The following is a 56,725-nucleotide window of genomic DNA, read 5'->3' as shown; positions in this document are numbered from 1 at the left end:
GTCACCTCCGTCGAGGACCTGGTCGCCGAGCTCGGTGGAGCCGGCTGATCGTCCGAGGTAGCGCCCGGTAGTTGTCCGCGCCGCACGCCAGGCGGTCCGTCCAGCGCTTCCCGGGCGGGCCGCCGGCCCTCCGGGTGGGCGCGTCGGCGTCCCGGATAGGCTGGCCGCGCTATGGATTCCCGTACCGGTCTGCCTGTTGTCGGCATGGTGGGTGGTGGCCAGTTGGCCCGGATGACCCATCAGGCCGCGATCGCCCTCGGCCAGTCACTGCGTGTGCTCGCGACCGCCCCCGACGACGGTGCGGCGCTTGTCGCCGCCGACGTCCAGTACGGCGACCACACCGACCTGGCCGCCCTACGTACCTTCGCCAAGGGCTCCGACGTCGTCACCTTCGACCACGAGCATGTGCCCACCGAGCACATCCGCACGCTGGCCGCGGAAGGGGTGACCCTGTACCCGCCGGCGGACGCGTTGCTGCACGCCCAGGACAAGCAGGTCATGCGGGAACGCCTGACCGAGCTGGGTGCGCCCAACCCGGCGTGGCGGCCGGTCGGCGAGCCCGCCGACCTCGTCCGCTTCGGCGAGCAGCTCGGCTGGCCGGTGGTGCTCAAGGCGGCCCGAGGTGGCTACGACGGCCGGGGCGTCTGGATGGTCGACGACGCCGCCCAGGCCACCGAGCTGGCAGCCACGCTGCTCGCCGGGGGGACCCGGCTGATCGTCGAGGAGCGGGTGCCGTTGCGCCGGGAGTTGGCCGTCCAGGTGGCCCGGTCGCCTTTCGGCCAGGTGGCCGCGTACCCGGTGGTCGAGACGGTGCAGTCCGACGGCATCAACGTGGAGGTGCTGGCCCCGGCGCCCGGCCTGGACGAGGAGCTGGCGGTCTCCGCCCAGCAACTCGCTATCGACCTGGCCACGGCGCTCGGCGTGGTCGGTCTGCTGGCCGTGGAGCTCTTCGAGGTGCGCGACGACGCCGGCCGGCCCGCGATCGTGGTCAACGAGCTGGCGATGCGCCCGCACAACTCCGGGCACTGGACCATCGAGGGTGCCCGGACCTCGCAGTTCGAGCAGCACCTCCGGGCGGTGCTGGACTACCCCATGGGCGACACCGCGCTGACCGCGCCGATCGTGGTGATGGCGAACGTGCTCGGCGGCGAGCCGGGCGGGATCTCGATCGACGAGCGGCTGCACCACCTCTTCGCCGCCGAGCCGGGTGCCAAGGTGCACCTCTACGGCAAGCAGGTGCGACCCGGTCGGAAGATCGGGCACGTCACGGTGCTCGGCGACGACCTGGACGACGTACGGGCGCGGGCCGCGCGGGCCGCGCGTTGGCTGCGCGAGGGGCACGAGTGAGCCACGCTGTCGTGAACGAGGAGGGGGCCCGAGTGAGCACGGTCGGGTTGATCATGGGCAGCGACTCGGACTGGCCGACCATGCGGGCCGCAGCCGAGGTGTTGGACGACTTCGGTGTGGCGTACGAGGTGCGGGTGATCTCGGCACATCGGACTCCGGTCGCGATGATCGAGTACGGCCGTGACGCCGCCGACCGGGGCCTGAAGGTGATCATCGCCGGGGCTGGTGGTGCTGCCGCCCTGCCGGGCATGGTCGCCTCGGTGACGCCGCTACCGGTGATCGGTGTGCCGGTGCCGCTGAAGCACCTCGACGGCATGGACTCGCTGCTGTCCATCGTGCAGATGCCGGCCGGGGTCCCGGTGGCCACCGTGTCGATCGGCAACGCCCGCAACGCCGGCCTGCTCGCCGTGCGAATCCTCGGCGCCAACGACGAGAACCTGCGCGCAAGAATGACGACCTACCAGCAGGACCTGGAAAAGCTGGTAGCCACCAAGGAAGCAGCCCTCCAGGCAACCCTCCGGTAGCCCTCGCGACCCCGGCCCTCAATGGGGTCGATCATGAAGTTATGGTGCCCGAAAAGGGATTCTTAGAGTTTTTTGTCCCCCACCACAACTCCATGATCGACGCGGGCGGCGGCGGCAGCCTGCCCCGCCGGTTCATCTCATGCCGCGTAGCGCCGTCTGTAGGCGTTCCTGGGCGCGGCGGCGGCGTTCGTTGCTGGCACCGAGCACGAGTAGCAGGATGCCCACCGGGATCAGCGCCAGCCACGGGCCGAGGCTGAACAGGGCGTGGATCGCGGTGACCGACGCGCCGACGATCACCGGAGCCTGCTGCTGGCTGGACGAGCCGAAGATCAGCACCGCGACCGCGCCGAGCAGCAGCAGCATCTGCCGCAGCGTGCTGGACTCGGTGGCCAGCACGATCGCCAGCGTCGGCACGAAGGCGGCGACCAGCGCCGGCCCGTACGCCACCCAGCTGCTCATGTCCGGTCGGTGGCGCAGCTCCAGGACTCCGACCAGAAGGGCCAGCGCGGCGAACGGCAGCGTGTACGCCTCGGGCAGCGCCACGTCGGCGACTCGCATGAGGATCCACCACGCGGTGATCTCGCAGACCACCACCGCCCAGAACAGGATCCGGCGTTCCACCGGCCGGCGACCGGCTCGGGTCGCCGCCACGCCGAGGACCGCGCCCCAGGCGGCCAGCAGGGCGGCGATGTGCCGGGGTGAGTCGAAGGCGAGGGCGAGGGCGATCAGCGCCGCGGCGTATCCGCTCCACTCCACCGTGGCGGCCTCGCGCTGCGCCTCGGGACGGCGCAACCGGGGCAGGGTCGCGGCGAGCACCTGCAGGACAGCACCGACGGCCAGCACCCCGAACGCGGACCAGACCGGGGCCAGGCCGGCGACCAGGCCGGCGGTGAGCACGAAGAGCTGCGCCATCAGCGAGGCGAAGAGCCAGCCGAGGATGCGCGCCCGCTGAGTGGTGCCGAACAGCGCCGCGACCGCACCCACGCCGACCGCGCTGCCGAGGGTGAACAGGGTCAGCTGCCGGTCGGCCAGGCTGCCGGCCAGCCCGGCGCTGCCGCCGGCCAACCCGATGACGAACACCAGCACCCGGGCCAGCCGTAGCGAACGGGCCGGCTCGACCAGCGGCGGCGGCGGGGTCAGTGCGAGGCCGAGCATCGCGATGGTGAAGACGGAGAGCGCGGCGACGGTGCTCGCAGGCCAGCCCCAGCCCAGCGCGATGGGCGCGATCAGCAGCGTGACGGCGGCACCCGGCAGCACCACCGGCACGGCACGGGACCGCCGCCCGCCGCTGAACCCGGTGGCGGCCAGCGCCGCGGTCGCGGTGAGCAGCAACGCCGTCAGCACATGGGTCGGGTTCACCACGTCCGAGGGCGGGGTGAGCAGCTCCGGTGGCGGCCCCTGCCAGATGCGGGTCAGCGTGCGGTGCGGTTCGACCAGGGCGGTGACCAGGGCCGGTGCGATCGAGGCGAGTGCCAGGGCGGTCGGCAGGGCCGCCGCGGCCAGTGCGCCCGCAGCCGGGTTGACGCGCCACCGCCGTCGGTCCGGGTCGTCCGGCAGTCGCCGTAGCGCGCCGTCGAGCCGTACCGCCCAGCGCCGGACCGGCTGGGCGGAGCCGATCGGCGGCACGGTCGCCCCTCGGATCAGCTCGGCCAGCACGCCGAGCAGGCCGGCGGCGGCCGCGTAGACGCCCGCGGGGAGGCCGGTGGGGATGGCGGCGAGGGCACTGATGGTGGCCCCGCCGACCACCGCCACGCTGACCCAGGGCAGATATTGCGGCACCTGCCGGCGGACCGCGGCCACGGCGGCCAGGCCGAGGCTGGACGCGGCCAGCGCGGCGGTCAGGACCACCTGCGCAGAGTGTTCGAACTCGGCGGACAACGCCGCCACCGCACCGGGAAGGGCCAGCAGCGCGGCACCGATCGCCGCGCCACCGATCTGCACCAGGTGCGGAGGCATCCCCTCGGTTTCGATGTCGGTCACCTGTGGGCCGGCCAGGACGCGGGCCAGCGTGGCCACCACCACGCCGATCAACGCGATGCTGCCCAGCGCCAGCGCGGTGGTCCACGGCCGCACCAGGCCGGCTCCGGCGGCGTGCAGTGCGACCACCCCGGCCACGGTGGCCCGGGACAGCCCGGCGCGCGCCTCCTCCGTGGCCACGGCAGCCATCCCGTAGAGGGTGGCGACCATGCCGCCGACCAGGACCGGCGACCACCAGGCCAGATCGAAGGCGGCCGGCGCGCCGATCGTGGCGAGCACCACCGCCACACCGGACACATCCCAGCGCCAGGGCGGCGGGAGCAGGATGCCGGCGGCGAGAGCCAACAGCGCCAGCGCGATCGGTGCCTGCCAGGTGGCACCGCCGACGGGCGCGGCCGGCCAGCCGCTCAGGTCGCCGTTCCAGATCGGGCCGGGGGTGGCCAGCACGCCGAACCCACCGCGCAACGCCGACCATCCGGCGAGGACGCCGATGAGGACGCCGCCGACGGCGAGGCCGAGGATCGGCCCGCGTCGCCACTCCTCCGGCATGGCGCGGGCACCCACGGCGACCACGAGAACCAGGCCGGCGGCCACCGCCAGCTGCCCGCCCGGGGCGAGCACCGCCCCGATCCGCACCAGCGTGGCGATCAGGGCGGTGGTGACCGCCGCGGCGGCCAGGTCCGAACCGTCCAGGGTGAGGTCGGCACGACGGCCGGCGTCGATGGACGGGGCCAGGAAGAGCAGCACCGCCGCGACCAGCAGCAGCGCACCCACCCAGGCGTCGGCGACGGTCGCGCCGGGCGCGCCGAACGCGGCGGCGGTGACCATCAGCGCGCCCAGCCCGGTGCCGACCGACAGGGGCGCGGGGATGCGGCGCTGGGAGACCTGCACCACGGCGGCGTAGCCGAGGGTCACGCAGACCGCCAGGAAGCTGGCCGCCAGGACCGGGACGGTCACCTCCCGGAGGCTGGCCGGGGTGGGGGTCGGGTCGGTCGGCATGGTGGCTGCCACGAACGCGGCCACCGCCCCGGGCAACGCGAACGCGGCACCTCCGGCGGCCCACGCGGTGACCGTGTCGGAGGCGGCCGAGGCGATCCGGACCCGGGGTGCCAGCGCGACCAACGTGCCGGCCGCGAACAGGCTGAGCAGGACCGCGGCGGTGAGTGTGGGGCTGGACAGGCTGACGCCCGCGCCGAACAGGCCCACCACGGCCGCCCCGACGGCGTGCGCCACCGCCGCTCGGACGGTGCGCGCGGAGAGCCCGATGACCCCGATGCCGATCGCGGTGATCACCATCGGCCAGGGTGCCGTCACCCAGCCGAGACCGAACGACGCCGGAACGGCGAGCGCGGTCAGCGCCGCGCCGGCGACCGCGAATTCGCGGCGGATCTCCCTGGGCAGCGCCAGTACCGCAGCGATGGTGAGCAGGAATGCGGCGCCTGCGAGCTGCCAGGTGGTCGGTCCGACCGCGGCGGCCAATTCGGCCGGATACCGGTCGAGGTCGGCACCCCAGGCGGGAAGTGCCGCCCGGACCGGTGCCACCCCGGCGCGTAGCGCGCCTCCGGCGACCACCAGACCGCTGACGGTCAGCGCCACCGCCGAGGCGATCTGCGGGCCACGTCGGGCCGCCTCGGGGACCGCGCGCACCGCCAGCCCGGTCACCGTGATGACCGCCGCGATCAGCAGCAACGCCCGGCCGGGAAGAGCCACCGAGGCGATTCGGCTGAATGCGCCGATCACGGCCAGGGTGACGATGCCGGCCGCGACGTCGGGCAGCGGCGGGCGACGCAGCACCAGCGCGCCGGCCAGACCGACCGCGGCGGCCAGCAGGAGCACCACACCGGCGCCGCTCGCGGTCGGCACGGTCTGCGCCCGCAGAAGAGCGGTGACCGCGTACGCCAGGGCGACGGCGACCGCCACCGCGTGCAGCAACCAGGTCAGCTCACGCAACCCGGGTACCGGGCGGGTCGGCTGGGTGTCGGCGGAACCCACGCTGGCGTCGATCAGCTCGGCGGCCTCCTCCGGGTCGCCCTCCGGTCGGCTCTCGGTGCTGCGTTGGCGGGGCGCCGGCGGGGTGCCCGGCGTTGGCAGGTCCTGCCGGACGGGGCGTTCCACGACCACGCCGGAGCGGGCCAGCCAGAGGTCGACGAGGGCGACCAGGGCCAGCACCAGGGCCCAGCCGCCCGGCCCGGTGATCTGGTCGTACGCCAGCAGCGGCAGCACCGGCTGCGCGGCGAGCACGGTGGCGAAGCGGGGTGCGCGCAGGCCTGTCCAGCTGGCGTACCCGAGTGCGACGGCGGCGGTGATCGCGAAGATCACCCCGGCGAAGATCGCGGCGGAGGCGCCACCGTTGCCGATCCGGTCCACCGCCCAGAGGGCATTGCCGGCAAGCGGCACCAGCAGCAGGCCGACCGCGGCGATGGTCTCGGCCGTCGAGGTGAGCCCGCGCCGGGCCAGCGCTGGCGGGGCGAGCAGCATCAGCGCGGTGGCCAGGAGCAGGATGCCGAGCCGGGCCAGCGCGTCCATCGAGCTGGTCGCCACCGCGGCGAAGACCACCGCGGCCACCCCGAGCAGCAGCGCGCCCAGGCCGAGGGGGATGTTCTGCACCTCGCGCGACGAGGCCTCCGGCGGGTGCTCCGGGTCGTCCGCGTCCAGCCAGGTCGCCCGGGGCGGAGGTGGCGGCGGGTCCTCCGGGGCGGACGGAGCGCCCTGGCGGGGCACCCGGGGCGGCGCTCCGGTGGTGGCGGTCGGTGGCCGCCGGCCGGGGCGGCGGCGTAGCACCCGACGTGGCCGGGTCGCCTGCTTGAGTCGCTCCTCACCGGCGTGGGCGAGGATGTCCCGCTGGAAGAGTGCGGCCTGCATCTTGGCGGCGATCTGCCGCTGCTCGCGGGCGATGGCGGCATCGCGCGCCTTCATCTCCGCGATCGAACGCTCGATATCCGCCAGGTGCTCGGCCCACTGCGGCTGATCAGCCCCACAGTGCGGACACCGGACGGCCGGCTTGATCTCCCGGCCGCACGAGGAGCATTGAAAGGTCGCCACGACACCCCTCCACCCGCACTGTGGACTCCCACTCTCGCAGCATGCCCAAAGCTGGCGCGGATTTCGACTCTTGTCGGCGGGTCCGGGGCAAACAACGACACCGGCCGGCCACCGAAATGCTCGGTGGCCGGCCGGTGAGGTCCGTTCCGTCAGGGGCGGCCCATGCCCCGGTACTCCCAGCCGGCCTGGGTCCACAGTGCCGAGTCGAGGCAGTTGCGGCCGTCGACCACCTTGCGGCCGCTGACCAGTTCGCCAAGGGCGACCGGGTCGGCGTTGCGGAAGTCGGCCCACTCGGTGAGGACGCAGACCAGGTCGGCGCCGGAGACCGCCTCGTTGATGCCGGTCTCGTAGGTCAGCTCGGGAACCGCGCGGCGGGCGTTCTCGGTGCCCTGCGGGTCGTACACGTGCACCTCGGCGCCGGCCTTGTGCAGCAGCGCGGCGACGGCGAGCGCCGGAGCGTCGCGGACGTCGTCGGTGTTGGGCTTGAAGGTGGCACCGAGCACGGCGATTCGGGTGCCGGAGAAGTCCGGGCCGGCCGGACCGGAGCGGCGGCCGAGCAGGTCCGCGGCGAGCTGGAGCACCCGGTTGCGGCGGCGCAGGTTGATCAGGTCGACCTCGTGCAGGAAGCGCAGCGCCTCGCCGGCACCCAGCTCCTGGGCACGGGCCTGGAAGGCTCGGATGTCCTTGGGCAGGCAGGCGCCGCCGAAGCCGAGGCCGGCCTGGAGGAACCGGTTGCCGATCCGCGGGTCGTAACCGATCGCGCGGGCCAACTGGGTGACGTCGCCACCGGAGGCCTCGCAGACCTCGGCCATCGCGTTGATGAAGGAGATCTTGGTGGCCAGGAAGGCGTTCGCGGCGACCTTGACCAGCTCGGCGGTGGCGAAGTCGGTGACCACCAGGGGCACCTCGCGGTCCTCGGTGGCGGCCAGGTCGAACACGCCCTTGTGCGCGGCGTAGAGCATGCCGTTGGCCCACTCGCTCTTCACACCGACCACGATCCGGTTGGGGCGCAGGACGTCGTCGACGGCGAACCCCTCCTGGAGGAACTCGGGGCTCCACGCCACCTCGACGCCCAGGTCGTTCGGGGTGTGCTTGCCGACGAGCTGCTCGACCCATTCGGCGGTGCCCACCGGCACCGTGGACTTACCGACGATCAGAGCCTTGCGGGTCAGGTGCTGCGCCAGGCTGGTCACCGACGCCTCGACGTACGACAGGTCAGCACCCATCCCGCCGACCCGCTGGGGGGTGCCGACACAGATGAAGTGCACGTCACCGAATTCGGCGGTCTCGGCGATGTCGGTGCTGAACCGGAGGCGGCCGGCGGCGAGGTTGCGCCGGAGCAGCTCATCCAGGCCGGGCTCGTGGATTGGCACCTCACCGGCGTTCAGCATGGCGATCTTGTCGGCGTCGACGTCGAAGCCGAGCACCTCGTACCCCAGTTCGGCATAGCAGATGGCGTACGTCGCACCGAGGTAACCGGTTCCCAGGAACGTCACCCGCGGCCGGGGTGCGCCCGAAGGAGGCGTCACTGCGGCGATGGTGGGGGTCGGCTGGATGGTGGGGTAGGGGATCGTCACGCCTGTCTTCTCCGCTCGCAAAGGCGGCGCGTCGTCGCGTCGCGTCCTTCTGCGGCGCCTCGGCGGGCACCGGAGGGGTGGCTCTGTCGTCTGTCTTCCATCATCGCCCAGCGGCGTGGGTGCTCCGTCATGCCCATACCTACGCGCCGGTAACATCACCTGAACTGCAGTAGTTATCCTTCAGTCTGCGCGCTCGGCGGCCACGGAAGGCTACAGACTGCGCATGATAGCGGTGAAGGGGAGGGCCGAGATGGCCGTAGGGGAGTCGTTCGACGTCTACCGGGTGCCTGAGGAGCACGAGGCGATCCGGGAGGCGGTGCGTGCGGTCTGCACCGCAAAGGTGGCTCCGCACGCCGCCGAGGCCGACGAGACCGGGGAGTTTCCCAAGGCGTCCTACGACGCGCTGCGGGCGGCCGACTTCCATGCCCCGCACATCCCCGAGGAGTACGGCGGGGCGGGCGCGGACGCGCTGGCCACCGCCATCGTGATCGAGGAGGTGGCTCGGGCCTGCGCGTCCTCCTCGCTGATCCCGGCGGTGAACAAGCTCGGCACGATGCCGCTGCTGCTGTCCGGTTCCGAGGAGCTCAAGCGCCGCTACCTGACGCCCGTCGCGGCGGGCGACGCCATGTTCTCGTACTGCCTCTCCGAGCCGGAGGCGGGCAGCGACGCGGCGTCGATGACGACCCGGGCGGTGCGTGACGGGGATCACTGGGTCCTCAACGGCGTGAAGCGCTGGATCACCAACGCCGGTGTGTCCGAGTTCTACACCGTCTTCGCGGTCACCGATCCGGCTGCCCGCTCCCGGGGCATCTCGGCCTTCGTGGTCGAGAAGTCCGATGCCGGGGTGAGCTTCGGCGCCCCGGAGAAGAAGCTCGGCATCAAGGGCTCGCCCACCCGAGAGGTCTACCTCGACAATGTCCGGATCCCGGCCGACCGGATCATCGGCGCGGAGGGCACCGGCTTCGCCACCGCGATGAAGACCCTGGACCACACCCGGGTCACCATCGCCGCCCAGGCCGTCGGGATCGCGCAGGGCGCGCTCGACTACGCCAAGGGGTACGTGGCCGAGCGTCGGCAGTTCGGCAAGGCGGTCGCCGAGTTCCAGGGGATCCAGTTCATGCTCGCCGACATGGGCATGAAGCTGGAGGCCGCCCGTCAGCTCACGTACGCCGCGGCCGGCAAGTCCGAGCGTGGCGACGCGGACCTCACCTACTTCGGCGCGGCGGCCAAGTGCTTCGCCTCCGACGCCGCCATGGAGATCACCACCGACGCGGTGCAGTTGCTCGGCGGGTACGGCTACACGCGTGACTACCCGGTCGAGCGGATGATGCGGGACGCCAAGATCACCCAGATCTACGAGGGCACCAACCAGGTGCAGCGGATCGTCATGGCCCGGCAGTTGCTGGCCGACGTCGTCTAGGTCGTCCCTCCGGTCAGACGCCGTCCGCGGCCCGGTGTGCCGTAACCGGCATGCCGGGCCGCGGACGTCTCGTCCCTGGCCGAGGGCTGTCCGTGCGGGTGCGGGTGAGACCGGTGTGTGGCGTGACCCCCCACACACCGGGAACGTCATACGCCCTCAGGGCGTTGGCGAGCGAGAGAATCACCTCATCGGACGATCGCCTCATCCGGCCACCCCCGCCGTGACCCCTGCCTCGTCACTTCTCGCTGCCCACCGTCGGGCAAGCCCACACCGTGCCCGCCGCAACCGGGGGTGCGGTGACGCCTCACCGGTCGCACGTGACGATGCGCCAGCTTCCGCAGAGAGATTGAGACAATGAAGCAGTTGGTGGACAAGACCGGACCCGGCACCCGCAAGGGAGACCCGCGTACGACCGAGGAAGTGCTGCCCGGCGACCTGATGACCAACCGTCAGCGGGTGCAGCTCGTCCTCGTGCTCGGTGCGTTGATTGCGATCGGGCCGTTGACCATCGACATGTACCTGCCGGCGCTGCCCGCCATCACGGCGGGTCTCCAGACCACCGAGACCGCAGTGCAGTTGACGCTGACCGGCACGCTGGTCGGCCTCGCGTTGGGCCAGTTGTTGATCGGGCCGCTCTCCGATGTGGTCGGGCGACGCAAACCCCTGCTCGCCGGGCTGGCCGTGCACGTCGTGGCATCCGTGCTGTGCGTGTTCGCACCCAGCATCGGCGTGCTCGGCGCGCTGCGCGTACTGCAGGGTCTCGGGGTGGCGGCCGCCACCGTGGTCGCCACCGCCGTCGTGCGCGACCTGTTCAGCGGCGCCGCCTTCGCCCGGATCTTCTCCCGGCTGATGCTGGTCATGGGCCTGGCGCCGATTCTCGCGCCGACCCTGGGCAGCGGCGTGCTGCGCTGGACCGAATGGCGGGGTGTCTTCGCGGCGCTGGCGGTGCTGGGCGTGCTGCTGACCGTCGTGGCCGCGCTCCGGTTGCCGGAGACCCTGCCGGTGGCTCGCCGACGGCGTGGCGGGGTGGGGGCGACCCTGCGCGACTACCGGCGGTTGTTCAACGACCGGGCCTTCATCGGTCTGGTGCTGGTCGCCGGGCTGGCCATGGCCGCCCTGTTCGCGTACGTCTCCGGGTCGTCCTTCGTGCTGCAGGACCAGTACGGCCTCAACGAGCAGGAGTTCGGGTTGGCCTTCGGTGCGGGCTCGGTCGGCCTGATCACAGCCACCCAGTTCAACGTTCGGCTGCTGCGCCGCTTCACCCCGCAACAGATCCTGGTCAGCGCCCTGATCGCCGGAACGGCGGCCGGGCTGGTGCTGGTCATGTTCGCCGTGACCGGGTTCGGTGGCCTGGGCGCCCTGTTGGCGTCACTGTGGCTGGTCCTGGCCGCGACGGGCCTGGCCATGCCGAACGCGCCGGCGCTGGCGATGACCCGGCACAGCGAGGCCGCCGGGACCGCTGCCGCGCTGCTCGGCGCCGTGCAGTTCGGCATCGGCGCGGTGTCCGCACCCCTGGTGGGGTTGCTGGGCACCGGGAGCGTACCGATGGCGATCGTCATCGCGGGCGGCATGGCCGCCGCGCTGGCGGTCATGCTCCTCGTCGTTCCCCGCTCCAGCCTCGGCACGGGTGACCCGGACCTGGCGGTCGCGCTGCACTAGAGAGAGGGCGGGCCGGTTACCCGGCCCGCCCCCGACGATCAGCGGATCTCGGTGGTGTCCTCGGGGCGCGGCTGACCGCGCGGTGGGGCGGACCAGGGCGACTCGCCACCCACCCGGCGGGGCAGCGGCTCGGTCGGTGTCGGATCGGCGGGGTAACCCAGGGTGAGGGGCGCGTTGTCGCGCTCCGCGGGCGCGGGGGACGGCCAGTCGGTCAGAGTGAAGTCGTCGTTGCCGGGGCCTCGCTCGGGCGCGGGGACCGGCGCCGCGGTCGGCTCGGCCGCCGGGTGCGGCCACTGCCGCCAACGCTGCCCGCTGAAGGTCGCCATCAGCAGCAGCAGGCCGATCAGGAAGAGCGTGCCGTTCTCCACGGGCAGCCGCAGCGGCAACGGATCGCCGAGCACCTTCCACCCCTGCGGGATCGCGTCCCGCACCGCGAAGGGCGCCACGAACATCCCGACGTACGGGATGACCAGCAGCAACCCGGCCACCAGCGGGCCCAGCGGTGAGAAGCGCAGCGTGCCGAGAAGGCCCAGCAGGACACCGCCGACACCGAGGTACACGGCCGGCTCGATCAGGTTGGCGGTGTTGAAGGTGCCGATCTCCACCCAGCGGTCGACCGTCCGGCTCGACCCGTCCTGCCCCAGTGTGACCAACACCCAGGTGATGGGCGCCACCACCAGCCCGGCGAGGAAGCTCCAGAGATGTCGCATCCGCGCACCGTACCGTTTTCGGCATGACTGAGCACCTCTCCGCCGCTCCGATCGGCAAGCCGACGTCGTACTCACGCGTCACGCTGAGCAAGATTATGACCGCGGTGGACGTGAACCTGTACGGCACCGTGCACGGCGGGGTTCTGATGAAGTTCGTCGACGACGTGGCGGGGGCCGCTGCCGCCCGGCACAGCGGCGGGACGGCGGTGACCGCGGCGATCGACGAGATCGTCTTCTCCGAGGCGGTCCGGGTCGGTGACCTTGTCCACGCACACGCGCAGGTGAACTGGACCGGTCAGACCTCGATGGAGGTGGGCGTGCGGGTGGTCGCCGAGCGATGGGACTCGGCCGAGGACGCGCCGGTCCGGGTGGCCACCGCGTACCTGGTCTTCGTCGGCGTGGACGTGGGTGGGGCACCACGGGTGGTCCGGCCGGTGCTGCCGGAGACGGCGGAGGACGAGCGCCGGTACAAGGAGGCGGAGATCCGTCGCGCGCACCGCCTCGCCCGTCGCCGGGCCATCCAGGCCCACCGCGCCGGCTGAACCACATGGCTTGGCCAGGTGGAGTGTGGGCCGGGCACGCGTCGATCGGCGGACCCGGTGCGCAGAATGGCGCTTCGAGGTAGGGCAAGATGGCGCCACGGCCCATTCACAGTGTCGTGCCGGGCCAGGGGAGGGTGGAACAGTGGGTGACATGCTGTGGGCGCCGCCAGCGGACGTACGCGAGCGGTCCCGGATCGGTGCCTACCTGCGCTGGCTGCGGGAGCACCGTGGGCTGGACTTCGCCGACTACGACGCGCTGTGGCGCTGGTCCACCACCGACCTGGACGGGTTCTGGCGCTCGATCTGGGATTACTTCGAGGTGATCGCGCACACCCCGCCGACCGCCACCCTGGTCGACCGGGGGATGCCCGGCGCCCGCTGGTTCCCCGGGGCCACGCTCAACTACGCCCAGAACGTGCTGCGGATGCCGGGGCGTGTCGACGACGACCCGGTGGTGATCGCGCACGGGCAGACGCGACCACCGGTCACGCTGACCGCCGGGGAGTTGCGCGAGCAGGTCCGCCGGGTGTCGGCGGGGCTGCGCAGGCTCGGCGTCACCGCCGGTGACCGGGTGGCGGCGTACGCCCCGAACATCCCGGAGACGTACGTCCTGCTGCTGGCCACGGCAAGCCTGGGCGCGACCTTCTCGTCCTGCGCACCCGAGTTCGGCACCCGCAGTGTCACTGACCGGTGGCAGCAGATCGAGCCGACCGTGCTGGTCGCCGTGGACGGCTACCGGTACGGCGACAAGCCGGTGGACCGGCGGGCCGAGGTCGCCGCGATCCGGGCCGCTCTGCCGTCGCTGCGGCACACCGTGAGCATCGCGTACCTGGACCCGGCGAACGCCCCGGAGGAGGGGACGCTGGGCTGGGCCGAGCTGGCCGCGCCCACCGACGAGCCGTTGACGTTCACGCCGGTGCCGTTCGACCACCCGCTGTACGTGCTCTACTCCTCGGGCACCACCGGGCTGCCCAAGCCGATCGTGCACGGCCACGGCGGCATCCTGCTGGAGCACCTGAAGATGCTCGCCCTGCACCACGACCTGGGCCCGGCCGACAGGTTCTTCTGGTTCACCACCACCGGCTGGATGATGTGGAACTTCCTGGTGTCCGGCCCGGCGGTGGGCGCGACCATCGTGTTGTTCGACGGCAACCCGGCGGTTCGGGCGGAGCCCGGCCGGCCCGCTGAACCCGATCTGGGCGAGCTGTGGCGTCTGGCGGCGGAGACCGGCACCACGTACTTCGGCACCTCCGCGCCGTTCCTGTTGGCCTGCCGCAAGGCCGGGCTGGTGCCCCGGGACGTCGCCGACCTGTCGGCGCTGCGCGGTGTGGGTTCCACCGGTGCGCCGCTGCCCGCCGAGGGCTTCCGCTGGGTGTACGAGACCGTCGGCGACCGCCTCCAGCTCCAGTCACTCTCCGGAGGCACCGATGTGTGCACCGGTTTCGTCGGCGGGGTGCCGCTGCTGCCGGTGTACGCCGGTGAGATCGCCTGCCGGGCGTTGGGCGCCAAGGTGGAGGCCCGTTCCGCCGACGGCACCCCGGTCATCGGTGAGCTGGGCGAGCTGGTGATCACCGAGCCGATGCCGAGCATGCCGGTGGGCTTCTGGAACGACCCGGACGGCACCCGCTATCGGGAGGCGTACTTCGACGTCTACCCGGGCGTCTGGCGGCACGGCGACTGGATCACCATCAACGAGCGGGGCGGCTGCGTGATCACCGGACGCTCCGACGCCACGCTCAACCGTGGTGGGGTGCGGCTGGGCACCGCCGAGTTCTACTCGGTGGTCGAGGGGCTGGACGAGGTGCTCGACTCGGTCGTCGTACACCTGGAGGACGACGAGGGCGGCGCCGGTGAGCTGCTGCTCTTCGTGGTGCTGGCCGAGGGCCTGGAGTTGGACGACCCGATGCGCGCCAAGATCTGCCGCGAACTGCGGACCGCGCTCTCCCCCCGGCACGTGCCCGACGAGATTCACCAGGTGCGCTCGGTGCCCCGCACCCTGTCGGCGAAGAAGCTGGAGGTGCCGGTCAAGAAGATCCTCACGGGCACTCCGGTCGATCAGGCCGCAGCCAAGGGCGCCCTGGCCAACCCCGAGTCCCTGACGGCCTTCGCCGCCCTGGCCCAAAGCCGAACCCCCAACAACACCCCCGCCTAACCCCGCCGCCCCCGCCGCCCTCGCCCCGCCCCCCGCCCCCGCCGCCCCCAGCCCCGCCCAGTCGATCTAGGGCATATCGTCGTCGGATGATCTCCGATCACAGCGATATGCCCTAGATCGACGAGAGCAGAGGGCGGGCGCGAGAGCAGAGGGCGGGCGCGGGGAGCAGAGGGCGGGCGCGGGCGTGGCGGGGGGTTACGGGACGGGGTGGGTGACTTTTTCGGTGGTTAGGCGGGTGGGGAGGCGGGCTGGGTCCAGGTTGGCGCAGAGGACCACGGTGGCCGCCTGGGTCAGTGGGGCCAGCAGCCAGTCGACCGGGTCGGGGTGTCGGGCGGCGTCGACGAGGACCCGGGCGCCGGGAAGAATGCCCAACTCGGCGGCGCGGGCCTGTGCGCGGGCCAGCAGGTGATAGTCGGTGGGGCCCGGCCCGGGTTGCGGGGTGAAGTGGTCGCCGTGCCGGCGTACCTCGACCACGTAGTCGGCGAACCCGGGTGGCACCTGCCGTAGCGGTGCGGCGAGCGGGGCCAGCCCGAGGGCGTACCGCTCGTCGGCCGGCCAGGACTGCGCCTCGTCCAGCCGGTCGGCGGCGGCGAAGAGCACATCCACGTCACTCGCTGTGTCGACGACGCTCAGCTTGGCCGACCAGCAACCCAGCAGCACCGCCGCGGCCTGCCAGTGTGGCGGCAGCAGCACGCCGGCTGTGGTGCCCGGGGCGAGGCCGACCTCGTCGACGAGAAGGTTGGCGGTCTTCGCCACCCAGTTCGCCAGTGTGGCCCCGGAGAGCTCAGTGCGGTCGCCGCTGGCATCGTCGTACCAGGTGAGCATCGGTCGGGTCGGGTCGGTCGCGATCGCGTCGGCGAACACCCGGGCAATATTGTCGGCCATCGGCGCGAACGATACGCCCCTGCGGGCCGTACTCGAAGACGATGACAACTCGGCGTACCGTCGGGTCGCAGTCAGCGTCGGCCCCGTACTCCGGCGTAGGCTTTGCCCCCGGAGTGTTGTTCCCCACAGAATGCCAGAGGAGTCGCCCCGTGACCGCCGGTCGCCCGCCCCGCGTGCTCATCGACGCCACGAGTGTCCCCGCCGACCGCGGTGGTGTCGGTCGATACGTCGACGGTCTGCTCGGCGCCCTCGGCAAGGTGTGCGGTTCGGGGGTGGATCTGGCCGTGGTCAGCCTCCGCACCGACCAGGAGCGCTACACGCGGATGCTGCCCGGGGCGGAGATCATTCCCGCCCCGGCCGCCGTGGCGCACCGCCCGGCGCGGCTCGCGTGGGAGCAGACGGGCCTGCCGCTGCTCGCTCAGCAGGTCGGCGCACATGTGCTGCACTCGCCCTTCTACACCTGCCCGCTGCGGGCCGGTTGCCCGGTTACGGTCACCGTGCACGACGCGACGTTCTTCACCGAGCCGGAGCACTACGACAAGTCCCGCCGCACGTTCTTCCGCAGCGCCATCAAGACCTCACTGCGTCGCGCCGACCGGGTGATCGTGCCCAGCAAGGCCACCCGGGACGAGCTGATCCGGCTGCTCGACGCCGACCCGACCCGGATCGACGTCGCCTACCACGGTGTCGACCAGGCCGCCTTCCACGCACCCACCGACGAGGAGAAGGCCCGCGTACGTGCCCGGCTGGGGCTGGGCAACAGCAGCTACGTCGCCTTCCTCGGCGCCAAGGAGCCGCGGAAGAACGTGCCCAACCTGATCCGTGGTTGGGCGCGTGCCGTGGCCGACCGGGCCGACCCACCGGCCCTGGTGATCGCCGGTGGGCAGGGGCACGACGACGACATCGACCGGGCGGTGGCCGAGGTCCCGTCGCACCTGCGCCTGCTGCGCCCCGGTTACCTGCGCTACGCCGACCTGCCTGGTTTCCTCGGTGGCGCGCTGGTCGCCGCCTATCCGTCCTACGGCGAGGGGTTCGGGCTGCCGATCCTGGAGGCGATGGCGTGCGCCGCCCCGGTGCTGACCACGCCCCGGCTCTCGCTGCCCGAGGTGGGCGGCGACGCCGTCGCGTACACCTCGGAGGACCCGGAGCAGATCGGCACCGACCTGGCAGCCCTGCTCGACGACGAGCAGCGGCGGCTGTCGCTTGCGAAGGCGGGGTTCGACCGGGCCAAGGAGTTCACCTGGGAGTCCAGCGCCGAGGTGCACATCGCCGCCTGGAGTCGCGCCCGTTCGTGACCGTCCAGGCCCCCTGGCGTGACCCGTGCCACTCCGGGCGGGTTCGTCAGGCATGATGTGCGGATGCTTTATGCGGTCATTCCGGCAGGTGGCAGCGGCACGAGGTTGTGGCCGTTGTCCCGCGCCGGCCACCCCAAGTTTCTTCACCCGCTCACCGGCACCAGCGCTTCGCTGCTCCAGGCGACCGTGGAGCGGCTCGCGCCGCTGACCACACCGGATCGGACCCTGGTGGTGACCGGTGCCGCGCACGTCGCGGCGGTGGCCCGGCAGCTGACCGGTCTGCCCGAGGAGAACATCCTGGTCGAGCCCTCCCCACGGGACTCCTGCGCGGCGATCGCGTTGGCCGCGGCGGTGATCGCGGTACGCGACCCGGACGCGGTGATGGGCAGCTTCGCGGCCGACCACCTGATCCGCGACCCGGGAAGCTGGGTCCGCACGGTCCAGGAGGCGGTCCGCGGTGCCGAGCAGGGCATGCTGATGACCGTCGGGATCACCCCGACCCGGGCGGAGACCGGCTACGGCTACCTGGAGACCGGCGACGAGACCGAGGGTTCGCCGTGGCGGCAGGTGACCGAGTTCAAGGAGAAGCCGGGCGCCGAGGTCGCCGAGGCGTACGTCCGTTCGGGCCGGCACCTGTGGAACGCGAGCATGTTCGTGTGGCGGGTGGACGTCTTCCTCGCCGAGTTGGCCCGCCAGCAGCCGGCGCTGCACGCTGGCGTCGCCGCGATCGCCGCCGCCTGGGGCACCCCGGAGCAGGACGAGGTGCTCGGCGCGATCTGGCCGACGCTGCAGAAGATCTCCGTCGACTACGCGGTGATGGAGGGCGCGGCCACCGCGGGTCGCGTCGCGACCGTGCCGGGCGACTTCGGCTGGAACGACGTCGGCGACTTCCACACCCTGGGCGACGTGTTGCCGGCCGACGCCGCGGGCAACGTGGTGCTCGGCTCTGACGCCAAGCCGGGTGTGCTGTTGCGGGACAGCGCCAACCTGGTGGTCGTGCCGCAGTCCGGTCGGTTGGTGGCCGTCCTCGGGTTGCGCGACCTGATCGTGGTGGACACCCCGGACGCGGTGCTGGTCTGCCCGCGCGACCGGGCCCAGGACGTCAAGGCCCTGGTCGACGAGCTCAAGGAGCGGGGCGAAGAGGGCTACGTCTGAGGGCTGCGAGGGCCGGCGCGACCAGTTGCACGGTCCCGCCGGCCAGCGGCTCGGGCAGTTGGTCCGTTGGAAACCAGCCCAGTTCCTCGGCCTCGTCGCTGACCTGCTCCACCGCTCCGGGTGGGGCGAGCACGGCGAACCGGACGTCGTGGTGCAGGGATCCGCCCTGACACTGCACCGGGTGCACGTCCACGTCGATCGGGACCGGGTCGATGCGCAGGCCGGGGATCCCGGACTCCTCGGTGGCCTCGCGGAGCGCGGCGGCGACCAGGGTCTGGTCAATCGGCTCGCAGTGCCCGCCGAGCTGCACCCAACGCCCGAACTTTACGTGTAGACAGAGCAGCACCCGTGTGCCGGTGGCGTCCAACACCAAGGCGCTCGCGGTGATGTGCCCGGGGCGGTGCTGCCGGCTCATCGTGACCGGACCGGCGCCGAGCAGCCGGAGGGTCCGGTCCCGCGCGACGGCTGAGTTCGGGCTGGTGGGCTGCCAGCCCTCGAGCAGCGCCGTGGCGTCGGCGTGCAGCGCCGCGTACCCCTCGGGGCTGGTCGGGTGGGCGGTCGCTCCGGTGATCGCGGTGTCGGGCACCCCGCCACTGTACGAGCATGTGCTCCGTACGCTGGCTCGGTGACCCTGCGACTCGTCGAATTCGTGGTGGCCGGCAACGAGGCCAGTGATCTGCTGCCGGTGCGGTCGGCGGTGCTGCTGCGCGCGTACGGCGCCCGGCGGGGCTTTTGGACGGTGCTGGACGAGGGGCCGGTGGAGCACTGCCTGGCGCTTCTGCTGGAGCTGGACGACGGCGAGTGGACGGCCCGGCACGTGGTGGCGGACGCCGGTGTGGAGAACGGGCGGACCGAGGACGGTGAGGCGCTGGCCCACCACGACGGCTGGGTGTACGTCTTCGGCTCCCACTTCGGCTCGAAGGCTGGCCCGCTGCGCCCCCGGCGCGCATTTGTGGCCCGGTTCCGGGAGGACGACGCGGCGACCGGGCCGGTGCCGGTGCATGTGGTGCGCAACTCGTTCCGGCTGCACCGGGCGGTGAACGACGCCCTCGCCGGGTCGCCGCTGACCCTGCTGCCGCCGGGGGACCGGGTGCGGGCCCGGTTCATCGTGGAGACGTTGGCGAGGGGGACCACCCGGGAGAAGAGCTGGGTGAGCAGGCTGGCCCCGGACGACCTGCCGGTGAACGTGGAGGCGGCGGCCTTCACTCCGGCCGGGACGGTGCTGCTCGGGCTGCGTTTCCCGGTCACCGAGGGCGGTGAGCCGATCCTGGTCGAGGTGGCCGATGTGCCGGCCATGTTCGCGGCGGAGCGGGCGTGGCCTCGGGCGTTGGGCGCGTACGTGCTGTCCGGGGTCACGCCGCCGGGGGAGCTGACCGGGTTCCGCGCGATCACCCCGACGTCGGACGGCGGGTACGCGGCCGTGATCGGCTCGATCGACGCGTTGGGCAAGGGGTCGGTGCTGCTCGACGACCATCCGGGCGGGGGTGACGTCACCTCTCGACACGTCGCCTTCTGGCTTCCGGAAGCTGCGGCAAGCGACGCGTACCGGCTCGACGGTACGTTGGTGGCGGACCTGGCGCCGTTCCACCACGTCGAGGGGCTGGCCGAGCTGGACGGGCGCCCGTTCTACGTCACGGACGAGGACCACCGGGTCGCGCTCTGGGTCGGCTGAGCCGGGCGGGTGGTGATGCGGGACGGGATGACCGGACGGCACCTCTGCGGAGCAAGGGCCGCAGACCCTCGTGGTGCCGTCCGATCACCGGGTCTCCCCGGTCCCGGTGCCCCTGGCGCCGGGCGCATTCAGGACGCGCCAGCACCGTGTTCGGGCATTGGAAGCATGCCGAACCGGCCCCGGCGACGTCGAGGTTTTTCAGTTCAGGCTTAAAGATGGAGATAAGTGCCGGGCAGGTAGAGTCGAACAGCCGTCCGGCATCCCCCTGCTTGGTGGCTCAGGAGTGCTGCATGCTGAAGATCCACTTTTCTGGCGAGGACATCCTCCGGACCCGGGTGGCCCCGGCGGCGGACCCGGTCTGGGAGCTGGTTCTCAGCCTGCACGTGTTGCAGGGCCGCAACCGCGATCCGTTGACGGCGAACTGGCGGCGCACCGTGTCCCGAGGGCTGCGTCAGGATGTCGCCTCCGACCAGCTCCGGCTGCTCTTCGCGCTGAACCCGCCGCGCGGCTACTTCCCCGACTTCCTCACCCCGTACGCCAGCGTCGACGGCTTCGAGGCCGGGCTGGACGCGCTCCGCCGTACCCCCGCCGAGTTGCTGCACCGGGACCTGAGCGTGCTGGCCGCCGAAAATCAGCTGCCCTCCTCGGCCGCGGCGCTGGCCCGGGGTGAGGTGGCGGCGCTGCACCACCTCGCCGAGTCGATGGAGCAGTACCGGTCGCTGGCTATCGGCCCGTACTGGAGCCGGATTCAGGCCGCGGTGGCGGCGGACCGTGCTCGCCGGGCGCGGGCACTGCTCGACGACGGTGTCGAGGGCCTGCTCACCAGCCTCCGACCGGCGATGCGCTGGGAGGGCGGGGTGCTCGAAGTGCGCCAGTATCCGCACAGCCGGGAGCTGCACCTGGACGGCCGGGGTTTGCTGCTGGTGCCGTCGTTCTTCTGCGCGGCCACCCCGGTCGCCCTGCTCGACCCGGCGTTGCCACCGGTGTTGGTCTACCCGGTGGACCGACTGGGCGGGCTGGCGTCGGTCGACGGCACCGGAGGAGCCCCGTCAGGTGCTGCCCGCGACTCACTCGCCGCGCTGCTCGGCCGCACCAGGGCGGCGGTGTTGCAGGCCAGCGACGAGGGCTGCACCACCGGCGAGGTCGCCCGCCAGCTCAACATCTCGCCGGCGGCGGCGAGTCAGCACGCCACCGTGCTGCGCAACGCCGGCCTGCTGGTCAGCCATCGGGACCGCAACAGTGTGCTGCACACGTTGACTCCGCTCGGCCGGGCCATGCTGGACGCGTGACCCAGCGGCCGGTCAGAGGGCGAGCGCGGCGCTCGCCGGGCTGCCGGGCGGTGGCGGCAGCAGGGTCGACCCGACGCCCTCGGCGGCCAGAGCGGCGCGCAGTCGATGCAGGTCGGCGCCGAAGCGGACCAGGCCCATCGGCTCGACGGGCGTCGGCGGTGAGCCGAGCACCAGGGCGGCCCCGTCCGGCCACCCGGGCATCTCGGCGACCAGTCCGGCGCGTACCTCCGCCTCGTCGACCAGGGTGAAGACCGTGCCGGGGGCGACCACCCCGGCGACCGCTTCGATCGCCCGTCGCACCGCGATCGGGTCTGCCGGCGTCGGGCCGGGACCATCAGCCAGCGTGGCGGCGTCGGCCAGCCCGGCGGCGCGGGCCTCGGCGGTACCGAGCGAGAAGAGGTCCTGTGCGGCGTCGCGGATCAGCGCCCCCGCGCCACCGGCGTCGTCCGGGTTGGTGGCGGAGAGGTAGCCCCGCACCACGGCAACGGGGACCTGGTCGCACTTGCCCTTGATCAGCTCGCCGGCGCCCGCCAGCTCGTCCACCACGGCCATCTGGGTCAACTGCAACTCGTTGCCGTACGGATCCACCTCGCCCCGGTGGTCACGGATGGCCGGCATCCCGGCCACCCCGAGCGCCACGTCGGTGAGCCCGTTGCGCCAGGGCCGGCCCATGGTGTCGCTGACGATCACGGCCAGGTCCAGGTCGTAGCGTTCCCTCAGCGCGTCGCGCAGAGCCCGTGCCGAGGCATCCGGGTCGACCGGCAGCAGCACCAGTCGGGTCTTGTCCACGTTCGACGCGTCGATCCCGGCGGAGGCCATCACGAAGCCGTGATGGGTCTGCACGATCCGGGTTGCCCCTCGGCTGGCGACCACCCGGGCGGTCTCGCCAGCCAGGACGTCGTCCCGTGCGGCGAGTCGCTCAGGCCCGTCCGCCGGAACGTCGACCAGTCGCCCCTCCGCCTTTGAGACGATCTTGCTGGTCACCACCAGCACGTCGCCGTTACGCAGCCACGGCGCAGCGGTCGCAATCACCGCCGGCAGGTCGTCACCCTCGGTCACGTGGCCGATGCCAAGCACCGGCAGGATCTCCAGCCTCACGCCAACTCCACCGCGGCGCGCACCATGGCCACTGTCGCCGCCTCGTCGGTCATCCGCAGCGGCACCGCGCGGACCGTCACCCCGGGCACCACCGCGCCCGCGTCCTCCTCGGCCACCAGCCAGCCGTCCAGCAGGCCGCCGTCCGTCCGGCCCCCGTAGAGGCGGCCCACCCCGGCGGCGGTGCACTCGACACCGAGCACGGCGAGGCAGCGGTCGGCCATTCCCCGCACCGGGGCGCCGCCGATGATCGGCGAGACGCCCACCACCGGTGCCGGGCCGTCGGCCACCGCCTCGCGCAGCCCCGGTACGGCCAGCACCGGTGCGACGCTCACCACCGGATTGCTGGGTGCGACCAGCACCAGGTCTGCCGAGCCGATCGCTTCAAGCACGCCGGGTGCCGGCTTCGCCGTCTCCGCGCCGACGAAGACGAAACGGTGGGTGGGAATGTCCGCCCGGTATCGCACCCACCACTCCTGGAAGTGAATGGCCCGCTGACCCTGGTCGTCCTCAATGACAGCGTGGGTTTCCAGCCGGTCATCCGTCGCCGGCAACACACGCATGCCTGGCTCCCAGCGGGTGGCCAGCGCTTCGGTGACCGCGCTCAACGGGTAGCCACCGTTGAGCATGGTGGTGCGGACCAGGTGGGTGGCGATGTCCTTGTCACCGAGGCCGAACCAGGTCGGCTGCGCCCCGTACGCGGCCAGCTCGTCCTTGACCGTCCAGCTCTCGCCGACCCGACCCCAGCCCCGTTCCGGGTCCGCGCCGCCGCCGAGCGTGTACATGACGCTGTCCAGGTCGGGGCAGATCTTCAACCCGTGCAGCCACAGGTCGTCGCCGACGTTGACCACGGCGGTCACCTCCGCGCCGACCTCGCGGGCGTACGCCCGGACGCCGAGCAGGAACCGGGCGCCACCGATGCCGCCAGCCAGAACCACGATGCGCATGTCGACCATCCTCGCGCACGTGACGCCTCCGGTCCGCCGGTGGCCCAGGAGACTAGGCTCACGTGCGCCCTGTCCGTTCACGCCCTGAGGGGGAGCTCGTGACCAGCCCCGCCGAGCCCGCGTCCACCGACGCGACGCAGGCCCGTCAGCTGACCAAGCCACTACGCGAGCTCGCTGCGCTCGCGCTGCTCGGCGCCAACGCGGTGTTCCTCTTCGTGGGCCTGCTCCGGCTGATCGCCCCGAACGACTACAACTCCTTCACCGACCGCGCGGGCAGTGCCTTCTACGCGTTCATCGGGGTGGAGGCGGTGGCTCTGCCGCTGCTGGCGGTGCTGCTGGCCACCCACATCTCGCCGGTGCTGCCGAAGGCGAAGCTGATCACGCAGGTGGCTCTCGGTGAGTACGCGGTCAGCGCGCTGTTCGGCACGCTCACCATGCTGATCTGGACGGTGGGCCGGCTTGCCGAGGCCGAGGTGCTCGACGCGCTGCTCGGTGTGCTCACCCGGTTCGCCTGGATGGTGATCTTCGCGGTCGCCGCCTGGGTGGTCTACTCCATCTGGCGCGCCCACTACTACGTGCCGCGGCCCAAGCCCCAGCCGGGCGTCTACGGCCAGCCCCAGCCGGGCCAGCCCCAGCCGGGCTGGCCGCAGCAGCAGGGTGGTTGGCCGGCCCCGGGGCAGCCCGGTGGCCAGCCGGCAGGCGGGTGGCCAACCCCCGGTCAGCCCGGCGGCTACCCACCGGCGCAGTTCCCCGGCCAGTACGGTCAGCCCTCGCCGCCGTTCCAGGCACCGCAGTCAGCGCCGCCGTTCCCGCAGTCCGCACCGCCGCACCCGCAGTCCGCACCGCCGCACCCGCAGTCAGCGCCGTCGGCCCCGGCCGCGCCGCCGTTCGGGCAGCCGCCGTCGGCGGACCCCACACAGGCCATCCCGCGCCAGTCCGCCGACCCGACCGAGGTGATCTCCCGCCCCGCCGACGCGGACAACGACCGCACCCAGCACATCAAGCCAGGCGACAACCCAGACCAACCCCGCTAACCCCCAGACCCCCACCCCGCCCTCCCCGTTGATCATGAAGTTGTTGTCGGTTGGCACGGCGTGTCGTGGCAATAACTTCATGATCAACGAGGGCGAGGTGGGGGGCCTCGGGCCCGGGTTGGTGGGGCGGGATTGCGCAGCGCATAGGCTGAGCGGATGGTTGATCGCACCCACTCCGGCCCGAGCGACGCGAGCGTGCGGCGGGCCCTGGGCCGGGCCGCGACCGGGCGGGCTCTGGACGTCGACGAGGCGACCGCGCTGCTGTCCGCTCGCGGTGACGCGCTCGACGAGCTGCTCCGGGTGGCCGGCGGGATTCGTGACGCCGGGCTGCGTGAGGCCGGGCGACCGGGCGTGGTCACGTACTCGAAAAAGGTCTTCATCCCCCTGACCCGGCTCTGCCGGGACCGCTGCCACTACTGCACGTTCGCGACCGTGCCGCACCGGCTGCCGGCGCCGTTCCTGGACCGCGACGAGGTGCTGGCCATCGCCCGGGCGGGTGCCGCGCAGGGCTGCAAGGAGGCCCTGTTCACTCTCGGTGATCGGCCGGAGGAGCGCTGGCCGGCGGCCCGGAGCTGGTTGGACGAGCGCGGCTACGACTCCACCCTGGACTACCTGCGTGCCTGCGCGGTCGCGGTGCTGGAGGAGACCGGGCTGCTGCCGCACCTCAATCCCGGGGTGCTGTCGTGGTCGGAGCTGCAACGGCTCAAGCCGGTCGCGCCGAGCATGGGCATGATGTTGGAGACCACGGCGACCCGGCTCTGGTCCGAGCCGGGCGGCCCGCACTATGGCTCACCGGACAAGGAGCCGGCGGTCCGGCTGCGGGTGCTTGAGGACGCGGGCCGGGTCGGGGTGCCGTTCACCACCGGCATCCTCATCGGCATCGGGGAGACCCCGGCGGAGCGGGTGGACGCGCTCTTCGCGATCCGCCGCTCGCACCGGGAGTACGGCCACCTCCAGGAGGTGATCGTGCAGAACTTCCGCGCCAAGCCGGACACGGCGATGCGTGGGATGCCCGACGCGGAGCTGCACGATCTGGCCGCCACGGTGGCGGTGGCCCGGTTGCTGCTCGGCCCGAAGGCCCGGATCCAGGCCCCACCGAACCTCATCGCCGGCGAGTACGACCTGCTGCTGCGCGCCGGGATCGACGACTGGGGTGGTGTCTCCCCGCTCACCCCGGACCACGTCAACCCGGAACGTCCCTGGCCACAGATCGAGGAGCTGGCTCGGCACACCGAGCTGGCCGGGTTCAGCCTGCGAGAGCGGTTGACCATCTACCCCGAGTACGTGCGCGCCGGTGACCCGTGGCTCGACCCGCGGCTGCTGCCGCACGTGAGCGCGCTGGCCGATCCCGTGACCGGGATGGCCGTCGAGTCGGCCATGCCGCAGGGCCGCCCCTGGCAGGAGCCGGAGGAGGTGTTCGGCGGGCGGACCGACCTGCACACCACCATCGACACCACCGGCCGGACGGACGACCGGCGGGGCGACTTCGACAGCGTCTACGGGGACTGGGCGGAGGTGGCCACGAAGGTGACCGCCGGGCCGACCGCCCCCGCCGGCGACCAGGATCTGCGGGCCGGGCTGCGGCTCGCCGCCGACGACCCGGCCGCGCTGCTGGAACCCCGGCACGCCGATGCCGCGCTGGCGCTCTTCGGCGCGGACGGGCCGGCGCTGGACCAGTTGTGCCGACTCGCCGACGACGTGCGCCGGGACGCGGTCGGCGACGACGTCACCTACGTGGTCAACCGCAACATCAACTTCAGCAACGTCTGCTACGTGGGCTGCCGGTTCTGCGCGTTCGCCCAGCGTGAGAGGGACGCCGACGCGTACCGGCTCTCCGTTGAGCAGGTCGCGGACCGGGCCGAGGAGGCGTGGGCGGCCGGTGCCAGCGAGGTGTGCCTCCAGGGTGGCATCGACCCGAAGATGCCGGTCACCGGGTACGCCGACATCGTGCGCGGGATCAAGGCCCGGGTGCCCGAGATGCACGTGCACGCGTTCTCCCCGATGGAGATCGTCACCGCTGCCGCGAAGGCGGGCGTGCCGGTGCGCGACTGGCTGATCCAGCTGCGTGAGGCGGGCCTGGACACCATCCCGGGCACCGCCGCGGAGATCCTCGACGACGACGTGCGCTGGGTGTTGACCAAGGGCAAACTCCCGGCCGCCGCCTGGGTCGATGTGGTGAGCACCGCACACGAGCTGGGCATCCGGTCCAGCTCCACGATGATGTACGGCCACGTCGACCACCCCGGGCAGTGGCTGGCGCACTTCCGGGTGCTGGCCGGTGTGCAGGACCGCACCGGCGGCTTCACCGAGTTCGTGGCGCTGCCGTTCGTGCACACCAACGCCCCGATCTATCTGGCCGGCATTGCCCGCCCCGGGCCGACGTGGCGGGAGAACAGGGTGGTGCACGCCATGTCCCGGCTGCTGTTGCACGGCCGGATCGACAACATCCAGTGCTCCTGGGTGAAGCTGGGTGACGAGGGCACGGTGGCGATGCTCCAGGGCGGCTGCAACGACCTGGGCGGCACGCTGATGGAGGAGACCATCTCGCGGATGGCCGGCTCCGGCAACGGTTCGGCGCGTACCGAGGAGCAGTTGCGGGCCATCGCGACGGCGGCCGGGCGTCCGGCGCGCAAGCGTTCGACCGCGTACGGTCACGCCCGGCCCTGAGGTCGAACCTTTCCCCGCTGCCGGCCGTACCACGCGGTGCCGGCGGCGGTCGCGGCGAGGATCGCCGCCGGTGTCCCCTCAGGGGCCCGGCGGCGTCGGTTGGCGGCACCGGACCCGTCCGTCCTCGCGGGCGCGTTCGCGCCGCCGCCGGAAAGGTTGCCCATGACCAGTGATCAGCGGAAACGGCCCTGGCCGCGACTGACCCGCCGACAGACGTTGACCGCCGCGGCCAGCGCCACTCTCGGCGCCGCCGCGCTCACCGTGCCGGGCCTGTCGGCCGCGCAGAACGCCCCCGGCAAGGCCGGACGAGCCGACGAACCAATCGTCGTGCACCTGCGTGACGCCGCCTCCGGGACGATGGACGTCTTCGTCGGTGAGGCCCGGATCGAGGTACGCGACCGTGGCCTGGCGGACCGGCTGCGGCGCGCCGCCCGGCGCTGACCCGACATTCCGCTCCGTCATCCTGCCCCCGCCCAGTGAGGTTGGTCCGCCATGTCTTCCCACCGCGAGGCCCCGGAGATAGCCAAGGATCCGGTCGCCGACAGCTCTGACCTGTACGCGTTCGTCAGCCCCGACAAACCCGGTGCGGTCACGCTGATCGCCAACTACGTGCCGTTGCAGCTCCCCTCCGGGGGCCCGAACTTCTTCGAGTTCGGCGACGACGTGCGCTACGAGATCCATATCGACAACGACGGCGACGGCCGTCCGGATGTCACCTACCGGTTCGAATTCACCACTGAGATCACCAATCCGAACAGTTTTCTCTACAACACCGGCCCGATCGACTCGCTGGACAGCGAGAACTGGAACCGGCGGCAGTTCTACAGCCTGACCCGGGTGGCCGACGGCCGGGAACACCGGCTGGCACACAAGCTGCCCTGCCCACCGTGCAATGTCGGCCCGCTGTCCACCCCGAAGTACGCCGAGCTGGTCCGGCAGGCCACGTACTCGCTCTCCACCGGTGAGCGGGTCTTCGCCGGGCAGCGCGCGGACGGCTTCTTCGTCGACCTGGGGGCGATCTTCGACCTTGGCACGCTGCGACCGTTCCAGCAGCTGCACGTGGCCGGCAAGAAGATCTTCAAAGCCGAGGGTGAGCCGGTCAACGCCACCGACCGGATGAACGTGCACAGCATTGCGGTGCAGGTGCCGCTGGACCGGGTGCGCCGCCGCGCCAACCGGTACGGCGTCGGTGACCGGGCGTCGGTGATCGGGGTGTGGACGTCGGCGTCGCGCCGGCAGGTACGGGTGCTCGGCGACCGGGGCGCGGCGGACACCGCCACCGGCCCGTTCACCCAGGTCTCTCGGCTGGGCAATCCGCTGTTCAACGAGGTCGTCGTGCCGATGTCCAAGAAGGACCTGTGGAATTCGTTGCCGCCGTCGGAGGACAAGCGGTTCGCGCAGTTCGTCGAGCAGCCGGAGTTGGCCGCGTTGCTGCCGGCGCTCTACCCGAACGTCTTCCCCAATCTGGACAGGCTCACCAAGGCGAAGAAGCCCCGGGCCGACCTGGTGGCGATCCTGCTCACCGGCGTGCCGGCCGGGCTGATCGACGGCTTCACCAACACCACCGGCGACGTCCAGGCCGACATGCTGCGGCTGAACACCGCGATCCCGCCGACCCGGAGTCCGGACCGGTTCGGGGTGCTCGGCGGTGACCTGGCCGGGTTCCCGAACGGGCGGCGGGTCGGCGACGATGTGGTCAGCATCGCGCTGCGGGCGATCGCCGGGGTGACCGTCCCGCTGGTGGACAAGACGTTCCGACCGGACGCCGCTGCCGCCGCGGTCACCCCCGGGTTGAGCGCCGCCGACGTGACCGCACCGTTCCTCGGGAACTTCCCCTACCTTGGTACGCCGTACGACGGGTTCAACAACCCGCCGGCGGCGTCCTGACCGGCGCGGGGGAGCAGGGATGCACGAGCACGCGTACGGGCCGTCGGAGACCGGGAGCGTCGTCCTCGACCTCGGTGGCGACACCGGTGCCCTGATCGTCTACACGGGCCGGGATTTGCACGGCCGGGAAATTGAGATCAGTCGGGGCGATGACCGGCGGGTCCACTCGGCGGTGCGGGAGCGCCGGGTGCGGGATGGTGTGCTCCACAGTGCGGTCTATCCCGATCTGCCCGGTGGCAGATATACCGTCTGGTGGGACGAGAGTACGCCGGTCGGGACAGTATCTGTCCATGGTGGAGGGATAGCTGAGTTCAGCTGGCCGAGCAGCGGTTTTGGGGTCGCCGGCTAACCTCGTCGCAGCTATTTTTCGCCGCGCCCCGTCCACATTGTGGGCGGGGCGCGATCGCTGTTCGTCGCTCGACGGGCGGTCTGCGCCGCGCCGCGTTAACCTGTCCCCCACCAAGATCAGCTTTCGGAAGGGGGGTCGGCGACTGCGGCTGGCGTCGCTGCGTCGATGGCCTGCTGGGGGAGCGCCACGGCAGAAAAGTCGGGCAACTCGCCGGAGAGGGCGTTACTCGGCCGGGGTCTGAATCGATAGGGCAGGTTGCGAGGCTGGACGGTCCGAGTGGCCGGCCGGGGGGTGTCGGGAGGGCGACTCCATTATCAAGTTTGGCTTGACGGCGCACGCATTACACGCGTGTAATTTGAATGGGGTTGTTCGCACGGAACGCAGCAAAACGGGACCGGACGGACAAGCACGCCTTTCGCGTGGGGGGTTGCAGCGGCGATGACGCCGGTGCGCGACAAGGAGGCATTTGATGGACGGCCAGCTTGAGGTGGCCGACCTGCTCGGAAACGCGCCGGAGTGGCAGGAGCGGGCGTTGTGCTCGCAGACCGACCCCGAGGCGTTCTTTCCCGAGAAGGGCGGCTCGACCCGCGAGGCGAAGCGAATCTGCTCGCGCTGCGAGGTCAAGACCGAATGCCTTGAATACGCTCTGGGTCATGACGAGCGGTTCGGCATCTGGGGAGGGCTCTCGGAGCGGGAGCGGCGCAAGTTGAAGCGGCGGGTTGCCTGAGCGGTGCGAGGTCGGGGCGGTGGGGGCCGCCCGACTCGCCCGCGCACGGGGCTTGGCTCAGGCGAGCTCGTCGGGATCGACCCCGAGAAGGTTCGCCACCTGTTCGATGATCACGTCATGCACGAGATCGGCGAGGTCCTCACGGTCCATCGCCCGGAACTCCAGGGGCCGCCGGTACAACACGATCCGCGGCGGCACCTCCTGCCGGCCCGGGCGGCCGGGCAGCAGCCGGGCCAGCGGGACCTCACCGTCCTCCAACACATCGGAGTCGTAGACGTTCAGGTCCGGCGGGACGTCCTCGACCGCGAACTCGACCCCTGCCAGCTCCTTGGCGAACCGACGCTCCAGCGTCTCGACGGTGTCCAGGACCAGGTCGTCGAAGACCTCGGCCTTGGTCCGCGCCAGCGGCACGGTGGCCGGCACCAGCCGTCCGCGCAGGCCACGCCCGTGCCGGTCACGGTGCGCACGCCGGCCGGAGCCGGGGCGGCGGTGTTCCGGGCTCGTCATGAGGCAAAGGGTAGCGCCCGCGCCGGGCTCGCCAGCGGCAGCGCCGCTCCCGTGGCGCGGCGCGCCCAGGACGGCGAAGTGTGATCACCACGACGGGCGTGTCGCAACGCGAAGCGATGCGCTGGACCCGGTAATGGAGATACCCTGCCGCCGTGAGGTCATCCCGGCGCTGCTCCCGTAACGGCTGCCCCCGGCAAGCGGTCGCCACATTGACCTATGTCTACAACGAGTCGACAGCGGTCGTGGGTCCACTCGCGGCGTTCGCCGAGCCACACACGTACGACCTGTGTGAGCCGCACGCCCGCAGCCTGACCGCCCCGCGTGGCTGGGACGTGGTCCGGCACGAGGGCGAGTTCGAGCCGCCGCCGCCCACCACCGACGACCTGGTCGCACTGGCCGAGGCGGTCCGCGAAGCCGCCCGCCCAGCCCCGAGGCCGCCGGAGGGCACACCCGACCGGTCCCACCCCGACCAGTCCCACTCCACCGGCCGCCGGGGCCACCTCCGCGTCATCCCCCCGAACCACTGACCCCGCCGCCCGGGCGTCAGTTGCCCAGGAGGCGCGAGAAGGTGGCCGCTCGGCGGGAGGGGCGGTTGGTGCGGGCTTCGGCCCCGTCGGCGGAGGCCATCACCCGTAGGCCGGCGTTCACGGCCAGCCAGCGCAGGGGCTCGGGTTCCCAGCGGGGTGAGCGGTGGTTCACCCAGGGCAGGGTGGTCAGCTCGGTGCGCTCGCCACGGATCAGGTCGGCCAGCGTGCGGCCAGCGAGGTTGCTGGAGCCGACGCCGTCCCCCACGTAGCCGCCCGCCCAGGCCAGCCCGCTGGCCAGGTCGAAGCCGACCGAGGCCGCCCAGTCCCGGGTCACCCCGAGCGGGCCGCCCCAGGCGTGGGTCACTGGCAGGTCCGGGCCCAGCACCGGAAAGAGCTCACCGAGGGTCCGCCGCAGCGCGGTGAAGACCCGTGGCTCGTGGTCGTACCCGGGGGAGATCCGGGACCCAAAATGGTACGGAGCACCGCGCCCGCCGAACGCCAACCGGCCGTCCGCGGTGCGCTGCCCGTAGATGATCACGTGTCGGTGGTCGGAGAACGTCTCGCGTTGGGCCAGCCCGATCCTGGCCCAGGTCTCTGCCGGCAGCGGCTCGGTGGCCACCATCAGCGAGTACACCGGTGCCACGGCGCGTCGCTGACCGGGCAGCATGGGCGTGTACCCCTCGGTCGCCCGGACCACCACCGGCGCCCGTACCGTGCCAGCCGCAGTGATCGCCGCGCCGGCCTGGATCGCGGTGACCGGGGTGCGCTCGTGGATCGTCACCCCGAGCCGTTCCACGGCCCGGGCGAGGCCGCGGACCAGCTTCGCCGGGTGCACCGCAGCGCAGTGCGGGGTGTACGTCCCACCGCGTACCCCCTCGGCACCGCAACGGTCGGCGGCCTCGCGGGCGTCGAGCAGCGCCAGGTGCTCCGCGCCGAAGCCGAACGCGCGGGCCTCGTCCACGGCGGCACGAGCACGGACGAGCTGTGGGCCGGTGCGGGCCAGGGTGACCGTGCCGCCGTCAGCCCAGTCACAGTCGATGCCCTCTGCCGTGACGACCTGGCCCACCTCGCGGACCGTGCCGTGCAGGGCCCGCTGCATGGCGACCGCCGCGTCCCGGCCGTGCCGGCGGGCCAGCCCGGTCAGCGAGGTGGGGAAGAGCGCCGAGCACCAGCCGCCGTTGCGGCCGGATGCCCCGTACCCCGCGATCTCCCTCTCCAGCACGATGACCCGCAGCGCCGGATCGGCGCGGGCCAGGTGGTACGCCGTCCACAGCCCGGTGTAGCCGGCGCCCACGATCGCCACGTCGGCGTCCGCGTCGCCCGGCAGTGACGGACGCGGGGTCAGCGGATCGTCCAACATGGACAGCCAGTACGACAGCTCCCGGTAGTGCCCGACGGGGTCGTCGCTCAGAGTCGTGCCCATGCCTCGGTGAGGACCGTGCGCAGGATCTGCTCGATCTCGTCGAAGTGCTGCTGCTCGGCGATCAGCGGCGGGGCGAGCTGAATGACGGGGTCGCCCCGGTCGTCGGCCCGGCAGTAGAGGCCGGCCTGGAACAGCGCCGTGGAGAGGAAGCCGCGCAGCAACCGCTCCGACTCGGCCTCGTCGAAGGTCTCCCGGGTCGTCTTGTCCTTGACCAGCTCGATGCCGTAGAAGTAGCCGTCACCGCGGACGTCGCCGACGATCGGCAGGTCGTACAGCTTTTCCAGGGTCGATCGGAAGGCGCCCTCGTTGGCGCGTACGTGCCCGACCAGGTCTTCGCGGGCGAAGACCTCCAGGTTGGCCAGGGCCACCGCACAGGAGACCGGGTGCCCGCCGAACGTCACCCCGTGGGCGAACATGCCGGTCTCGGTGAGGAACGGCTCCATCAGTCGGTCGCTGGCGATCATCGCGCCGAGCGGGGCGTACCCGGAGGTGATGCCCTTGGCGGTGGTGATGATGTCCGGCTGGTAGCCGTAGCGCACGGCGCCGAAGTATTCGCCCAGTCGGCCCCAGGAGCAGATCACCTCGTCGGAGACGAGCAGCACGTCGTACGCGTCGCAGATCTCCCGGACCCGCTCGAAGTAGCCGGGCGGGGGTGGGAAGCATCCGCCGGAGTTCTGCACCGGCTCCAGGAAGACCGCGGCGACCGTGTCCGGCCCCTCCCGCTCGATGGCGCGACCGATCTCGTCGGCGGCCCAGCGGCCGAACGCCTCGGGGTCGTCGCCGTGCTCGGGCGCCCGGTAGAAGTTGGTGTTCGGCACCTTGATCGCGCCGGGCACCAGCGGCTCGAAGTCGCTCTTGATGCCGGGCAGGCCGGTGATCGACAGCGCGCCCATCGAGGTGCCGTGGTAGGCGATGTACCGGCTGATCACCTTGTACTTGTTGGGCTGGCCGGTGCGCTTGAAGTACGCCCGGGCCAGCTTCCACGCCGCCTCGACCGCCTCGGAACCGCCAGTCGTGAAAAAGACCCGGTTGAGGTCGCCGGGGGTGAGGCCAGCGATCTTCTCGGCCAACTCGACGGCCTTCGGGTGGGCGTACGACCAGAGCGGGAAGTAGGCCAGCTCGCCGGCCTGCTTGGCGGCGGCCTCGGCCAGCTCGGTGCGGCCGTGGCCGGCGTTGACCACGAAGAGCCCGGCGAGCCCGTCCAGGTAGCGGCGACCCTGCGCGTCCCACACGTACGCGCCCTCGCCGCGCACGATGGTCGGCACCTCACCGTCGGAGTAGCTCGCCATCCGGGTGAAGTGCATCCAGAGATGGTCGGTGGCGTTGGCCATGTCAGCCCCATCGGTCGTCGGGCCGGTCAAAGGGGTGAGGCCGGCCGCTCTGCCCACGGTTATCGCACAGTTCCGGGCTCCGGGGCAAGTGGTATCGGCGGTCTTCGGGCGTCACTGCGACGGATTTAGCGCACCAGTATCGAAGATGCAACGGATTCCGCACTAGCGGGTCGCGTGGCCGGTCGCTAGATCCACTCCATATCGCCGATGTTGGGGTGTCGAGGGAGGTTGATGCCGCGATATCGGGGATGTCGAGTGGATCAAGGGCCCGTCAGGCCGTACCCCAGGTGTAGGTCTGCTTGCGCAGCTTGAGGTAGACGAACGCCTCGGTGGAGAGCACGCCGGGCACCCTGCGCAGGCGTTGCAGGATCTCCAGCAGGTGGTCGTCGTTGCGGCAGACCACTTCGGTGAGCAGGTCGAACGACCCCGCGGTGATCACCACGTAGTCGACCTCGTCCAGCTCGGCCAGCCGGTCCGCCACCGCCTCCAGGTCACCGTCGGTACGTAGGCCGATCATCGCCTGCCGGGGGAAGCCAAGCTGGAGCGGGTCGGTCACGGCGACGATCTGCATCACGCCGGAGTCGAGCAGCCGCTGCACCCGCTGGCGGACTGCCGCCTCGGAGAGCCCGACCGCCTTGCCGATCGTGGCGTACGGGCGGCGGCCGTCCTCCTGGAGCTGTTCGATGATCTGCTTGGCCACGTCATCCAGCAGAGCGTGATTGGCACCTTCACGGACAGCGACGCGTCGACCGCCATTGCTGTTCTCGTGCTGCCGGTTCGTCATCGTCCGCTCCCCATGTCCCGAATCGTGATGTCGCGCGTGTATCCCCGCGTAGTCTGGCGTATTTCGTCGTGCATCGCTATTCCCGCAACGGAATCCCTTGTAAGGGAGGTCACCTCATGTCAGGATCAGTCGTCCATGGCACCTGAACCTCCCGACCCCTCCGCCGGCGCGCCTCCCCCGTCCCGCCCGCCGACGATGACCCCTTAGGAGTCGTCATGCGTACTCCCCTCCGGCCCCTCTCCCGGCGTGGACTGCTCACCGGCACTTTCGGTTCGGCCGCCCTGCTCACCATGGGCGGCAGCCTCGCGGGCTGCGGCACCAAGGGCGCCCAACAGACCGAGGCCGGCTGCGTCAGCGAGGACCTCTCCGGGTCCGAGAAGAAGCTTGCCTTCTCCAACTGGCCGCAATACATGGACGTGGACGAGAAGGACGAGTCCAAGCGACCCAGCCTGGACGAGTTCATCACGAAGAACGGCATTCAGGTCACCTACACCGAGGACATCAACGACAACAACGAGTTCTTCGGCAAGGTGCAGAACCAACTCGCCGCCTGCCAGAGCACCGACCGGGACATCATCGTGCTGACCGACTGGATGGCAGCCCGGATGATCCGGCTCGGCTGGATCCAGAAGCTCGACCCGGCGAAGATTCCGAACGTGCAGGCCAACCTGCTTCCGTCGCTGCTCAACCGGCCCTTCGACACCGAGAACCGAATCTCGATCCCGTGGCAGTCCGGCCTGGCCGGGTTGGCCTACAACGGCAATGTCACGAAGGAACTGCGGACGGTCGACGAGCTGCTCACCCGCCCCGACCTCAAGGGCAAGGTGACCGCACTCAGCGAGATGCGCGACACCATGGGCCTGCTGCTCGGTTCCAACGGGCACGACCCGGCCAACTTCACGAGCGCGCAGTTCGACGACGCGCTCAACAAGCTCAAGAAGGCCGTCGACTCCGGGCAGATCCGCAAGTTCACCGGCAACGACTACGCACCCGACCTGGCCAAGGGCGACATCGCCGCGTGTATCGGCTGGTCCGGCGATATCATCCAACTGTCCGGTGAGGACGAAAAGGTGCAGTTCGTGGCGCCCGACTCTGGTGTGATGCTCTACAGCGACAACATGTTGGTGCCCAACAAGGCCACCCACAAGGCGAACGCCGAGCAGCTCATCAACTACTACTACGAGCCGGCGGTCGCCGCGAAGCTCGCCGCGTACGTCAACTACATCTGCCCGGTCAAGGGCGCCCAGGCCGAGATGGAGAAGATCGACCCGGAGTTGGCCGCCAACCCGCTGATCTTCCCCGATGAGGCGCTGCTGTCGAAGTCCAAGGTGTTCATGGCCCTGGACGAAAAGCAGGAGAAGGAGTACGAGGGCAAGTTCCAGCAGGTCATCGGAGCGTGACGGGGATGGCGCGCGAGACACCCGCCGGCGACCTGCGCCTGGCCAACCTCACCAAGCGGTTCGGCATCTTCACCGCCGTCGACGACCTCAGCCTGACCGTTCCACAGGGCTCGTTCTTCGCGCTGCTCGGCGCGTCCGGCTGCGGCAAGACCACCACGCTGCGGATGATCGCCGGGCTGGAGGAGCCGACCAGCGGTCAGGTGCTGCTCGGTGACCGGGACATCGCCCGGCTGCGGCCGTACAAGCGACCGGTCAACACCGTGTTCCAGAGCTACGCGCTCTTCCCGCACCTCACCATCTTCGAGAACGTGGCCTTCGGGCTGCGTCGACGCGGCATCCGCTCGGTCGACGACGAGGTGCTGCGGATGCTGTCGCTGGTGCAACTCGACGGGTTCGGCAACCGCCGCCCCGCCCAGCTCTCCGGCGGCCAGCAGCAACGGGTCGCGCTGGCCCGTGCCCTGATCAACCAGCCGCAGGTGCTGCTGCTCGACGAGCCGCTGGGCGCGCTCGACCTGAAGCTGCGCCGGCAGATGCAGATCGAGCTGAAGCGGATCCAGACCGAGGTCGGCATCACCTTCGTGCACGTCACCCACGACCAGGAGGAGGCCATGACCATGGCCGACACCGTCGCGGTGATGAACGCGGGTCGGATCGAGCAACTCGGGGCCCCGGCCGACATCTACGAGTTCCCCGCCACCGCGTTCGTGGCGAACTTCCTCGGCCAGTCCAACCTGCTCGCCGGCGAAGCCGCCGGCACCGGTGGCGGCGAGGTCGCGGTGACGGCACACGGTGCGCGCTTCTCGGTGCCCGCCGGCCGCGCCCGGGCCGACCAGGGTCCGGTCCACCTGGGGGTACGCCCGGAGAAACTCCATCTGGTCGGCTCCGCCGACCAGGTGCCCGCGGGGCATCAGCACGTCACCGGGGTGGTCACCGATGCCTCCTACGTGGGGGTCAGCACGCAGTACCTGCTGCGCACCGGCTGGGGCACCGAGCTGTCGGTCTTCGCGGCCAACAGCGGAACGTCGGCGCAGGTGCCGGTCGGCAGTGAGGCGGTGGCGTACTGGGATCCGCGGTACGCGTTCCTGCTGCCCCGGGACGCCACCGACACCGACCGGACGTCGCCGGTGCTCGACGAGCCGGTGGGTGCGTCGTCGTGACCCTCCTGGCCCAGGTGCCCACCGGATCGGGGCAACCGCAGCCCGCGCCACCGGCAGCCCGGTCCGGGCGGCACCGGCTCCTGCCGTACCTGCTGTTGTTGCCCGGAGCGGCCTGGCTGCTGATCTTCTTCGGTGTGCCGCTGATCCAGCTCGCCTCGGCCAGCCTCTACGACCCGAGCGGCTCGCTCTCCACCGGGTACGCGATGACCTGGGCGTTCAGCAACTACCCGGACGTGCTGCAGGCGTACTGGCCGCAGTTTTTGCGCTCGTTCGGCTACGCGGGACTGGCCCTGGTGCTGGCGCTACTGCTGGGCTACCCGTTGGCGTACGCCATCGCGCAGAAGGCCGGCCGGTGGAAGAACCTCCTGCTGGTCTGCGTCGTCGCGCCGATGTTCACCAGCTTCCTGGTCCGCACGCTGGCTTGGAAGACCATCCTGTCGGACAACGGCGCGCTGGTCGGTCTGCTGCGCGACGTGCACCTGCTCGCCCCGGACGGCCGGCTGCTGGCCACCCCGTTCGCGGTGGTGCTCGGCCTGACGTACAACTTCCTGCCGTTCCTGGTGCTGCCCCTGTACGCGAGCCTGGAGCGGCTGGACTACCGGCTGCTGGAGGCGGCGAGTGACCTCTACTCCAGCCCGGTGCAGGCGTTTCGCCGGGTGACCCTGCCGCTGTCCATGCCCGGCCTGGTCGCCGGCACGCTGCTGTTCTTCATCCCGGCCAGCGGTGACTACATCAACGCCGAGCTGCTCGGCACCCCGAACGAGTACATGATCGGCAACGTCATCGACTCGGCGTTCCTGGTCCGACTGGACTACCCGCAGGGCGCCGCGCTGTCGTTCCTGCTGATGGCGGCGATCCTCGCGGTGGTCTTCGGTTACCTGCGCAGGGCCGGCACGGAGGAGGTGCTCTAAATGAGGGTGTCCCGCTGGCTGGCCGACCGCTGGGTGATGATCGTGGCGCTGCTGGTGCTCGGCTACCTGGCGCTGCCGATCCTCGTGGTGGCCGGGCTGTCGTTCAACCGGCCGTCGAGCCGGCTGTCGTACGACTTCAACGAGTTCACCCTGGACAACTGGCGTCAGCCGTGCGCCACCTCGGACATGTGCGACGCCGTCGTCCGGAGCGTGCAGATCGGCTTCATCGCCACCGTGGTCGCCACGGTGCTCGGCACCCTGATGGCGTTCGCGCTGGTCCGGCATCGCTTCCGTGGCCGGTCCGGCATCAACGTGCTGATCTTCCTGCCGATGGCCACCCCGGAGCTGGTGATGGGCACGTCGCTGCTGGCCCTCTTCGTCTCCGCCGGGGTGCCGCAGGGCTTCTGGACCATCGTCATCGCGCACGTGATGTTCTGCGTGTCGTTCGTGGTGGTCACCGTCAAGGCGCGGCTGGCCGGGATGGATCGGCGGCTGGAGGAGGCCGCCATGGACCTCTACGCCAGCGAGTGGCAGACCTTCCGGCGGATCACCCTGCCGCTGGTGCTGCCCGGCATCGTGGCCGCCGCGCTGCTGGCCTTCTCGCTGAGCTTCGACGACTTCATCATCACGAACTTCAACGCCGGCACCACGGTCACGTTCCCGATGTACGTCTGGGGTGCTGCCCAGCGGGGCATCCCACCGCAGGTCAACGTCATCGGCACCGCGATGTTCGCGATCGCCCTGCTGCTCGTCGGGCTCAGCTCGCTGCGTGGTCGGCGGGTCCGTCGTGCCGCGCTGCGGCTTGGTCCGGCGCGTCAAGCGCGCCAGTCGTCATGACCCTCCCGCATACCGGCAGGGCGCTCGCCGACGCGGCACCCGTGCCCTACTGGCTGGACCGCCCCGACCGCCCCGATCCGCTGCCGCCACTGGCTGGCCAGCAGACCGCCGATCTGCTGGTGATCGGCGGCGGCTACAGCGGGTTGTGGGCCGCCCTGCTGGCCAAACAGGCCGACCCCGACCGTGACGTGCTGCTGGTCGACGCCGGGACCTGCGGTTGGGCCGCATCCGGGCGCAACGGCGGGTTCTGCGCCGCCTCGCTCACCCACGGGCTCGCCAACGGGGTCGACCGGTTCCCCGGCGAGGTCGGTGAGCTGGAACGCCTCGGCCGGGAGAACCTGGACGCCATCGCCGCCACTGTCGCGCACCACGACATCGACTGCGACTTCGAGCGCACCGGCGAGCTGGCCGTCGCCGTCGAGCCGTACCAACTCGACGGGCTGGCCGCCGACGCGGAGCTGGCCCGCCGCTACGGCCACCAGGTGCGGCTGCTCGACCGGGACGAGGTGCGTGCCGAGGTGAACTCGCCGACGTACCTGGGTGGGATGTTCGACGCCGGCCGGGTGGCCATGGTGGACCCGGCGAAGCTGGCCTGGGGGCTGCGCCGCGCCTGCCTCGACCTCGGCGTACGCGTGCACGAGCACACCCGGGTCACCGGGCTGCGCGCCGACGGTGCCGCGCTGCACGCCAGCACCCTTGGCACCGACCCCGCCGACTCCCCGGCAGACCCTGGCCGGGTTCGCTCGATGGCCGCCGGTCGGCCCGGGTCGGTGCGAGCCCGACGGGTCGTCCTGGCCACCAACGCCTTTCCGCCGTTGCTGCGCCGGCTGCGCGCGTACGTGGTGCCGGTCTACGACCACGTGTTGATGACCGAACCGCTCACCCCGGCCCAGCGGGACGCGATCGGTTGGCGCAACCGGCAGGGGTTGGCCGACACCGGCAACCAGTTCCACTACTACCGGATCACGTCCGACGGGCGGATCCTCTTCGGCGGCTACGACGCGGTCTACCACTACGGCAACCGGGTCGCGCCGGAGCTGGAGCAACGGCCGGCCACCTTCACGGCCCTCGCCGAGCACTTCTTCACCACGTTCCCACAGCTCGCCGACGTGCGCTTCAGCCACCGCTGGGGCGGCGTCATCGACACCTGCACCCGGTTCTGCCCGTTCTTCGGCACCGCGTACGGCGGGCGGCTCGCGTACGCGGCCGGCTACACCGGGCTCGGTGTCGGGGCCACCCGCTTCGGCGCCCGGGTGCTGCTCGACCTGCTGGCCGGCGGGGACACCCCGTTGACCCGGCTCGACCTCGTCCGCAGCAAGCCACTGCCGTTCCCGCCGGAACCCGTTCGCGCGATCGGCATCAACCTCACCCGCTGGTCACTGGCCCGCGCCGACGCGCGCGAGGGCCGGCGCGACCTCTGGCTCCGTACTCTCGATCGTTTCGGTTTGGGGTTTGATTCCTGATGCGTGTCCTGCTCGTCGGCGCCGGTGGCGTCGGCTCCGCCGCTGTAGCCATCGCCGCCCGACGGTCCTTCTTCGAGACGATGGTGGTGGCCGACCACGACGTCACCCGCGCCGAGCGCGCGGTCGCCGGGCACGGCGACCGTTTCGTCGCGGCCCAGGTGGACGCCTCCGCGGCCGACGCGGTCACCGCGCTGTGCCGGGAGCACCGGATCACCCACGTGCTCAACGCCGTCGACCCACGCTTCGTCATGCCGATCTTCAACGGTGCGTTCGCGGCCGGTGCGGACTACCTCGACATGGCGATGTCGTTGTCGCACCCACACCCGTCCCGCCCGTACGCCGAGACCGGGGTGATGCTCGGCGACGAGCAGTTCGCCCTGGCCGACGCATGGTCGGCGGCCGGTCGGCTGGCGCTCTGCGGCATCGGCGTCGAACCCGGCCTGTCCGACGTGTTCGCCCGCTACGCCGCCGACGAACTCTTCAGCGAGATCGACGAGATCGGCGTCCGGGACGGTGCGAACCTCACCGTCGACGGCTACGCCTTCGCGCCCTCGTTCTCCATCTGGACCACGATCGAGGAGTGCCTCAACCCGCCGGTGGTCTGGGAGAAGGACCGGGGCTGGTTCACCACCGAACCGTTCTCCGAGCCGGAGGTCTTCCACTTCCCGGAGGGCATCGGGCCGGTCGAGTGCGTCAACGTCGAGCACGAGGAGGTGCTGCTCATCCCGCGCTGGGTCAAGGCCAGGCGGGTCACCTTCAAGTACGGCCTCGGCGACGAGTTCATCGAGGTGCTCAAGACGTTGCACAAGCTCGGCCTGGACGCGGTTTCCCCGGTGCGGGTACGCGGTGTCGAGGTGTCCCCCCGCGACGTGGTGGCCGCCAGCCTGCCCGACCCCGCCACGCTCGGCGAGCGGATGCGCGGCAAGACCTGCGCCGGCACCTGGGTGCGCGGCCTCGGCCCGGACGGGCAGCCCCGGGAGGTCTACCTTTACCACGTGGTCGACAACGAGTGGTCGATGCGGGAGTACGGGCATCAGGCGGTGGTCTGGCAGACCGCCGTCAACCCGGTCGTCGCGTTGGAGCTGCTCGCCACCGGCGTGTGGGCCGGTGCCGGGGTGCTCGGGCCGGAGGCGCTGCCCCCGATGCCCTTCCTCGACCTGCTGACCGGCTACGGCTCGCCCTGGGGAATGGAGGAGCGATGAGCCGTTACGGAGCCATGTACGGGCCGGACATCACCTTCCTCGGGGTGGACCGGTGCACGCTCGACGACCCCGCGTCGTACGCCGACGCCGACGTGGTGATCATCGGGGCGCCCTTCGACGGCGGCACCTCACACCGGCCCGGCACCCGGTTCGGGCCGTCGGCGATCCGCCAGGCGTGCTATCTGGCCCACGACGGCTCCCGCCCGTCACTCGCGCTGCGCGTCGACGCACTTCGCGACCTGCGGGTGTACGACGCCGGCGACGTCGAGATGTTCTCCGGCGACATCGAGAGATCGTTGTCCGCGTTGGAGACAGCGGTGTATGCCGTGTCATCGGCCGGAGCGATCCCGGTCGTGCTCGGCGGGGACCACTCCATCGCGCTGCCCGACGCCACCGGTGTGTCCCGGCAGCACGGGCACGGCCGGGTGTCGCTGGTGCACTTCGACGCGCACGCCGACACCGGCGAGATCGAGTTCGGCTCACTGCACGGGCATGGCCAGCCGATGCGCCGACTCATCGAGTCCGGCGCGGTACGCGGCGACCGGTTCCTCCAGATCGGGCTGCGCGGCTACTGGCCGGGACCGGACATCCTGTCCTGGATGGCTGAGCAGCGGATGCGGTCGTACGAGATGACCGAGCTGGTCTCGCGTGGGCTGGAAGAGTGCCTGACCGAGGCCTTCGCGATCGCCGTCGACGAGTGCGAGGGCGTGTTCCTCTCCGTCGACGTGGACGTGGTCGACCCCGGGATGGCACCCGGCACCGGCACCCCGGAACCGGGCGGCCTGACCTCCCGGCAACTGCTCGACGCCGTCCGCCGGGTCTGCTACGAACTGCCCGTGGTCGGGGTGGACGTGGTCGAGGTCGCCCCGCCCTACGACCATGCGGACATCACCGCGTACCTGGGGAACCGGGTGGTCCTGGAGGCGCTCTCGGCGATCGCCCGCCGCCGTCGCGACGCCGCCGGTGGTCCACGGTGGAACCCGCGTCAGCCCCTCCTCGACGCCCGCTGAGCGGCTTTTGTGACGGCAACCCGACGGCACCCGGGCAACCGTCGGCGGATCGGCCGCAGGCCCGCTCGATGCGCACCGATCTGTGCCTTTGATGCGCAATTCGGTTGTACGTTCGGCCTTGTCGTTCCGGCCGTGGGGTTGCCCGGGGTGCCGCGTCCGTCGCTAATCAATAACGGTCGTTGCAGGGGTGGTCGCCCAACGATCTCCCTTGCGGAGCGAACGGCGCAGGTGACAAGCGCGATGGTGGATATTGCAGAAAGTATTTGCGACGACACTCATCGCCGTGACGATGCAACCACCGCCGTACCCTGGCCCGCCGCACGCGCCGTCGTCCGGCCGGGGGCCCCGACCGAACTGGTTCCGCCGGGCCAGTCCCGCGAGCCGACTCGCCGTGATCCTCGGCTCGGTCGCCCTGTCGCTCCTGCTGCTCTGCTGCGCCGGCACCGCGATCGTCGGCGCCATGGTCGGCGAGCCGGCACCCGACCGGACCGGCACCGCCGCCGAGGAAGCGCAGCAGCCCATCGTGGCGGCGCCCGCCGAGCCAACCGAGGAGGCCCCCGCGCAGGAGGTGTCGCCGGTCGCCGAACCCTCCGTCTCCGCCGTGGCCGATCCCTCGGTCTCGGCCTCGGTCTCGGCCTCGCCGGCCCAGTCCAATGCCGCCCCCGCACCCGTGGTGCAGGTGACGACCGTGACGGAGCGGGCCACGATCCGGTACACCGCGCGGACCGTCAAGGACTCGTCCCTTGCCGAGGGCAAGCGGGTCGTCCGAACCAAGGGCGTCAACGGTGTGAAGACCCTGACGTACGAGGTGACCACCACGAACGGCGTGCGAACGGCGAAGAAACTGGTCAAGTCCGCCGTCACGAAGCAGCCGGTGACCGAGGTCGTAGCCGTCGGCACCAAGAAGGCCCAGTCGAAGTGCGACCCCAACTACTCCGGCTGCGTCCCGATAGCCAGCGACGTCGACTGCTTACCCGGCAGCGGCAATGGCCCCGCCTACGTGAGGGGAACCGTCAAGGTGATCGGCGACGACATCTACGACCTAGACCGCGACAACGACGGCTACGGCTGCGACTAACCAAGCCCCTCGCGTCGGAGCGCCGAGCCGCGTCGGAGCGCCGAGCCGCGTCGGAGCGCCGAGCCGCGTCGGAGCGCCGAGCCGCGTCGATCATGGAGTTGTGGTGGGCGGTCAGCACTGATTTACAGCTTCTGTCCGGCACCACAACTCCATGATCGGCGGAGTGGTGGGTTGGGGTTTGGGGTTTGGGCTGTAGCACGGATGGCGGTTGTTTGGTGGTTGTGCACAGGGGTGGTGGTTGTCCACAGGTTGCTGGGTTGGGGGCTCGGGTTCGCCGGCCAGGGCTGCAGATTCTGGGGCATGGTAGAGCCGCTGTATCGATACTCGGAGTTACTCGCTGCGGGCCTCAGTCGGGAACAGGTGCGGAGGCTGGCAGGGCAGACCCGGCTCCGCCGGTTGACGCGGAGCATCTACGCGCCCTCGGCCCACTCACCTGGGCATCTGTCAGCGATATTCCAGCGGTTGCCGGACACTGCCATCGTTGGCTTCCACACCGGTGCGCAGCTGCACGGCTTCGGTGACGCCCGCAGTGCCGACGTGCACATAATCGTGCCGGCCGGGGAGTGCGTTCCGCACATCCGGGGGGTCGTCGCCCACGAGGCGGTGCTGCCGGTACGCGACCCGGTGCTTCTGGATGGAGTGCCGTGTGCCCCCGCCGCTCGGTGTGCGGTCGACCTGGCCCGATCATTGCGTCGGCTGGACGCGATGCCGCTGCTGGACCTGTGCCTTCGCATCGGTGCCTGTCGACCCGAGGAACTCCGGGTCGAGGTCGCGCGGCACAAGCGCCTGCGTGGTGTCTGTCAGGCACGCGAACTCGTACCACGCGCTGACCCTAGGGCAGAGTGCCGGCAGGAGAGTCAACTCCGCCTGGTGTTGATCGATGGCGGCCTGCCGTCGCCGGAGCCGCAGGTGTGGGTGTTGGACAGCAACGGGGTGCCGCTTTACCGTCTTGACCTCGGCTATCGGCATCACCGGATCGGTGTCGAGTACGACGGATCGTCCCATCTGGACCGCGATCGGCTCAGGGCCGACCGATCCCGCTCGAACTGGCTGGCCGCGAACGGCTGGCAGATGCGCCACTTCACCGACGTAGACCTCTATCGCCGCCCCTCCCACATCATTGCGACACTGGCCCCCCTCCTCCGCCCCTAACGCGCCCTACTCCAATCGCCTCGCCCCACCCCACCCCGCCCCACCCCACCCCGCCTCGCCCCACCCCACCCCGCCCCACCCCACCCCACCCCGCCCCACCCCGCCCTCGCCCCACCCCGCCCCGCCCCGCCCCGCCCCGTCGATCATGGAGTTGTGGTGCCTCACAAAAGGTGCATAAGCGGGCTAATTGCCCACCACGACTCCATGATCGGCGGGGCGGGGGCGGGGGCGGGGGCGGGGTGGGGTGGGGCGGGGCGGGGGCGGGTGGGGGCGGAGGGCGGGCGGGGTGGTGGGGTGGGGTGGGGTTAGGGGGCTAGGTGGGAGCGGATTAGGAAGCGGAGGCCGTCGGGCGCCTCCAGGGAGAAGCCGCTGCCTCGGCCTGGGACCACGTCGACGGTCAGCCTCGTGTGCTTCCACAGCTCCCACTGGGACTTCGACATCCAGAAGTCCACCGCCTCCGGCACACCGTCGACGGCGAGCGAGGCGAGCAGAACGTCGGACGAGCCGGTGCGGAACTCGCCCGCCGGGAAGCACATCGGGGCACTGCCGTCGCAGCAGCCGCCGGACTGGTGGAACATCAGCGGCCCGTGCCGCCCCCGCAGCGACCGGAGCAACTCGGCCGCTGCGGGGGTGACGGAGACGATCGGCATCAGAAGAAGCCGAGCTTCTTGGTGGAGTAGCTGACCAGCAGGTTCTTGGTCTGCTGGTAGTGCTCCAGCATCATCTTGTGGTTTTCGCGGCCGATGCCGGACTGCTTGTAACCGCCGAACGCGGCGTGCGCCGGATACGCGTGGTAGCAGTTGGTCCACACCCGACCGGCCTGGATGGCCCGCCCGGCCCGGTAGGCGGTGTTCATGTCCCGGGTCCACACGCCGGCACCCAGCCCGTACAGGGTGTCGTTGGCGGTCTTGACGGCGTCGTCGAGGTCGGCGAAGGAGGTCACCGAGACCACCGGTCCGAAGATCTCCTCCTGGAAGATCCGCATCGAGTTGTCGCCTTCGAAGATGGTCGGCTCGACGTAGTACCCGCCCGACAACTCGCCGCCCAGATCGGCGCGCGACCCGCCGGTGAGCACCCGGGCACCCTCCTGCCGGCCGATGTCCAGGTAGGACAGGATCTTTTCGAGCTGGTCGTTGGAGGCCTGCGCCCCGATCATCGTGGCGGTGTCCAGGGGGTGTCCCTGCACGATCTGCTGGGTGCGGGAGACCGCCGCGGCGAGGAAGTCGCTGTAGTGGCCCTGCTGGATCAGCGCCCGGGACGGGCAGGTGCAGACCTCGCCCTGGTTGAGCGCGAACATGGTGAAACCTTCGAGCGCCTTGTCCAGGAAGTCGTCAGAAGCAGCGCTGACGTCGTCGAAGAAGATGTTCGGGCTCTTGCCGCCCAGTTCCAGGCTGACCGGCTTGATGTTCTCACTGGCGTACTGCATGATCAGCCGCCCGGTGGTGGTCTCGCCGGTGAACGCCACCTTCGCGACCCGGGCCGAGGACGCCAGCGGCTTGCCGGCCTCCACGCCGAAACCGTTGACGATGTTGAGCACGCCCGGCGGCAGCAGGTCAGCCACCAGCGACAGCCAGTAGTGGATGGACGCCGGGGTCTGCTCGGCTGGCTTGAGCACCACGGCGTTGCCGGCGGCCAGCGCGGGCGCCAGCTTCCAGGTCGCCATGAGGATCGGGAAGTTCCACGGGATGATCTGCCCGACCACGCCGAGCGGCTCGTGGAAGTGGTACGCCACGGTGTCGTCGTCGAGTTCGCCGAGCGAGCCCTCCTGAGCCCGGATCGCCCCGGCAAAATAGCGGAAATGGTCGATGGCGAGCGGGATGTCGGCGGCCAGCGTCTCGCGTACCGGCTTGCCGTTCTCCCAGCTCTCGGCCACGGCCAGCGATTCCAGGTTGTCCTGCATGCGGTCGGCGATGCGGTTGAGGATCAGCGCCCGTTCGGCCACCGAGGTGCGCCCCCAGGCGTCGGCGGCGCCGTGCGCGGCGTCCAGGGCCTTCTCCACGTCGGGGGCGGTGCCTCGGGCCACCTCTGTGAAGGTCTGCCCGGTGACCGGGGTGGGGTTCTCGAAGTAGTCGCCGCCGTGCGGCTTGACGTATTCGCCGCCGATGAAGTGGTCGTAACGGGACTGCCAGTGGGTGGGCGCGTCGTAGCGCGTCATGGTTACCTCCGCCGTCGTTGTGCGGGTGTGCCGACGGCGACGCTAGTTTCAGCGACGTTGCAGCGACGTTGCGCGCGGTAGGTCGTACTCCCCGGCAAGCTGGTCGATGCGGGCGAGGGCGAGGGGCCGACGCGGCGCGCCCGCCGGCAACGCCCGTGCCAGGGCCTGCCACGCGGCCAGGTCGTCCGCGCCGGTTGGCGTCGCGGTCCAGGCCGCGAGCAGCGCCGCGTCCGCGGTGGCCAGCACGGCCGCGCGGAGGTGGCCGTCGATCAGCCGGCGCAGTCGCGTCACTCCCGGTGCGTCCGAGCCGGGCAGCAACGGCCCGGGGTACGCGTCGAGCGCTCCCGCCGGATCGCCCTGGTCGAGCCGTGCGGCGACGGTGGTGAAGTCGGCCCGGACGGTGCCGCGCAGCCGGTACGGGCGGGAGTCGAGCAGCTCCGGCCCCAGCACCCGGCGCAGCCGGGACAGCTCCGCGCGGAGGGTGACCGGGTGCAGTCGGTCGTCGCCGTAGAGGTCGAGGCCGAGCTGTTCGCCGGTGCGGCCCTCGGGATGGTGCAGCAGCAGCACCAGCAGCTCGCTGTGTCGACGACCGAGCCGGATCCGCCGTCCGTCGATGCGCAGCTCCGCCTCGTCGCGGCCGAGCGCGGTCACGAAGGCGACGCCCGGCTCCACCGGTCGGTCGACGGCGAGCTGCGCCTCGGCGGCCCGGGCGGTGGCCCGGACCAGCGCCAGGCTCTGCGGGTTGGCCAGGTGGTCACCGCCGGTGATGTCGACGGCGCCGAGCAGCCGCCCGGTCGCCGGGTCGTGGATCGGCGCGGCGGCGCAGGTCCACCGCTGGACTGGGCGGCTGAAGTGCTCGGTGGCGAAGATCTGCACGCTGTGGTCGACGGCCAGCGCGGTGCCCGGGGCGTTGGTGCCGGCGTGCCTCTCGTCCCAGAGGGCGCCGGGCACGAAGTTCATCCGCTCGGCGTGCCGGAGCACACCCGAATGCCCCTCCACCCAGAGCAGCCGCCCGTACGCGTCGCACACCGCCATCAGGTGCGCGCCGTCCTGGGCGATGCCGCCGAGCAGATCCCGGAAGAGCGGCAGCACTCGGGCCAACGGGTGAGCGGCCCGGTACGCGGCCAGGACGTCGTCGGCGAGGTCGACCGGTGGGGTGGCCTCGGGGTCGAGCCGTGCCGAGCGTTCCCAGGATCGGCGGACCACCTCCCGCACCCGGTGCGGCGCGGCGCCGGCGGTGAGGAAGGCTTCGTGGGCGGCACCGACCTCCGCGATCCGCTCCGCCGGATCCACGCCGAACTCCAGGGCGAGCCACGGGTCAGCCATCGGGCGACCTCCTCAGCCCCCATCGTGACGCAGCTCACCCTCGATCGCCAACCGCCAGGGGTCGCCCGGGACGGATGACGCAGACAGCATGCGCGGGGACGAAGGCGGCAGCGCCTGGGTTGCGGCGGCTTGTCCGTTGGACGCTGCCGTGGAGGATGGCTTCGGCGGGTGCTTACAGAACCCTTAACCCTGGCCTGCGACGGTATGCCAGGTAATCCGAACTCGGGGGAGCGGAATCGTGCGGGTGCTGGTGGCGGACGACGAGCGACTGTTGGCGGACACGGTGGCCGAAGGCCTGCGTCGTCTCTCGATGGCGGTCGACGTCTGCTACGACGGCGACGGTGCGTTGGAGCGGATCGGGGTGAACCGGTACGACGTCGCGGTGCTGGACCGGGACATGCCCGGGCACACCGGCGACGAGGTGTGCCGCAGCATCACCGACGCACAGGTCGGCACTCGGGTGCTCCTGCTCACCGCGGCTGCCGGCATCCGGGACCGGGTGGAGGGTCTCGGCCTCGGCGCGGACGACTACCTGACCAAGCCGTTCGCCTTCGCCGAGTTGGTCGCCCGGGTGCAGGCTCTCGGTCGACGGTCCACCCCGGCGCTGCCGCCGGTGCTCGCCCAGGCCGGTCTGGTGCTGGACGTGGGCCGGCACGTGGCCACCCGGGACGGCCGCCCGCTCGCGCTGAGCCCGAAGGAGTTCGCGGTGCTGCACGTGCTGCTGCGCGCGGACGGCCAGGTGGTCAGCGCCGAGGACCTGCTGGAGCAGGCCTGGGACGAGTTCGCGGACCCGTTCACCAACGCCGTACGGGTCACCGTCATGACCCTGCGCAAGAAGCTCGGCGATCCCGCGGTCATCCACACGGTTCCGAAGGCCGGCTACCGCATCGGTGGCACGGCGTGAGCTGGACGCCCCGCCGTCGAGTGCTGCTGGTGGGCCTGCTGGCGCTGCTGGTGGGGCCGGTGCTGCCGGCGGTCGGCAGGTGGCTGTACGAGCTGATCTGGGTCCGTGGCCAGCAGGCGTGCGACCTGCCGGTGCCCGGGCTGATCACGATGTGCGCGAACGTGCGCCCGGGGGCGTTCGTGCTGCCCGTGTTGGCCGTGCTGTTCGTGGTCCTGGCCACTCTGATGGCGCTCTGGTTCGGCGCGGCGTGGTGCCTGCGCCCGGTCCGAGATCTGGCCGGGCCGATCGGGCACCTGGGCCCGCAGAACCTCGGTCACCGAATCCGGCCCCGGGGCCGCGACGAACTGGCCCTGCTGTCCCGTGCCATCGACGAGATGATGGAACGTGTCTCCGCCGGGTACGAGGGGCAGCGGCGATTCGCCGCGAACGCCTCGCACGAGCTGCGTACTCCCCTGGCGGTGCAGCGGACGCTCATCGAGGTCGGCATGGCCCGCACGCTCAATGGCGAGCAGCTGGAGCTGTTGACCAGCCAGCTGCTGGAGACCAACGAGCGCAACGAGCGGCTGATCGAGGGCCTGCTCGCGCTCAGCGAGAGCGACCAGGGCCTGCGCTCACGGATACCGCAGCGGCTCGACACGATCGTCGAGGCGGTGCTCGCCGGATACCAGGACCGCGCCCGGGAGGCCGCGGTCACCATCGACACCCATCTCGTACCCCGGGTCGTCGTCGGTGAGCGGGTGCTGCTGGAGCGCCTGATCACCAACCTGGTGGAGAACGGAATCAAGTACAACCGGCGCGGCGGTTCCCTGACCGTTGCGGTGAGCGGCGTGCCCGCGCTGTCGGTGGTCAACACCGGTCAGCCCGTACCGGCCGAGGCGGTGGCTGGTCTCTTCGAGCCGTTCCGCCGGCTCGCACGGGACCGCACCTCGCACGGCGGAGGCGCGGGCCTGGGCCTGGCCATCGCCCGCTCGATCACCCAGGCGCACGACGGCATCATCGCCGCCCGGCCCGCCGAGCACGGCGGCCTGCGGGTCGACGTCCAGCTACCCGACCCGACCTAGCGCTCCCACCCACCGTCCCCGGGGTCCGCGTACCGCTGGATCCCACCTGTGGTGTGCCCGAAAGGAAAAACGATGTCACGCACCGTTGGGCAGGTCCCGGCCGATGTCGAGGAGGCCGCCCGCTGGCTTGCCGGCCGAGTGGTCCGCACACCCGTGCTGCGGTCCCCGGTGATCGACGGACTGGCCGGGGCTCGAGTCCTGTTCAAGGCGGAGAACCTCCAGAACGGCGGCTCCTACAAGATGCGGGGCGCGCTGCGGGCAGTTGGCCGGCTCGCCGTGGCCGGGCACACCGGGGTGATCGCACAGAGCACCGGCAACCACGCGGTGGCGGTGGCGTTGGCGGCCCGGCAGCACGGGCTCGCGGCGACCGTGGTGCTGCCGGTGGACGCGGCACCGACGAAGGTCGACCGGGCGCGCGCGGCGGGGGCGCGGGTGGTGCTCGCCGGCACCGGCGTCGAGGAGCGGGTGGCGGTGGCCCACGGGCTCAGCGACGAGAGCGGTCACCCCGTCATCGACGCGTACGACCACCCGGACGTCATCGCCGGTCAGGGCACCGCCAGCCTGGAGCTGATCGAGGAGGCCGAGCGCGCGGGCACACCGCTGGACGCGCTGGTCGTACCGGTCGGTGGTGGTGGTGGGGTGGCGGGCGCGTGCCTGGCCGCCGCCGGCACCGGCATCGAGGTGTACGGCGTGGAGCCGGTGGGCTGTGACTCGCTCGCCCGCAGCCTGGCGGCCGGTGAGCGCGTCCCGGTCGCGCCGTCGCCCACGATCGCTGACGGGCTGCGGCCGTCCTGCGTGGGTGAGCTGCCGTTCGCCATTGTGCGGAACGCGCTGCACGGGGTCGTCCGGGTCGACGACGACGAGATCGGGGCGGCGTTCCGGTTGATCCTGATGGAACTCAAGGTGCTCGCCGAGCCGTCCGGGGCGGCTGGCCTGGCCGGCGCGCTCCGGCTGGCCCCTGGAGCTGGCGTGATCCCCCGAGCTGGTGTGGCGCCCGATCGGCTGCGAACGGTCGGCGTGGTGCTGACCGGCGGAAACGTGGAGGCCGCGCTGGTGGCCCGGTTGGCGGTCCAGCGGCCCGCCGAGGTGACGACTGTGGAAGGGGTGGCGGCGTGAGCGCCCCAACTCGGATCGGAATTCTGTTCGGTGGACCGCCGGCGGAGCACGAGGTGTCCTGCGCGTCCGCGCTCGGGGTGGTCCGGGCGCTCGCTGGCGGCGGGTACCGCACGGTCGCCATCGGTGTCACCCGCAGCGGCGGGTTTCGGCTGCTGCCTGACGCGCTGCTGGCCGAGTTGCGCGACCGGCCGGCCGGCGAGCGGGCCATCGATGACCGTCTGACGGTGACCGGGCCGGCGGTCGAGTTGCGGGCCGGTCCGCGTCCGGGCGTCGTGCAGGTGTCGGCCGGTAACGCCCCCGGCGCGGTGCACGCCGAGCTTGACGTGATCTTCCCGGTGCTGCACGGCCCGTTCGGTGAGGACGGTGTGGTGCAGGGGCTGCTGGAGTCACTGAACGTGCCGTACGTCGGGTGCGGCATCCTCGCCTCCGCGGTCGGCATGAACAAGGTGGCGATGAAACGGGCGCTGCGCGCCGAGGGCATCCCGGTCACACCGTACGTCGCGTTCGACGCGCACACCTGTCGCGCGGCCGATGACCCGGAGAAGCTGGTGCTCGGGCTGCGCCGGCCGCTCTTCGTCAAGCCGGCCAGCATGGGATCGTCGATCGGCATCTCCCGGGTCGGCGCGGGCGACGACCTGGCCGCCGCCGTGGAGGAGGCGCTTCGCCACGACCAGCTCGTCATGGTCGAGCAGGGGGTCAGTGGCCGGGAGTTGGAGTGCGCGGTGCTCGGCGGCTGGCGCCCCGAGGCGTCGGCGGTCGGCGAGGTGCGGGTCGCCGGCGGCTGGTTCGACTACCAGCAGAAGTACTTCGGCGACGCCGACCCGATGATCGTCCCCGCCGTGCTGCCGAGCGAGGTGACCGAGCGGATCCGTGAGCTGTCACTCCGGGCGTTCGCCGCGATCGGCGGTTGGGGCCTGGCCCGGGTCGACTTCCTCTACGACGAGACGGCCGGCGAGCTGTACGTCAACGAGCTGAACACCATGCCCGGCTTCACCGCGCACTCCATGTACCCGAAGGTGTGGGCTGCTGCCGGCGTCGGCTACCGGGAGGTGGTGGACCGACTTGTCGAGTTGGCCCGTGTCCGGCACGCGGAACGGCCAGCGACCAACGTGGGGAGCGTCCGATGATCCTGCTCTCCGATCCCCGGGTGGCCGCGGTGCCCAACGCCGACGACGGCGACCCGCTGGTGGACCTGACCGAGCTGCCGGAGCTGCGGCTCGACGGCCGCGCGGCCGACCCCGCCGGGGCGTACGCCTGGCTGCGCGCCGAAGTCGTGGACCGTCTGCTGGCTGCGCAGCGTGCCCTGCCCAGCGGGATGCGCCTGCTGGTCGTCGAGGGATACCGGCCGTATCAGGCGCAGCTGGCCATCTTCACCGGCTACCGGGACGAGCTGCGCCGACGGCACCCGGACTGGTCCCCGGAGCGGCTGCACCGGGAGACCGCCAAGTTCGTCTCACCGGTCGAGGTGGCGCCGCACAGCACGGGCGGGGCGGTGGACCTGACGCTGTGCACCGACGACGGCGTCGAACTGGACCTGGGCACGGCTGTCGACGCCACCCCGGAGGACAGCGCGGACGCCTGCTTCACCGACGCGCCCGCCATCGGTGCGACCGCCCGCCGGCACCGGCAGATCATGGTGGACGCGCTCGGCGGCACCGGGATGGTGAACTACCCGACCGAGTGGTGGCACTGGTCGTACGGGGACCGTTACTGGGCGCTGGCCACCGGGGCGCCGCACACCCGGTACGGGCCGGTGGACCTGGCCGTCGCACGATCGATACCCGTGCCGGCTGAACGGTAGTGCGCTCCCGTCCGTACCAGGGGAGTGAAGGACACCACCGAGGACGGGAGTGACGGCGATGAGGGTGCAGCGCAGGCACGTGCTGGCGGCGACCGTGGCGGTGCTCGCCGCGGCGGGTGTGGCGGTGGGGACCAGCTTCGGGTTCGCCGACACCGCTCCGGCACGCTCGTCCGTCTGCTCCGGCTCGGTCACTTTCTCGGCGGAGGGCGGGGCGCCGGCGGCGACCAGCGACCGTTTCCCGGTGGGTACCCGGCTGCGGGTGACCAACCTGGACAACAACCGGGCGGCCACGGTGACGGTGTCCGGCCCGTCGGGTAGTTGTGTGCTGCTCAACGCCGCCGCGATGGAACTGGTCCGCGAGCCGGGAAAGAACGTGATCCGCCGCAACGTGGTGGAACGCCTGGACGGTGCGGCCCCGCAGGTCGGGCAGCCGGCCGCCGGTACGGTCCGTCCCGGTGCCGCCTCGCCCGGCGTGCCGGGTCCGGCACCCGGCTCCGCCTGCTCGGGGTCGATCACCTTCTTTGCCGAGGGTGGGGCGCCGACGGCGACCAGCGGGCAGTTCCCGGTGGGCACCCGGCTGCGGGTGACCAACCTGGACAACAACCGGGCGACGACGGTGACGGTGACCGGCCCGTCGGGCAGTTGCGTGCTGCTCAACTCCGCCGCGATGGACCAGATCCGCGAGCCGGGCAAGAACCTGATCCGCCGCAACACGGTCGAAGTGCTCCGCTGACGTCTCGGGGCCCTGTGTGAGCAGGGCCCCTCGTTCGCTCAGCCGAAGGCGGCGTCGAGGATGTCGGCGCCGCGGGTGAGGTGCTCGTCGGAGATCACCAGCGGGGGCAGGAAGCGCAGGACATTGCCGTACGTGCCGCAGGTCAGGGTGAGCAGACCCGCGGCGTGACAGGCGGCCGAGATCGCCGCCGTGGCGACCGGGTCGGGGGTGAGCGTGCCCGGCTGCACCAGCTCCACGGCGAGCATCGCGCCCCGACCGCGTACGTCGGCGACCCGGGGATCCCGCTCGGCGATGGCCCGTAGCCGGGGAACCAGCACGGACTCGATTCGGCGGGCCGCGCCGGCCAGGTCCAGCTCGTGCATCGTCTCGATGGTCGCCAGCGCGGCGGCGCAGGCGATCGGGTTGCCGCCGTACGTGCCGCCGAGCCCGCCGACGTGCACCGCGTCCATCAGCTCGGCCCGGCCGGTCACCGCCGCCAGTGGCAGGCCACCGGCGATGCCCTTGGCCAGGGCAACCAGGTCGGGCTCGACGCCCTCGTGCTGGCAGGCGAACCAGTCGCCGGTACGGCAGAAGCCGGTCTGGATCTCGTCGGCGACGAAGACCACCCCCGCCGCCGTCGCCCAGTCCCGCAGTGCCGGTAGGAAACCCGGCGCGGGCACCACGAAGCCACCCTCACCCTGGATCGGCTCGATCAGCAGCGCGGCGACGTTCTCCGCGCCGACCTGCTTCTCGACCATCTCGATCGCCCGTGCCGCCGCGTCCGCACCGGAGAGCCCGCCGTCGCGCAGCGGGTACGACATCGGCACCCGGTAGATCTCCCCGGCGAACGGCCCGAACCGGTGCTTGTACGGCATGTTCTTCGCGGTCAACGCCATGGTCAGGTTGGTCCGGCCGTGGTACGCGTGGTCGAAGACCACCACCGCCGGCCGTCCGGTGGCGTGCCGGGCGATCTTCACGGCGTTCTCCACCGCCTCCGCGCCCGAGTTGAACAGCGCCGACCGCTTCTCGAACCCGCCCGGCGTCAGCGCGTTGAGCTGCTCGCACACCGCCACGTACGACTCGTACGGCGCGACCATGAAACAGGTGTGGGTGAACCGCTCGACCTGCGCCCGGACTGCTTCGACCACCTTCGGCGCCGAGTTGCCGACGCTGGTCACGGCGATGCCGGCGGCGAAGTCGATCCACTCCCGTCCGTCGACGTCGGTGAGCGTCCCACCGGCAGCGCTGTCCACGTAGGACGTGATGACACTGCCGACTCCCCGCGCGACGGCACCGCCACGACGCTTGTGCAGATCCTCCGAACTCGGCATGGGTCAGCCCTCGATGTTGTGCATGACGTGCTTGATCCGGGTGTAGTCCTCCAGGCTGTAGACCGACAGGTCCTTGCCGTGCCCGGAGTGCTTGAAGCCGCCGTGCGGCATCTCGGAGACGAACGGGATGTGCGTGTTCACCCAGACGCACCCGAAGTCCAGTCGCCGGGTCATCCGCATCGCCCGGCCGTGGTTTCTCGTCCAGACCGACGCCGACAGGCCGTAGTCGACGCCGTTGGCCCAGCGCACCGCCTCGTCCTCGTCGGAGAAGCGCTGCACGGTGATGACCGGGCCGAACACCTCGTCCTGAATGATCTCGTCGGCCTGGCGCAGCCCGGAGACCACGGTCGGCGTGTAGAAGTAGCCGCGCTCGCCCTGCCGGGAACCACCGGTCTGGATCGCCGCGTGGTCCGGCAGTCGGTCCACGAAGCCGCTGACCCGGGCGAGCTGGTTGGCGTTGTTCAGCGGGCCGTAGAGCACGTCGGCGTCGTCCGGGGCGCCGGTCTTCGTGCTGCGTGCCTGTTCGGCGAGCGCCGCCACGAAGTCGTCGTGGATGCCCGGCCCGGCCAGGACCCTGGTCGCCGCCGTGCAGTCCTGCCCGGCGTTGAAGTAGCCGCCCATCGCGATGGCCTCGGCCGCCGCCGCCACATCCGCGTCGTCAAAGATCACCACCGGGGCCTTGCCGCCCAGCTCCAGGTGGGTCCGCTTCAGGTCGGGGGCCGCCGCGGCGGCGACCTCCATGCCCGCGCGGGTCGAGCCGGTGATCGACACCAGCTGCGGGGTCGGGTGCGACACGAGGGTACGACCGGTGTCCCGGTCGCCGCAGACCACGTTGAACACCCCCGGCGGAAAGAACTCGGCGGCGATCTCGGCGAGCAGCAGTGTCGACACGGGCGTGGTGTCCGACGGCTTGAGCACCACCGTGTTGCCGGCGGCGAGCGCCGGGGCGATCTTCCAGACCGCCATCATCAACGGGTAGTTCCACGGGGTGACCTGGGCGCAGACACCGATCGGCTCGCGCCGCACGTACGAGGTGTGCCCGGCCATGTACTCCCCGGCGGAGCGCCCCTCCAACATCCGGGCCGCGCCGGCGAAGAACCGGAACTGGTCCACCGCCGGGGGAAGCTCCTCCTCGGCGGTGAGCTGGCGCGGCTTGCCGGTGTTACGGACCTCGGCGTCGACCAGCTCGGCAGCACGCGCCTCCACGGCGTCGGCGAGCTTGAGCAGCGCCCTCTGCCGCTCGGCGGGGGTGACCTCCCGCCAGCTCTCGAAGGCGGTGGCGGCGGCACTCATCGCCGCGTCCACGTCGGCGGTGCCGGAGACCGGGGCGCGGGCGAACACCTCACCCGTGCAGGGGTCGATCAGGTCGGCGTAGCCGCCCTCGGCCGGGTCGACGTAGGAGCCGTTGACGAAGTTGCGCAGCTGCTGCTGGTCACTCATGACGGGATCACTCCGAGGGGGCCGGGGGCGCGGTTCTGCGGCGGTTATCGCAATCTGTCTGCCATCTTCGCTACTGAATTCGCGGCAGACAAGGGTTCTGGCGACTGTTTCCGTCGGCTGCTCTCTCGTCTACGCTGCTCGGCGT

At 71.5% G+C, this 56,725-nt stretch carries 51 protein-coding genes (2 of these 51 only partly in view); 34 read left to right on the top strand and 17 right to left on the bottom strand.

Annotation, left to right across the window (positions count from 1 at the left end):
* The 3 genes from ABZT18_RS07150 to purE form a co-directional block, all read left to right on the top strand.
* Positions 1–48, top strand: the final stretch of a protein-coding gene (locus ABZT18_RS07150) for a thioredoxin domain-containing protein (RefSeq protein ID WP_354995705.1). It extends 1,998 nt beyond the left edge of the window; the window shows 48 of its 2,046 coding nt (coding positions 1,999–2,046); its start codon lies off the left edge, out of view; its stop codon occupies positions 46–48.
* Positions 49–171: 123 nt separating this feature from the next.
* On the top strand, positions 172–1,347 hold the full coding sequence (locus ABZT18_RS07145; protein WP_354995704.1) for a 5-(carboxyamino)imidazole ribonucleotide synthase: 1,176 nt from the start codon (positions 172–174) through the stop codon (positions 1,345–1,347).
* 32 nt (positions 1,348–1,379) lie between these two features.
* Complete coding sequence (gene purE, locus ABZT18_RS07140; protein WP_354995773.1) at positions 1,380–1,871, top strand: 5-(carboxyamino)imidazole ribonucleotide mutase; 492 nt, start codon at positions 1,380–1,382, stop codon at positions 1,869–1,871.
* Between the two features lie 132 nt (positions 1,872–2,003).
* Here purE and ABZT18_RS07135 read toward each other — a convergent pair whose 3' ends face one another.
* Entirely contained in the window at positions 2,004–6,890 is a 4,887-nt protein-coding gene (locus ABZT18_RS07135) for a permease (RefSeq protein WP_355250772.1), read from the bottom strand.
* A 149-nt stretch (positions 6,891–7,039) separates the two neighbouring features.
* Positions 7,040–8,467, bottom strand: coding sequence for a UDP-glucose/GDP-mannose dehydrogenase family protein (locus ABZT18_RS07130; protein ID WP_354995702.1), 1,428 nt, complete (start codon positions 8,465–8,467; stop codon positions 7,040–7,042).
* Positions 8,468–8,717: 250 nt separating this feature from the next.
* On the opposite strand from ABZT18_RS07130, the gene ABZT18_RS07125 reads away from it, so the two are divergent.
* On the top strand, positions 8,718–9,887 hold the full coding sequence (locus tag ABZT18_RS07125) for an acyl-CoA dehydrogenase family protein (protein WP_354995701.1): 1,170 nt from the start codon (positions 8,718–8,720) through the stop codon (positions 9,885–9,887).
* A gap of 438 nt (positions 9,888–10,325) precedes the next feature.
* Positions 10,326–11,546 (top strand): multidrug effflux MFS transporter, encoded by a 1,221-nt coding sequence (locus ABZT18_RS07120; protein ID WP_354995772.1) that lies wholly within the window; start codon positions 10,326–10,328, stop codon positions 11,544–11,546.
* 38 nt (positions 11,547–11,584) lie between these two features.
* On the opposite strand, the gene ABZT18_RS07115 is transcribed toward ABZT18_RS07120, so the two are convergent.
* Positions 11,585–12,256: a hypothetical protein gene (locus ABZT18_RS07115; RefSeq protein WP_354995700.1), complete on the bottom strand. Its 672-nt coding sequence runs from the start codon at positions 12,254–12,256 to the stop codon at positions 11,585–11,587.
* A 23-nt stretch (positions 12,257–12,279) separates the two neighbouring features.
* Here ABZT18_RS07115 and ABZT18_RS07110 point away from each other — a divergent pair, with 23 nt between their 5' ends.
* Together ABZT18_RS07110 and ABZT18_RS07105 are read left to right on the top strand one after the other, a co-directional pair.
* On the top strand, positions 12,280–12,798 hold the full coding sequence (locus ABZT18_RS07110) for a hotdog domain-containing protein (protein WP_204943434.1): 519 nt from the start codon (positions 12,280–12,282) through the stop codon (positions 12,796–12,798).
* 142 nt (positions 12,799–12,940) lie between these two features.
* Positions 12,941–14,950 (top strand): acetoacetate--CoA ligase, encoded by a 2,010-nt coding sequence (locus ABZT18_RS07105; protein WP_354995699.1) that lies wholly within the window; start codon positions 12,941–12,943, stop codon positions 14,948–14,950.
* Positions 14,951–15,145: 195 nt separating this feature from the next.
* Here the strand turns inward: ABZT18_RS07105 and ABZT18_RS07100 are convergent, their stop codons facing one another.
* Complete coding sequence (locus tag ABZT18_RS07100; RefSeq protein WP_354995698.1) at positions 15,146–15,835, bottom strand: TIGR03089 family protein; 690 nt, start codon at positions 15,833–15,835, stop codon at positions 15,146–15,148.
* Positions 15,836–15,984: 149 nt separating this feature from the next.
* On the opposite strand from ABZT18_RS07100, the gene ABZT18_RS07095 reads away from it, so the two are divergent.
* Together ABZT18_RS07095 and ABZT18_RS07090 are read left to right on the top strand one after the other, a co-directional pair.
* On the top strand, positions 15,985–17,130 hold the full coding sequence (locus tag ABZT18_RS07095; RefSeq protein ID WP_354995697.1) for a glycosyltransferase family 1 protein: 1,146 nt from the start codon (positions 15,985–15,987) through the stop codon (positions 17,128–17,130).
* A gap of 63 nt (positions 17,131–17,193) precedes the next feature.
* Complete coding sequence (locus ABZT18_RS07090; RefSeq protein WP_354995696.1) at positions 17,194–18,285, top strand: sugar phosphate nucleotidyltransferase; 1,092 nt, start codon at positions 17,194–17,196, stop codon at positions 18,283–18,285.
* Here ABZT18_RS07090 and ABZT18_RS07085 read toward each other — a convergent pair.
* Positions 18,254–18,871 carry an NUDIX hydrolase gene (locus tag ABZT18_RS07085; RefSeq protein ID WP_354995695.1) on the bottom strand — a complete coding sequence of 206 codons (618 nt, stop codon included), beginning with the start codon at positions 18,869–18,871 and terminating at the stop codon, positions 18,254–18,256. The two genes, ABZT18_RS07090 and ABZT18_RS07085, sit on opposite strands and share 32 nt — an antisense overlap.
* A gap of 39 nt (positions 18,872–18,910) precedes the next feature.
* On the opposite strand from ABZT18_RS07085, the gene ABZT18_RS07080 reads away from it, so the two are divergent.
* Both ABZT18_RS07080 and ABZT18_RS07075 read left to right on the top strand, forming a co-directional pair.
* Positions 18,911–19,957 (top strand): hypothetical protein, encoded by a 1,047-nt coding sequence (locus ABZT18_RS07080; protein WP_354995694.1) that lies wholly within the window; start codon positions 18,911–18,913, stop codon positions 19,955–19,957.
* A gap of 290 nt (positions 19,958–20,247) precedes the next feature.
* Positions 20,248–21,246 carry a winged helix-turn-helix domain-containing protein gene (locus ABZT18_RS07075; RefSeq protein ID WP_354995693.1) on the top strand — a complete coding sequence of 333 codons (999 nt, stop codon included), beginning with the start codon at positions 20,248–20,250 and terminating at the stop codon, positions 21,244–21,246.
* 12 nt (positions 21,247–21,258) lie between these two features.
* Here the strand turns inward: ABZT18_RS07075 and ABZT18_RS07070 are convergent, their stop codons facing one another.
* Together ABZT18_RS07070 and cofD are read right to left on the bottom strand one after the other, a co-directional pair.
* Positions 21,259–22,344, bottom strand: a complete 1,086-nt coding sequence (locus ABZT18_RS07070) for a coenzyme F420-0:L-glutamate ligase (RefSeq protein ID WP_354995692.1) — start codon at positions 22,342–22,344, stop codon at positions 21,259–21,261.
* Positions 22,341–23,288, bottom strand: a complete 948-nt coding sequence (gene cofD / locus ABZT18_RS07065) for a 2-phospho-L-lactate transferase (RefSeq protein ID WP_354995691.1) — start codon at positions 23,286–23,288, stop codon at positions 22,341–22,343. Before cofD ends, ABZT18_RS07070 begins: the two co-directional genes overlap by 4 nt.
* 98 nt (positions 23,289–23,386) lie before the next feature.
* Between cofD and ABZT18_RS07060 the strand changes: the two genes are divergently transcribed.
* The 6 genes from ABZT18_RS07060 to ABZT18_RS07035 all read left to right on the top strand — a co-directional run bounded on the left by ABZT18_RS07060 (position 23,387) and on the right by ABZT18_RS07035 (position 29,952).
* Positions 23,387–24,322 carry a hypothetical protein gene (locus tag ABZT18_RS07060; protein WP_354995690.1) on the top strand — a complete coding sequence of 312 codons (936 nt, stop codon included), beginning with the start codon at positions 23,387–23,389 and terminating at the stop codon, positions 24,320–24,322.
* A gap of 156 nt (positions 24,323–24,478) precedes the next feature.
* Positions 24,479–26,989, top strand: coding sequence for a bifunctional FO biosynthesis protein CofGH (locus ABZT18_RS07055; RefSeq protein WP_354995689.1), 2,511 nt, complete (start codon positions 24,479–24,481; stop codon positions 26,987–26,989).
* Positions 26,990–27,151: 162 nt separating this feature from the next.
* Positions 27,152–27,430, top strand: a complete 279-nt coding sequence (locus ABZT18_RS07050) for a hypothetical protein (protein ID WP_354995688.1) — start codon at positions 27,152–27,154, stop codon at positions 27,428–27,430.
* A 51-nt stretch (positions 27,431–27,481) separates the two neighbouring features.
* A complete protein-coding gene (locus tag ABZT18_RS07045; RefSeq protein ID WP_354995687.1) occupies positions 27,482–28,876 on the top strand; it encodes a DUF4331 domain-containing protein in 1,395 nt (464 codons plus the stop codon).
* Between the two features lie 19 nt (positions 28,877–28,895).
* Positions 28,896–29,225, top strand: a complete 330-nt coding sequence (locus tag ABZT18_RS07040) for a phospholipase (RefSeq protein WP_354995686.1) — start codon at positions 28,896–28,898, stop codon at positions 29,223–29,225.
* A 469-nt stretch (positions 29,226–29,694) separates the two neighbouring features.
* Positions 29,695–29,952 (top strand): WhiB family transcriptional regulator, encoded by a 258-nt coding sequence (locus ABZT18_RS07035; RefSeq protein WP_088980572.1) that lies wholly within the window; start codon positions 29,695–29,697, stop codon positions 29,950–29,952.
* A gap of 57 nt (positions 29,953–30,009) precedes the next feature.
* Here the strand turns inward: ABZT18_RS07035 and ABZT18_RS07030 are convergent, their stop codons facing one another.
* On the bottom strand, positions 30,010–30,459 hold the full coding sequence (locus ABZT18_RS07030; protein WP_074316962.1) for a metallopeptidase family protein: 450 nt from the start codon (positions 30,457–30,459) through the stop codon (positions 30,010–30,012).
* A gap of 152 nt (positions 30,460–30,611) precedes the next feature.
* Between ABZT18_RS07030 and ABZT18_RS07025 the strand changes: the two genes are divergently transcribed.
* A complete protein-coding gene (locus ABZT18_RS07025; protein ID WP_354995685.1) occupies positions 30,612–30,986 on the top strand; it encodes a DUF3499 domain-containing protein in 375 nt (124 codons plus the stop codon).
* 16 nt (positions 30,987–31,002) lie between these two features.
* Here ABZT18_RS07025 and ABZT18_RS07020 read toward each other — a convergent pair whose 3' ends face one another.
* The 3 genes from ABZT18_RS07020 to ABZT18_RS07010 all read right to left on the bottom strand — a co-directional run bounded on the left by ABZT18_RS07020 (position 31,003) and on the right by ABZT18_RS07010 (position 34,524).
* Positions 31,003–32,409, bottom strand: coding sequence for an FAD-dependent oxidoreductase (locus ABZT18_RS07020; protein ID WP_354995684.1), 1,407 nt, complete (start codon positions 32,407–32,409; stop codon positions 31,003–31,005).
* Positions 32,394–33,740 carry an aspartate aminotransferase family protein gene (locus ABZT18_RS07015; RefSeq protein ID WP_354995683.1) on the bottom strand — a complete coding sequence of 449 codons (1,347 nt, stop codon included), beginning with the start codon at positions 33,738–33,740 and terminating at the stop codon, positions 32,394–32,396. The genes ABZT18_RS07020 and ABZT18_RS07015 overlap by 16 nt, the downstream gene beginning before the upstream one ends.
* Before the next feature lie 271 nt (positions 33,741–34,011).
* Entirely contained in the window at positions 34,012–34,524 is a 513-nt protein-coding gene (locus tag ABZT18_RS07010; RefSeq protein WP_354995682.1) for an Lrp/AsnC family transcriptional regulator, read from the bottom strand.
* A 215-nt stretch (positions 34,525–34,739) separates the two neighbouring features.
* On the opposite strand from ABZT18_RS07010, the gene ABZT18_RS07005 reads away from it, so the two are divergent.
* The 8 genes from ABZT18_RS07005 (at position 34,740) to ABZT18_RS06970 (ending at position 43,582) form a co-directional block, all read left to right on the top strand.
* Positions 34,740–35,924, top strand: coding sequence for a spermidine/putrescine ABC transporter substrate-binding protein (locus tag ABZT18_RS07005; protein ID WP_354995681.1), 1,185 nt, complete (start codon positions 34,740–34,742; stop codon positions 35,922–35,924).
* 5 nt (positions 35,925–35,929) lie between these two features.
* A complete protein-coding gene (locus ABZT18_RS07000; RefSeq protein WP_354995680.1) occupies positions 35,930–37,081 on the top strand; it encodes an ABC transporter ATP-binding protein in 1,152 nt (383 codons plus the stop codon).
* On the top strand, positions 37,078–37,992 hold the full coding sequence (locus ABZT18_RS06995) for an ABC transporter permease (protein WP_354995679.1): 915 nt from the start codon (positions 37,078–37,080) through the stop codon (positions 37,990–37,992). Before ABZT18_RS07000 ends, ABZT18_RS06995 begins: the two co-directional genes overlap by 4 nt.
* Complete coding sequence (locus ABZT18_RS06990; RefSeq protein ID WP_354995678.1) at positions 37,993–38,829, top strand: ABC transporter permease; 837 nt, start codon at positions 37,993–37,995, stop codon at positions 38,827–38,829.
* Entirely contained in the window at positions 38,826–40,292 is a 1,467-nt protein-coding gene (locus ABZT18_RS06985) for an FAD-dependent oxidoreductase (RefSeq protein ID WP_354995677.1), read from the top strand. The genes ABZT18_RS06990 and ABZT18_RS06985 overlap by 4 nt, the downstream gene beginning before the upstream one ends.
* Positions 40,292–41,494 carry a saccharopine dehydrogenase C-terminal domain-containing protein gene (locus tag ABZT18_RS06980; RefSeq protein WP_354995676.1) on the top strand — a complete coding sequence of 401 codons (1,203 nt, stop codon included), beginning with the start codon at positions 40,292–40,294 and terminating at the stop codon, positions 41,492–41,494. Before ABZT18_RS06985 ends, ABZT18_RS06980 begins: the two co-directional genes overlap by 1 nt.
* Positions 41,491–42,504: an agmatinase gene (gene speB, locus ABZT18_RS06975; RefSeq protein ID WP_354995675.1), complete on the top strand. Its 1,014-nt coding sequence runs from the start codon at positions 41,491–41,493 to the stop codon at positions 42,502–42,504. The genes ABZT18_RS06980 and speB overlap by 4 nt, the downstream gene beginning before the upstream one ends.
* Before the next feature lie 289 nt (positions 42,505–42,793).
* On the top strand, positions 42,794–43,582 hold the full coding sequence (locus tag ABZT18_RS06970; RefSeq protein WP_354995771.1) for a G5 domain-containing protein: 789 nt from the start codon (positions 42,794–42,796) through the stop codon (positions 43,580–43,582).
* 444 nt (positions 43,583–44,026) lie between these two features.
* On the opposite strand, the gene ABZT18_RS06965 is transcribed toward ABZT18_RS06970, so the two are convergent.
* Positions 44,027–44,179: a hypothetical protein gene (locus tag ABZT18_RS06965; RefSeq protein ID WP_354995674.1), complete on the bottom strand. Its 153-nt coding sequence runs from the start codon at positions 44,177–44,179 to the stop codon at positions 44,027–44,029.
* Between the two features lie 108 nt (positions 44,180–44,287).
* Here ABZT18_RS06965 and ABZT18_RS06960 point away from each other — a divergent pair, with 108 nt between their 5' ends.
* Complete coding sequence (locus ABZT18_RS06960; RefSeq protein WP_354995673.1) at positions 44,288–44,734, top strand: DUF559 domain-containing protein; 447 nt, start codon at positions 44,288–44,290, stop codon at positions 44,732–44,734.
* Positions 44,735–45,039: 305 nt separating this feature from the next.
* On the opposite strand, the gene ABZT18_RS06955 is transcribed toward ABZT18_RS06960, so the two are convergent.
* Genes ABZT18_RS06955 through ABZT18_RS06945 form a run of 3 tightly spaced genes read right to left on the bottom strand, consistent with a single transcriptional unit; the run spans position 45,040 to position 48,215 of the window.
* The gene (locus ABZT18_RS06955; protein WP_354995770.1) at positions 45,040–45,387 is read right to left on the bottom strand and encodes a DUF779 domain-containing protein; all 348 of its coding nucleotides are present in this window, start codon (positions 45,385–45,387) and stop codon (positions 45,040–45,042) included.
* A complete protein-coding gene (gene adh, locus ABZT18_RS06950) occupies positions 45,384–46,889 on the bottom strand; it encodes an aldehyde dehydrogenase (RefSeq protein ID WP_354995672.1) in 1,506 nt (501 codons plus the stop codon). Before adh ends, ABZT18_RS06955 begins: the two co-directional genes overlap by 4 nt.
* Positions 46,890–46,937: 48 nt before the next feature.
* On the bottom strand, positions 46,938–48,215 hold the full coding sequence (locus ABZT18_RS06945; protein ID WP_355250768.1) for a GAF domain-containing protein: 1,278 nt from the start codon (positions 48,213–48,215) through the stop codon (positions 46,938–46,940).
* A 238-nt stretch (positions 48,216–48,453) separates the two neighbouring features.
* Here ABZT18_RS06945 and ABZT18_RS06940 point away from each other — a divergent pair, with 238 nt between their 5' ends.
* From ABZT18_RS06940 to ABZT18_RS06915, 6 genes are all read left to right on the top strand, one after another.
* Complete coding sequence (locus ABZT18_RS06940; RefSeq protein WP_354995670.1) at positions 48,454–49,119, top strand: response regulator transcription factor; 666 nt, start codon at positions 48,454–48,456, stop codon at positions 49,117–49,119.
* Positions 49,116–50,180, top strand: a complete 1,065-nt coding sequence (locus tag ABZT18_RS06935; RefSeq protein ID WP_355250765.1) for a HAMP domain-containing sensor histidine kinase — start codon at positions 49,116–49,118, stop codon at positions 50,178–50,180. Before ABZT18_RS06940 ends, ABZT18_RS06935 begins: the two co-directional genes overlap by 4 nt.
* A gap of 72 nt (positions 50,181–50,252) precedes the next feature.
* Entirely contained in the window at positions 50,253–51,296 is a 1,044-nt protein-coding gene (locus ABZT18_RS06930) for a pyridoxal-phosphate dependent enzyme (protein WP_355250762.1), read from the top strand.
* Positions 51,293–52,423: a D-alanine--D-alanine ligase family protein gene (locus ABZT18_RS06925; protein ID WP_355250759.1), complete on the top strand. Its 1,131-nt coding sequence runs from the start codon at positions 51,293–51,295 to the stop codon at positions 52,421–52,423. The genes ABZT18_RS06930 and ABZT18_RS06925 overlap by 4 nt, the downstream gene beginning before the upstream one ends.
* On the top strand, positions 52,420–53,097 hold the full coding sequence (locus ABZT18_RS06920) for a M15 family metallopeptidase (RefSeq protein WP_355250756.1): 678 nt from the start codon (positions 52,420–52,422) through the stop codon (positions 53,095–53,097). The genes ABZT18_RS06925 and ABZT18_RS06920 overlap by 4 nt, the downstream gene beginning before the upstream one ends.
* A 58-nt stretch (positions 53,098–53,155) precedes the next feature.
* Complete coding sequence (locus tag ABZT18_RS06915) at positions 53,156–53,830, top strand: hypothetical protein (protein WP_354995665.1); 675 nt, start codon at positions 53,156–53,158, stop codon at positions 53,828–53,830.
* Between the two features lie 38 nt (positions 53,831–53,868).
* Here ABZT18_RS06915 and gabT read toward each other — a convergent pair whose 3' ends face one another.
* Complete coding sequence (gabT, locus tag ABZT18_RS06910; protein WP_354995664.1) at positions 53,869–55,140, bottom strand: 4-aminobutyrate--2-oxoglutarate transaminase; 1,272 nt, start codon at positions 55,138–55,140, stop codon at positions 53,869–53,871.
* A 3-nt stretch (positions 55,141–55,143) separates the two neighbouring features.
* Positions 55,144–56,580, bottom strand: a complete 1,437-nt coding sequence (locus ABZT18_RS06905) for a gamma-aminobutyraldehyde dehydrogenase (protein WP_354995663.1) — start codon at positions 56,578–56,580, stop codon at positions 55,144–55,146.
* Positions 56,581–56,723: 143 nt separating this feature from the next.
* Between ABZT18_RS06905 and ABZT18_RS06900 the strand changes: the two genes are divergently transcribed.
* Positions 56,724–56,725: a 2-nt sliver of an aldehyde dehydrogenase family protein gene (locus tag ABZT18_RS06900; RefSeq protein ID WP_354995662.1), read on the top strand. Its footprint extends 1,438 nt past the window's final position; just 2 of its 1,440 coding nucleotides fall inside the window; the start codon is cut by the window's right edge — 2 of its three bases fall inside, at positions 56,724–56,725; its stop codon lies beyond the right edge, outside the window.

The organism is Micromonospora sp. NPDC005291, from assembly GCF_040607415.1.
GTDB lineage: Bacteria > Actinomycetota > Actinomycetes > Mycobacteriales > Micromonosporaceae > Micromonospora.
This window is presented reverse-complemented; position numbering and strand designations above follow the sequence as displayed.

Excerpts from the sequence above, each read along its gene's own strand:
- ABZT18_RS07075 (WP_354995693.1), top strand. The coding sequence starts at position 20,248 with ATGCTGAAGATCCACTTTTCTGGCGAGGACATCCTCCGGACCCGGGTG.
- ABZT18_RS07045 (WP_354995687.1), top strand. The coding sequence starts at position 27,482 with ATGTCTTCCCACCGCGAGGCCCCGGAGATAGCCAAGGATCCGGTCGCC.
- ABZT18_RS06970 (WP_354995771.1), top strand. The coding sequence starts at position 42,794 with ATGCAACCACCGCCGTACCCTGGCCCGCCGCACGCGCCGTCGTCCGGC.
- cofD (WP_354995691.1), bottom strand. The coding sequence starts at position 23,288 with ATGCGCATCGTGGTTCTGGCTGGCGGCATCGGTGGCGCCCGGTTCCTG.
- ABZT18_RS06905 (WP_354995663.1), bottom strand. The coding sequence starts at position 56,580 with ATGAGTGACCAGCAGCAGCTGCGCAACTTCGTCAACGGCTCCTACGTC.
- ABZT18_RS07030 (WP_074316962.1), bottom strand. The coding sequence starts at position 30,459 with ATGACGAGCCCGGAACACCGCCGCCCCGGCTCCGGCCGGCGTGCGCAC.
- ABZT18_RS06945 (WP_355250768.1), bottom strand. The coding sequence starts at position 48,215 with ATGGCTGACCCGTGGCTCGCCCTGGAGTTCGGCGTGGATCCGGCGGAG.
- ABZT18_RS07125 (WP_354995701.1), top strand. The coding sequence starts at position 8,718 with ATGGCCGTAGGGGAGTCGTTCGACGTCTACCGGGTGCCTGAGGAGCAC.
- ABZT18_RS07090 (WP_354995696.1), top strand. The coding sequence starts at position 17,194 with ATGCTTTATGCGGTCATTCCGGCAGGTGGCAGCGGCACGAGGTTGTGG.
- speB (WP_354995675.1), top strand. The coding sequence starts at position 41,491 with ATGAGCCGTTACGGAGCCATGTACGGGCCGGACATCACCTTCCTCGGG.
- ABZT18_RS06920 (WP_355250756.1), top strand. The coding sequence starts at position 52,420 with ATGATCCTGCTCTCCGATCCCCGGGTGGCCGCGGTGCCCAACGCCGAC.
- ABZT18_RS06960 (WP_354995673.1), top strand. The coding sequence starts at position 44,288 with ATGCCGCTGCTGGACCTGTGCCTTCGCATCGGTGCCTGTCGACCCGAG.
- ABZT18_RS07000 (WP_354995680.1), top strand. The coding sequence starts at position 35,930 with ATGGCGCGCGAGACACCCGCCGGCGACCTGCGCCTGGCCAACCTCACC.
- ABZT18_RS07120 (WP_354995772.1), top strand. The coding sequence starts at position 10,326 with ATGACCAACCGTCAGCGGGTGCAGCTCGTCCTCGTGCTCGGTGCGTTG.
- ABZT18_RS06930 (WP_355250762.1), top strand. The coding sequence starts at position 50,253 with ATGTCACGCACCGTTGGGCAGGTCCCGGCCGATGTCGAGGAGGCCGCC.
- ABZT18_RS07010 (WP_354995682.1), bottom strand. The coding sequence starts at position 34,524 with ATGACGAACCGGCAGCACGAGAACAGCAATGGCGGTCGACGCGTCGCT.
- ABZT18_RS07100 (WP_354995698.1), bottom strand. The coding sequence starts at position 15,835 with ATGGCCGACAATATTGCCCGGGTGTTCGCCGACGCGATCGCGACCGAC.
- ABZT18_RS06985 (WP_354995677.1), top strand. The coding sequence starts at position 38,826 with ATGACCCTCCCGCATACCGGCAGGGCGCTCGCCGACGCGGCACCCGTG.
- gabT (WP_354995664.1), bottom strand. The coding sequence starts at position 55,140 with ATGCCGAGTTCGGAGGATCTGCACAAGCGTCGTGGCGGTGCCGTCGCG.
- ABZT18_RS07050 (WP_354995688.1), top strand. The coding sequence starts at position 27,152 with ATGACCAGTGATCAGCGGAAACGGCCCTGGCCGCGACTGACCCGCCGA.
- ABZT18_RS06990 (WP_354995678.1), top strand. The coding sequence starts at position 37,993 with ATGAGGGTGTCCCGCTGGCTGGCCGACCGCTGGGTGATGATCGTGGCG.
- ABZT18_RS07035 (WP_088980572.1), top strand. The coding sequence starts at position 29,695 with ATGGACGGCCAGCTTGAGGTGGCCGACCTGCTCGGAAACGCGCCGGAG.
- ABZT18_RS07145 (WP_354995704.1), top strand. The coding sequence starts at position 172 with ATGGATTCCCGTACCGGTCTGCCTGTTGTCGGCATGGTGGGTGGTGGC.
- ABZT18_RS06980 (WP_354995676.1), top strand. The coding sequence starts at position 40,292 with ATGCGTGTCCTGCTCGTCGGCGCCGGTGGCGTCGGCTCCGCCGCTGTA.
- ABZT18_RS07005 (WP_354995681.1), top strand. The coding sequence starts at position 34,740 with ATGCGTACTCCCCTCCGGCCCCTCTCCCGGCGTGGACTGCTCACCGGC.
- ABZT18_RS06915 (WP_354995665.1), top strand. The coding sequence starts at position 53,156 with ATGAGGGTGCAGCGCAGGCACGTGCTGGCGGCGACCGTGGCGGTGCTC.
- ABZT18_RS07055 (WP_354995689.1), top strand. The coding sequence starts at position 24,479 with ATGGTTGATCGCACCCACTCCGGCCCGAGCGACGCGAGCGTGCGGCGG.
- ABZT18_RS07015 (WP_354995683.1), bottom strand. The coding sequence starts at position 33,740 with ATGGCCAACGCCACCGACCATCTCTGGATGCACTTCACCCGGATGGCG.
- adh (WP_354995672.1), bottom strand. The coding sequence starts at position 46,889 with ATGACGCGCTACGACGCGCCCACCCACTGGCAGTCCCGTTACGACCAC.
- ABZT18_RS07110 (WP_204943434.1), top strand. The coding sequence starts at position 12,280 with ATGACTGAGCACCTCTCCGCCGCTCCGATCGGCAAGCCGACGTCGTAC.
- ABZT18_RS07115 (WP_354995700.1), bottom strand. The coding sequence starts at position 12,256 with ATGCGACATCTCTGGAGCTTCCTCGCCGGGCTGGTGGTGGCGCCCATC.
- ABZT18_RS07020 (WP_354995684.1), bottom strand. The coding sequence starts at position 32,409 with ATGGGCACGACTCTGAGCGACGACCCCGTCGGGCACTACCGGGAGCTG.
- ABZT18_RS07040 (WP_354995686.1), top strand. The coding sequence starts at position 28,896 with ATGCACGAGCACGCGTACGGGCCGTCGGAGACCGGGAGCGTCGTCCTC.